50 protein-coding genes (1 of these 50 running past the window's edge) are annotated in these 57,671 nt (G+C 71.0%); 13 read left to right on the forward strand and 37 right to left on the reverse strand.

Translation table 11 applies throughout. The features are described 5' to 3' along the window. From ABT170_RS37265 to ABT170_RS37305, 9 genes are all read left to right on the forward strand, one after another. A partial coding sequence (locus ABT170_RS37265) for a peptidase C14 (RefSeq protein WP_351875104.1) occupies window positions 1-1,628 on the forward strand: 1,628 nt, incomplete at its 5' end. Between the two features lie 36 nt (window positions 1,629-1,664). Continuing rightward, window positions 1,665-2,921 (forward strand): Gfo/Idh/MocA family protein, encoded by a 1,257-nt coding sequence (locus ABT170_RS37270; protein ID WP_329941701.1) that lies wholly within the window; start codon window positions 1,665-1,667, stop codon window positions 2,919-2,921. A gap of 47 nt (window positions 2,922-2,968) precedes the next feature. Continuing rightward, complete coding sequence (locus ABT170_RS37275) at window positions 2,969-4,222, forward strand: ABC transporter substrate-binding protein (protein ID WP_329941702.1); 1,254 nt, start codon at window positions 2,969-2,971, stop codon at window positions 4,220-4,222. A 112-nt stretch (window positions 4,223-4,334) separates the two neighbouring features. Next, entirely contained in the window at window positions 4,335-5,240 is a 906-nt protein-coding gene (locus ABT170_RS37280; RefSeq protein WP_266929175.1) for a carbohydrate ABC transporter permease, read from the forward strand. A 2-nt stretch (window positions 5,241-5,242) separates the two neighbouring features. Next, window positions 5,243-6,193: a carbohydrate ABC transporter permease gene (locus tag ABT170_RS37285; protein WP_443034245.1), complete on the forward strand. Its 951-nt coding sequence runs from the start codon at window positions 5,243-5,245 to the stop codon at window positions 6,191-6,193. A gap of 6 nt (window positions 6,194-6,199) precedes the next feature. Next, window positions 6,200-7,228, forward strand: a complete 1,029-nt coding sequence (locus ABT170_RS37290; RefSeq protein WP_329941703.1) for an NAD-dependent epimerase/dehydratase family protein — start codon at window positions 6,200-6,202, stop codon at window positions 7,226-7,228. Between the two features lie 8 nt (window positions 7,229-7,236). Continuing rightward, window positions 7,237-8,310 (forward strand): dihydrodipicolinate synthase family protein, encoded by a 1,074-nt coding sequence (locus ABT170_RS37295; protein ID WP_329941704.1) that lies wholly within the window; start codon window positions 7,237-7,239, stop codon window positions 8,308-8,310. Beyond that, window positions 8,294-9,316, forward strand: a complete 1,023-nt coding sequence (locus tag ABT170_RS37300; protein WP_351875110.1) for a hydroxyacid dehydrogenase — start codon at window positions 8,294-8,296, stop codon at window positions 9,314-9,316. The genes ABT170_RS37295 and ABT170_RS37300 overlap by 17 nt, the downstream gene beginning before the upstream one ends. Before the next feature lie 58 nt (window positions 9,317-9,374). Continuing rightward, window positions 9,375-10,223, forward strand: a complete 849-nt coding sequence (locus ABT170_RS37305; protein WP_329941707.1) for a fumarylacetoacetate hydrolase family protein — start codon at window positions 9,375-9,377, stop codon at window positions 10,221-10,223. Window positions 10,224-10,256: 33 nt separating this feature from the next. Here the strand turns inward: ABT170_RS37305 and ABT170_RS37310 are convergent, their stop codons facing one another. The 5 genes from ABT170_RS37310 to ABT170_RS37330 all read right to left on the reverse strand — a co-directional run bounded on the left by ABT170_RS37310 (window position 10,257) and on the right by ABT170_RS37330 (window position 16,769). Beyond that, entirely contained in the window at window positions 10,257-11,948 is a 1,692-nt protein-coding gene (locus tag ABT170_RS37310; protein WP_351875113.1) for a flavin monoamine oxidase family protein, read from the reverse strand. 93 nt (window positions 11,949-12,041) lie between these two features. Continuing rightward, entirely contained in the window at window positions 12,042-12,839 is a 798-nt protein-coding gene (locus ABT170_RS37315) for a carbon-nitrogen hydrolase family protein (protein ID WP_351875116.1), read from the reverse strand. Between the two features lie 236 nt (window positions 12,840-13,075). Continuing rightward, complete coding sequence (locus ABT170_RS37320) at window positions 13,076-13,534, reverse strand: Lrp/AsnC family transcriptional regulator (protein ID WP_329941710.1); 459 nt, start codon at window positions 13,532-13,534, stop codon at window positions 13,076-13,078. Between the two features lie 115 nt (window positions 13,535-13,649). Then, window positions 13,650-15,107, reverse strand: a complete 1,458-nt coding sequence (locus ABT170_RS37325; protein ID WP_329941711.1) for an aldehyde dehydrogenase family protein — start codon at window positions 15,105-15,107, stop codon at window positions 13,650-13,652. A gap of 195 nt (window positions 15,108-15,302) precedes the next feature. Then, window positions 15,303-16,769 carry a GuaB1 family IMP dehydrogenase-related protein gene (locus ABT170_RS37330; RefSeq protein WP_329941712.1) on the reverse strand — a complete coding sequence of 489 codons (1,467 nt, stop codon included), beginning with the start codon at window positions 16,767-16,769 and terminating at the stop codon, window positions 15,303-15,305. 298 nt (window positions 16,770-17,067) lie between these two features. On the opposite strand from ABT170_RS37330, the gene ABT170_RS37335 reads away from it, so the two are divergent. Further along, the gene (locus tag ABT170_RS37335; RefSeq protein ID WP_329941713.1) at window positions 17,068-18,129 is read left to right on the forward strand and encodes a terpene synthase family protein; all 1,062 of its coding nucleotides are present in this window, start codon (window positions 17,068-17,070) and stop codon (window positions 18,127-18,129) included. A 110-nt stretch (window positions 18,130-18,239) separates the two neighbouring features. On the opposite strand, the gene ABT170_RS37340 is transcribed toward ABT170_RS37335, so the two are convergent. The 4 genes from ABT170_RS37340 to fmt form a co-directional block, all read right to left on the reverse strand. After that, window positions 18,240-19,235, reverse strand: coding sequence for a sugar-binding transcriptional regulator (locus ABT170_RS37340; protein WP_443034246.1), 996 nt, complete (start codon window positions 19,233-19,235; stop codon window positions 18,240-18,242). A 133-nt stretch (window positions 19,236-19,368) separates the two neighbouring features. After that, a complete protein-coding gene (gene rpe / locus ABT170_RS37345; RefSeq protein WP_329941714.1) occupies window positions 19,369-20,052 on the reverse strand; it encodes a ribulose-phosphate 3-epimerase in 684 nt (227 codons plus the stop codon). A gap of 150 nt (window positions 20,053-20,202) precedes the next feature. After that, on the reverse strand, window positions 20,203-21,636 hold the full coding sequence (locus ABT170_RS37350; RefSeq protein WP_329941715.1) for an RsmB/NOP family class I SAM-dependent RNA methyltransferase: 1,434 nt from the start codon (window positions 21,634-21,636) through the stop codon (window positions 20,203-20,205). Window positions 21,637-21,747: 111 nt separating this feature from the next. Beyond that, window positions 21,748-22,680, reverse strand: coding sequence for a methionyl-tRNA formyltransferase (fmt, locus tag ABT170_RS37355; protein WP_351875122.1), 933 nt, complete (start codon window positions 22,678-22,680; stop codon window positions 21,748-21,750). 287 nt (window positions 22,681-22,967) lie between these two features. Between fmt and ABT170_RS37360 the strand changes: the two genes are divergently transcribed. After that, window positions 22,968-23,528, forward strand: a complete 561-nt coding sequence (locus ABT170_RS37360) for a hypothetical protein (RefSeq protein WP_329941717.1) — start codon at window positions 22,968-22,970, stop codon at window positions 23,526-23,528. 229 nt (window positions 23,529-23,757) lie between these two features. On the opposite strand, the gene ABT170_RS37365 is transcribed toward ABT170_RS37360, so the two are convergent. From ABT170_RS37365 to pyrR, 14 genes are all read right to left on the reverse strand, one after another. Continuing rightward, a complete protein-coding gene (locus ABT170_RS37365) occupies window positions 23,758-25,902 on the reverse strand; it encodes a primosomal protein N' (protein ID WP_329941718.1) in 2,145 nt (714 codons plus the stop codon). A gap of 111 nt (window positions 25,903-26,013) precedes the next feature. Continuing rightward, window positions 26,014-27,237 (reverse strand): methionine adenosyltransferase, encoded by a 1,224-nt coding sequence (gene metK, locus ABT170_RS37370; protein ID WP_266929191.1) that lies wholly within the window; start codon window positions 27,235-27,237, stop codon window positions 26,014-26,016. Window positions 27,238-27,448: 211 nt separating this feature from the next. Further along, window positions 27,449-28,681, reverse strand: coding sequence for a bifunctional phosphopantothenoylcysteine decarboxylase/phosphopantothenate--cysteine ligase CoaBC (gene coaBC / locus ABT170_RS37375; protein WP_351875127.1), 1,233 nt, complete (start codon window positions 28,679-28,681; stop codon window positions 27,449-27,451). A 130-nt stretch (window positions 28,682-28,811) separates the two neighbouring features. Beyond that, window positions 28,812-29,084, reverse strand: coding sequence for a DNA-directed RNA polymerase subunit omega (rpoZ, locus tag ABT170_RS37380; protein ID WP_003970369.1), 273 nt, complete (start codon window positions 29,082-29,084; stop codon window positions 28,812-28,814). 78 nt (window positions 29,085-29,162) lie between these two features. Then, window positions 29,163-29,780 (reverse strand): guanylate kinase, encoded by a 618-nt coding sequence (gmk, locus tag ABT170_RS37385; RefSeq protein WP_329941720.1) that lies wholly within the window; start codon window positions 29,778-29,780, stop codon window positions 29,163-29,165. Between the two features lie 38 nt (window positions 29,781-29,818). Further along, window positions 29,819-30,142, reverse strand: a complete 324-nt coding sequence (locus ABT170_RS37390) for an integration host factor (protein WP_014044803.1) — start codon at window positions 30,140-30,142, stop codon at window positions 29,819-29,821. A gap of 242 nt (window positions 30,143-30,384) precedes the next feature. Continuing rightward, window positions 30,385-31,224, reverse strand: a complete 840-nt coding sequence (gene pyrF, locus ABT170_RS37395) for an orotidine-5'-phosphate decarboxylase (protein ID WP_329941721.1) — start codon at window positions 31,222-31,224, stop codon at window positions 30,385-30,387. Beyond that, window positions 31,221-32,330, reverse strand: a complete 1,110-nt coding sequence (locus ABT170_RS37400) for a quinone-dependent dihydroorotate dehydrogenase (RefSeq protein ID WP_351875166.1) — start codon at window positions 32,328-32,330, stop codon at window positions 31,221-31,223. The genes pyrF and ABT170_RS37400 overlap by 4 nt, the downstream gene beginning before the upstream one ends. A 229-nt stretch (window positions 32,331-32,559) precedes the next feature. Continuing rightward, window positions 32,560-35,868 carry a carbamoyl-phosphate synthase large subunit gene (carB, locus tag ABT170_RS37405; RefSeq protein ID WP_351875132.1) on the reverse strand — a complete coding sequence of 1,103 codons (3,309 nt, stop codon included), beginning with the start codon at window positions 35,866-35,868 and terminating at the stop codon, window positions 32,560-32,562. Continuing rightward, window positions 35,861-37,003, reverse strand: coding sequence for a glutamine-hydrolyzing carbamoyl-phosphate synthase small subunit (gene carA, locus ABT170_RS37410; protein WP_329941723.1), 1,143 nt, complete (start codon window positions 37,001-37,003; stop codon window positions 35,861-35,863). Before carA ends, carB begins: the two co-directional genes overlap by 8 nt. Continuing rightward, complete coding sequence (locus ABT170_RS37415) at window positions 37,000-37,578, reverse strand: PH-like domain-containing protein (protein WP_329941724.1); 579 nt, start codon at window positions 37,576-37,578, stop codon at window positions 37,000-37,002. Before ABT170_RS37415 ends, carA begins: the two co-directional genes overlap by 4 nt. Then, the gene (locus tag ABT170_RS37420; RefSeq protein WP_329941725.1) at window positions 37,575-38,861 is read right to left on the reverse strand and encodes a dihydroorotase; all 1,287 of its coding nucleotides are present in this window, start codon (window positions 38,859-38,861) and stop codon (window positions 37,575-37,577) included. Before ABT170_RS37420 ends, ABT170_RS37415 begins: the two co-directional genes overlap by 4 nt. Window positions 38,862-38,863: 2 nt before the next feature. After that, window positions 38,864-39,844, reverse strand: coding sequence for an aspartate carbamoyltransferase catalytic subunit (locus tag ABT170_RS37425; RefSeq protein ID WP_329941726.1), 981 nt, complete (start codon window positions 39,842-39,844; stop codon window positions 38,864-38,866). Window positions 39,845-39,938: 94 nt separating this feature from the next. Continuing rightward, the gene (pyrR, locus tag ABT170_RS37430; RefSeq protein ID WP_329941727.1) at window positions 39,939-40,523 is read right to left on the reverse strand and encodes a bifunctional pyr operon transcriptional regulator/uracil phosphoribosyltransferase PyrR; all 585 of its coding nucleotides are present in this window, start codon (window positions 40,521-40,523) and stop codon (window positions 39,939-39,941) included. A gap of 222 nt (window positions 40,524-40,745) precedes the next feature. On the opposite strand from pyrR, the gene bldD reads away from it, so the two are divergent. Then, window positions 40,746-41,246: a transcriptional regulator BldD gene (bldD, locus tag ABT170_RS37435; RefSeq protein ID WP_014044812.1), complete on the forward strand. Its 501-nt coding sequence runs from the start codon at window positions 40,746-40,748 to the stop codon at window positions 41,244-41,246. Between the two features lie 260 nt (window positions 41,247-41,506). On the opposite strand, the gene nusB is transcribed toward bldD, so the two are convergent. The 13 genes from nusB to ABT170_RS37500 form a co-directional block, all read right to left on the reverse strand. After that, the gene (gene nusB / locus ABT170_RS37440; protein ID WP_266929202.1) at window positions 41,507-41,938 is read right to left on the reverse strand and encodes a transcription antitermination factor NusB; all 432 of its coding nucleotides are present in this window, start codon (window positions 41,936-41,938) and stop codon (window positions 41,507-41,509) included. Window positions 41,939-41,940: 2 nt separating this feature from the next. Then, window positions 41,941-42,507 carry an elongation factor P gene (efp, locus tag ABT170_RS37445; RefSeq protein ID WP_031097761.1) on the reverse strand — a complete coding sequence of 189 codons (567 nt, stop codon included), beginning with the start codon at window positions 42,505-42,507 and terminating at the stop codon, window positions 41,941-41,943. A gap of 50 nt (window positions 42,508-42,557) precedes the next feature. Continuing rightward, window positions 42,558-43,664, reverse strand: coding sequence for an aminopeptidase P family protein (locus tag ABT170_RS37450; RefSeq protein ID WP_329941728.1), 1,107 nt, complete (start codon window positions 43,662-43,664; stop codon window positions 42,558-42,560). A gap of 73 nt (window positions 43,665-43,737) precedes the next feature. After that, a complete protein-coding gene (locus ABT170_RS37455; protein ID WP_351875140.1) occupies window positions 43,738-44,634 on the reverse strand; it encodes a Pro-rich N-terminal domain-containing protein in 897 nt (298 codons plus the stop codon). Between the two features lie 131 nt (window positions 44,635-44,765). Next, window positions 44,766-45,206, reverse strand: a complete 441-nt coding sequence (gene aroQ, locus ABT170_RS37460) for a type II 3-dehydroquinate dehydratase (RefSeq protein ID WP_266929205.1) — start codon at window positions 45,204-45,206, stop codon at window positions 44,766-44,768. After that, window positions 45,203-46,852 (reverse strand): 3-dehydroquinate synthase, encoded by a 1,650-nt coding sequence (gene aroB / locus ABT170_RS37465; RefSeq protein ID WP_329941730.1) that lies wholly within the window; start codon window positions 46,850-46,852, stop codon window positions 45,203-45,205. The genes aroQ and aroB overlap by 4 nt, the downstream gene beginning before the upstream one ends. Then, window positions 46,849-48,033, reverse strand: coding sequence for a chorismate synthase (gene aroC / locus ABT170_RS37470; RefSeq protein WP_329941731.1), 1,185 nt, complete (start codon window positions 48,031-48,033; stop codon window positions 46,849-46,851). Before aroC ends, aroB begins: the two co-directional genes overlap by 4 nt. A gap of 182 nt (window positions 48,034-48,215) precedes the next feature. Further along, the gene (locus ABT170_RS37475) at window positions 48,216-49,052 is read right to left on the reverse strand and encodes a shikimate dehydrogenase (RefSeq protein WP_329941732.1); all 837 of its coding nucleotides are present in this window, start codon (window positions 49,050-49,052) and stop codon (window positions 48,216-48,218) included. Beyond that, window positions 49,039-50,832 (reverse strand): endolytic transglycosylase MltG, encoded by a 1,794-nt coding sequence (gene mltG, locus ABT170_RS37480; protein WP_329941733.1) that lies wholly within the window; start codon window positions 50,830-50,832, stop codon window positions 49,039-49,041. Before mltG ends, ABT170_RS37475 begins: the two co-directional genes overlap by 14 nt. Before the next feature lie 98 nt (window positions 50,833-50,930). Next, window positions 50,931-51,404 carry a Holliday junction resolvase RuvX gene (gene ruvX / locus ABT170_RS37485; RefSeq protein ID WP_329941771.1) on the reverse strand — a complete coding sequence of 158 codons (474 nt, stop codon included), beginning with the start codon at window positions 51,402-51,404 and terminating at the stop codon, window positions 50,931-50,933. 8 nt (window positions 51,405-51,412) lie between these two features. Beyond that, window positions 51,413-54,082, reverse strand: coding sequence for an alanine--tRNA ligase (gene alaS / locus ABT170_RS37490; RefSeq protein WP_329941734.1), 2,670 nt, complete (start codon window positions 54,080-54,082; stop codon window positions 51,413-51,415). Further along, window positions 54,082-54,414 (reverse strand): DUF6167 family protein, encoded by a 333-nt coding sequence (locus tag ABT170_RS37495; protein WP_329941735.1) that lies wholly within the window; start codon window positions 54,412-54,414, stop codon window positions 54,082-54,084. Before ABT170_RS37495 ends, alaS begins: the two co-directional genes overlap by 1 nt. Window positions 54,415-54,421: 7 nt before the next feature. After that, window positions 54,422-54,877, reverse strand: coding sequence for a DUF948 domain-containing protein (locus ABT170_RS37500; protein WP_266929212.1), 456 nt, complete (start codon window positions 54,875-54,877; stop codon window positions 54,422-54,424). A gap of 218 nt (window positions 54,878-55,095) precedes the next feature. On the opposite strand from ABT170_RS37500, the gene ABT170_RS37505 reads away from it, so the two are divergent. Further along, a complete protein-coding gene (locus ABT170_RS37505; RefSeq protein ID WP_351875147.1) occupies window positions 55,096-57,294 on the forward strand; it encodes an ATP-binding protein in 2,199 nt (732 codons plus the stop codon). 17 nt (window positions 57,295-57,311) lie between these two features. Here ABT170_RS37505 and rpsD read toward each other — a convergent pair whose 3' ends face one another. Further along, window positions 57,312-57,671 carry the 3' portion of a 30S ribosomal protein S4 gene (rpsD, locus tag ABT170_RS37510; RefSeq protein WP_018524225.1) on the reverse strand. The gene runs 255 nt beyond the window's last position, so only the last 360 of its 615 coding nucleotides appear in the window; its start codon lies beyond the right edge, outside the window; the stop codon is at window positions 57,312-57,314.

Genomic DNA, 57,671 nt, shown 5'->3' on the forward strand with positions numbered 1-57,671 from the left:
GCCACACCATCCGCACCGAAGGCATCGAGAAGAACACCCACGACAACCCCTTCGGCGCCGTCCTCTCCTTCCGCGGCACCCCCACCGACACCACGCACACCCACAAGCTGAGTGCGCCGATGCCGGACCTGTCCGACCTCTTCGAGGTCGGCGACTCGGGGAAGTTCGCGGTCGGCCAGTGGTGGGCGGTGGAGAGCGACGCGCTGGCGGGGAAGTACGAGAAGGAGATCCAGCGCCTCGTCCAGGTGACCGGGATCGTGGACGGGACCCACATCCGGGTCAACTACCAGATCGGCTGGGACCTGGCCGCGGGCCGCACCCTGAGCTGGACCCGGATCGAGCCCGTCGACCGCGCCCATGTGCGCAACATGGTCTTCGAGGGCTGGGGCGAGGACGAGATGACCGGCTCGCACCCGGTCGCGTACGAGTACGCGGTGCGCTGCGACGTCTCCGGGATCGAGGCGATCGGCACGTTCTGGCCGGTGGTCATGCGCCGCTGGTGCACGTACTACCGCACCGAACAGTGCTCGCTCACCAACCCCAAGTCCGTCACCTACGGCGGCGCGGGCTATCTCACGCAGCAGATCTACTGCCTGTACGGGCACGTCGAGGACTGTCACACCTCCAACGCCCGTCACCTCAACGACTTCACGGCCTCCGCCTACTGCTACGTCACCAACTGCCACGGCGACGGTGACGACGAGGGCCCGTTCGTGACGCACGGCCAGTTCGAGCACGACCTCGTCTACACCGGCAACTCCGGTCTGATGACGTTCGCCAACTCCGGGGCGGCGTGGGGTGGTCGGGCCAAGCGGATCACGGTGCGCAGGCACGCCTGTTCCTGGTTCGTGGCCCGGGTCAAGATCACCGACCTGACCCTGGAGGACGTGCTCGTCGTCGGCAAGAAGTCGCTCGCCGGCTCCGGCATGCTCTGGGTCAACGCGGACGGGGTGCAGCTGCGCGGCTGCACCGCCACCGGTCCGCTGATCGTCTCCCGGGCCTCCGACCTCTCCACCCGGCCCAATGTGATCGCCGACTCCTCGTTCGCCTTCGCCGCGGGTGCCGAGATCACCCAGGCCAATGTCTCCGCCCCGGTCACGATCGCGCGCACCGTGCTGAAGGGCGTCGACGGCGCGGTGTTCAACGGCACCGGGCCCCTCGTCCTCGACCAGTGCACGCTGTCCGGCTCCAAGGACACCGCCCCCGTCTCCCTCGCCCACGCGGACATCACGGTCCACGGCGGCGAGCTGCGCGACACCGGGCTGAAGCTGACCTCCGCGAAGGACCAGCGGCTGCGGGTCGACGGCACCCGGATCAACGGCACCAACAAGGACGCGGCGCTCCTGTCCCGTACCGGCACCGGCCGCACCGTCGACTGGCAGCTGGCCGGACTCGACTCCACCGCCCCCGCGGGCACCGCCCATGTGCTGGTGACCGAGGGACCCAACCGCTACCGGGCGACCGGGTCCACCTTCACCGGCGGGCGCCTGGAGCTGCGGCCCGCGGCCTTCGCCGGCTCCGGCAGCCATCTGCTGCACACCGGCTGCGTCGAGAACGGCACCGAACGCACCGCGCTGCCCGACGAGGGCGACCGTGTCGCCCACACCGCGGCCACGCTGCGCTTCTGATCAACCCGACCCACTGAGTCCGAGGAGGCAATCCCCGTGTCCACGCACACCCCGATCACCGGCCGGCCCGTACGGGTCGCCCTCGTCGGCGCCGGAAACCGCGGTCTGACGTACGCCGAGTGGATCAAGGCCCACCCGGAGCGCGCCGAGCTCGTCGCCGTCGCCGACCCTCGTCCGGCCGCGCGGGCCGCGGCCGGCGCCCCCGTCGAGTTCGACGACTGGCGGCCGCTCGTCGAGAACCGCATCGCCGACGCCGTCATCGTCGCCACCCAGGACCGCTTCCATGTGGAGCCCGTCCTGGCCCTGGCCGAGGCCGGATACGCGATCCTCGCCGAGAAGCCGCTCGCCCCGACCGAGGACGAGACCCGGCGGATCGTCGAGGGCGTGGAGCGGGCCGGAGTCCTCTTCGCCGTCTGCCACGTCATGCGGTACACGCCCTACACCGACCTGGTGAAGAGCGTGGTGGACTCCGGCGTCCTGGGCCAGCTGGTCTCGCTCGACCATCTGGAGCCGGTCGGCTGGTGGCACTACGCCCACAGCTATGTGCGCGGCCCGTGGCGCAGCGAGAAGGACTCGTCCCCGATGCTGCTCGCCAAGTCCTGCCACGACCTGGACTGGATCACCTATGTGATGGGCGGCCGGATCGAGCAGGTCACCGGCTTCGGCGGGCTGAAGCACTTCCGGCCGGAGAACGCCCCGGCCGGCTCCGCCGACCGCTGTCTGGACTGCGCGGTGGAGTCCGACTGCCCCTACAGCGCGCTGAAGCTGTACATGCCCACGCTGCGCGACAAGGGCGCGGTCTGGCCGGTCACCCATGTCACCGAGGCGACGGACGAGGCCGGTCTGGTGCAGGCGCTGCGGGAGGGCCCGTACGGCGTGTGCGCCTACCGCAGCGACAACGACGTGGTCGACCACCAGGTCATCGCCATGCAGCTGACCGACGGGGTGACCGCCACCTTCCAGATGGTGGCGTTCACCGAGCAGACGCACCGCCAGACGCGGATCTTCGGCTCGCACGGCTGGCTGCGCGGTGACGGTGAACGGGTCACCGTGCAGGACTTCCGGACGGGCGAGACGACCGTCCGGGAACTCGGCGCGTCCGGTTCGAACGCCGCCGACGGGCACGGCGGCGGGGACGCCGCACTCGTGGATGCGTTCGTCACCGCCGTCGCCACCGGGGACGCCGGGGCGGTCCGCTCCGGCCCCGCCACCTCTCTCGGCAGCCATCTGGCGGCGTTCGCCGCCGAACGCGCCCGCCATACCGGCACCGTCCAGCAGGTGCCCGTCGCATGACTCACCCTCGTCCCGGAATCACCCTCACGTCCTCGGAGGACCCCCTCATGTCCCGTGCACCGAAGCGCCGTTCCAGAGTCCGTTCCCTCGCCGCCCCGGTCCTCGCCACCGCGCTGGCCACCGGCGTGCTGGCCGGGTGTTCCAGCGACAGCGACGGCAACACCGTCACCATGTGGACCTACCCCGTCATCTTCGACGAGGCCAAGAACAAGGCCTACTGGGACGGTCTGGTCAAGGCGTTCGAGAAGGAGCACTCCGGTGTCAAGGTGAAGGTGGAGACCTTCCCGTGGGCCAACCGTGACACCGCGCTGGCCACCGCGATCGCCTCGGGCAAGGGCCCGGACGCCGTGTACCTCATCCCGGACCAGCTGCCCAAGTACGCCAAGAACATAGTCCCGGCCGACGACTACATGCCGGCCGACGCCAAGGCGGACTACACCGACTTCGCCCTCAAGTCCGTGACGTACGACGGCAAGGCGCTCGGCACCCCGGTCCTGACCAGCGCCAACCCGCTGATCTGCGACAAGCGGGTGTTCTCCGCCATCGGTGAGACCTCGTACCCGACGACCTGGGCGGAGCTGGAGGCCCTGGCCCCCAAGCTCAAGGACAAGGGCTTCTACGCCACCAGCTACAGCGGGGACACCCAGCAGACGCTGAACATGACCTTCTACCCGCTGCTGTGGCAGGCGGGCGGCGACGTCTTCTCCGAGGACGGCAAGAAGGTCACCTTCAACGACCCCGCCGGGGTCAAGGCGCTGACGTACCTGAAGAAGCTCGTCGAGGGCGGCTACAGCGACAAGGACCTGGTGACCACCACGCCGAAGCTGGAGCAGACGCCGGTCGCCAAGGGCAAGGTCGCCTGCACGTGGCAGAACACCCCGGCCGACGTCGAGCCGTTCTGGGGCAAGGAGAACATCGTCGTCCAGCCCCCGCTCAAGGAGACCGCGTCCGTCGGCTACGGCACCGTCGGCGCCCTGTCGATGCTCAAGGGAGCCGACAAGAAGAACACCGGCGACTGGCTGAACTTCGTCGCCGAGTCGAAGAACGCGGCCGGCCTCCAGAAGGGCGCGGGCTACTTCCCGGCCCGTGAGTCCGGCGGCGACCTCTACCCCGGTGACGCGCTCCAGAAGGCCGTCGGCGCGACGCTGCCGACGATGACGGTGGGCCCGCTGGAGGACAAGTCCCGCGAGGTCATGGGCGTGCTGGCGCCGGAGATCCAGGCGGCGCTGCTGGGCAAGAAGAGCCCGCAGCAGGCGCTCGACGACTCGGCCAAGGCCGCCCAGGCGATGCTCGGCCGCTAGGGCCGTCCCGCAGTCCCGGCGGGGTCCGGGCACCTTCCGGACCCCGCCCCTTCCCGGCATCGCGCCGGGCCGTACCACCCCAGCAATGTTCCCGTACCGCAAGGAGATCCCCGTGGCAGTCGTCGCGGAACCAACCCGCCGGGGCCGTCGCAGCGGGCCGCAGGCGCGCCGCGAGGCCCGGATCGGCCTGCTCTTCGTCCTCCCGTGCTTCCTGCTCTTCCTCGCCTTCCGGTTCGGCCCCGGTATCGCCGGTGTGCTGATGAGCTTCACGGACTACTCGCTCACCGGCGGCGGCAGCTTCATCGGGCTCGACAACTTCACCCGCCTCTGGGACGACCCCCTGTTCTGGCAGGCGCTCAAGGTCACCGTCCTCTACACCGTGCTGGCCGTTCCCGGCACCCTGATCGCCTCCGTCTCGCTGGCGCTGATCACCCGCCGGGCGTTCCGCGGCGCGAAGTTCTTCCGGTCGGTGTTCTTCCTGCCGGTCGTCACCTCGCTGGTGCTGGCCGCCACCGTGTTCGTCTGGATCTTCTCGACGGGCGGCCCGTGGTCCACCCTGATGGGCTGGTTCGGGATGTCCGAGGGCTCCTGGCTCTCCGACGACGTCCTGGTGCTGCCCGCGCTGGCGATCGTCGGCGTCTGGTCCCGGTTCGGCTACGGGATGCTCATCCTGCTGGCCCGGATGCAGGACATCCCGCGGGAGCTGGAGGAGGCCGCCCTCACCGACGGCGCCGGACCCTGGCAGCGGTTCCGGTACATCGTGCTGCCGCAGCTCAAGCCCGCCCTGTTCTTCCTCGCCGTGATCGAGACGACGGCCTCCTTCCAGGTCTTCGACGCCGTCTACACGATGACCGGCGGCGGCCCCGCCAACGCGAGTTACACGCTCGTCTTCCAGCTCTACGACGCGGGCTTCAAGTACTTCGACCTCGGTTACGCCGCCGCCATCGGCGTCGCGCTCTTCGTGCTGACCGTGGTGGTGGCCGTGATCCAGCGGCTCGTGATCGGGAAGGACCAGTGACCATGACCGCAAGCACCGTGGAAACCGAGAAGGCGCCCCCCGCGCCCGAGGCACCCGCGGGCGGCGACCGGGCCGCCCGCCGCGCGGAGCGCAAGCTGCGCAAACTCTCCGAGCAGGACACCGTCCCGCACGGCATGCGCGCCACGCCGGCCGGGCGGATCGCCCGCGGTGTGCTGCTGACCGTCGCCGCGATCGTGACGATCTTCCCGTTCTACGCGATGGTCGTGCTCTCGCTGAAGCCGTCCGCGGCGGTCGAGTTCCCCGGCAGTCTGCTGCCGTGGCCGCTCACCGGCGAGGCGTACGACACCGTCATGAACGCCCAGGACGTACCGCGCTGGCTGTTCAACACCCTGATGTACTCGGTCGTCTCGGTCGTGGGTGTGCTGCTGCTGGCCTCGCTGGCCGGTTACGCGTTCGCCAAGAAGCGCTTCCCCGGCCGGGAGGCGATGTTCTGGTCGTTCCTGTCGATGGTGATGGTCCCGTACCACGTCACGATGATCCCGACCTTCGCGATGATCGCGAAGATGGGCGGCGTCGACACCTACTGGGGCCTGATCGTGCCGACCCTGGCCAACGCCCAGGCGGTGTTCCTGATGCGGCAGTTCATCCAGGGGCTGCCCGACGAGCTGTTCGAGGCGGCCCGGCTCGACGGGTGCAGCGAGTGGCAGATCTTCTACCGGATCGTGCTGCCGCTGCTGAAGCCGATCCTCGCCACGCTCGGGGTGTTCGTCTTCCTGTGGCACTGGAACGACTTCCTGTGGCCGCTGGTCATCGGCCAGTCCACCGACATGCGCACCCTCACCGTCGGAATCGCCTCGCTCCAGCAGCAGAACGTGCCGCTGAATGTGGTGCTCTCCGGCTCCGTCATCGCGTTCGTGCCCATCTTCGCCGCGTACCTGGTGGGCCAGCGCTACTTCACCGAGGGCGTCACCGCGTCCGGAATCAAGGGATAGCTACGAATGTTCACCGATGAGGCCGCGCTCGAAGAGCGGCTCGCCACCCCCTCCCCCGCACTGATCGCCGACCTCGCCGGGCTGGAGGGCGACCTGCTGGTCCTCGGCGCCGGCGGCAAGATGGGTCCGAGCCTGTGCCGGCTGGCCCGCCGGGCGCTGGACGCCGCGGGCCGGACGGACGTGACCGTGTACGCGGTGTCCCGCTGGTCGGACAAGGCGGCGGCCGAGGAACTGGAGGCCGCGGGCGTCTCCACCGTCGCCTTCGACCTGATGGACCCGGCGGCCGATCTGGGCGAGCTTCCCGAGGCCGGGAACATCGTCTTCATGGTCGGTGCCAAGTTCGGTTCGGCCGGGGCGCCCTCGCACGCCTGGGCGGTGAACGCCGCGATGCCGGACCGGGTGGCGCGCCGCTGGCCCGGCGCCCGGATCGCCGCGTTCTCCACCGGCAATGTGTACCCGCTGGTCCCGGTCTCCTCGGGCGGCTGCACGGAGAGCGACCCGGTGGGACCGGTCGGCGAGTACGCGATGTCCTGCCTCGGCCGCGAGCGGATCTTCGACCACGCCGCGCTGACCCGCGGCACGAAGGTCGCCAACATCCGCCTCAACTACGCGGTCGACCTGCGCTACGGCGTGCTCGCCGACATCGCCTCACGCGTCCGGGCCGGCGAGCCCGTCGATGTGACGACCGGTCATGCCAACGTCGTGTGGCAGGGTTACGCGAACGAGGTCGCCCTGCGTTCGCTGCCGCACGCCACCGAGGGCGCGGCGTTCACCCTCAACCTCACCGGCCCGGAGACCGCTTCGGTACGCCGTCTGGCGCAGTGGTTCGGCGAGGAGTTCGACCGGGAGCCGGTGTTCGCGGGGACCGAGGCGCCGACCGCGCTGCTCTCCGACGCGAGCCGCTGCCACGCGCTGTTCGGCTACCCGGACGTGACGCTGCGGACCCTCGTCGCCTGGCAGGCCGACTGGCTGCGCCGCGGGTTGCCGCTCTCCGGCAAGCCCACCAAGTTCCAGGTCCGTGACGGAAGGTTCTGATCCACCCCATGTCCACTCCTTCGCCCGTGTCCGCGTCGTCGCCCGCCTCCACGCCCGCTCTGGACGCGCTCGCCCACGGGGCGGTGATCCCCGCCCATCCGCTCGCGCTGCACGCGGACGGCACGTTCGACGAGCGCCGCCAGCGTGCGCTGACCCGCTACTACCTCGCCTCCGGGGCGGGCGGTGTCGCCGTCGCCGTACACACCACCCAGTTCGAGATCCGGGAGCCCGGCGTCGGACTGCTGCGGCCGGTGCTCGAACTGGCCGCCGAGACCATCGACCGGGAGGCCGGCCGGCCCTTCATCAAGGTCGCCGGGGCCTGCGGGTACACCGCGCAGGCGGTCGCCGAGGCCGAGACTGCCGCCGCGCTCGGCTATGACGCGGTGCTGCTCAGCCCGGCGGTGCCCGGCGCCGACGAGAAGGGGCTGCTGGAGCGGGCCCGCGCGGTCGGCGAGGTGCTGCCGGTCATCGGCTTCTACCTCCAGGAGGCCGTCGGCGGACGCTACTTGTCGCCCGGCTTCTGGTCGGCGTTCACCGACCTGCCGTCCACCGCCGCGGTGAAGATAGCCCCCTTCGACCGCTACCGCACCGCCGATGTCGTACGGGCGGTGGCCGCCGCGGACCGTGCGGACGAGGTCGCCCTGTACACCGGCAACGACGACGACATCATCGGTGACCTCCTGACCCCGTACGAGACGGCGAACGGGACCAGGCGCTGGTTCGCCGGCGGGCTCCTGGGCCAGTGGGCCGTCTGGACGAGCTCCGCCGTGACGCTCCTGGACGACGTGCGCGCCGCCCGCGCCGGGGACCACGCGGCGATGGTGCGCTGCCTGGCCCGGCGGTCCGAGCTGACCGATGCCAACAGCGCGGTCTTCGATGTGCGCGGCGCGTTCCGCGGCTGCATCGCCGGTGTGCACGAAGTGCTGCACCGCCAGGGCCTGTTGGCGAACATCCGCTGCCTGGACCCGGCCGAGACCCTGTCGCCGGGACAGGCCGAGGAGATCACCCGGGTGGCCGAGGCCTACCCTTGGCTGACCGATGACGCCTTCGTTGCGGAGCACCTCGATGCCTGGCTCGCCTGATCCTGCCGACCGCTCCCGGGTGGTCGTCTCCGTCCCCCCGCACCTGCGTGCCCAGTTCTTCACCCCCGAGGTCTGGCGGGCGCTCCAGGAAGCGGCCGAACTGACCGTCCTGGACGAGCACCACGACCGGGAGGCCCTGCTCGCGGCCATGCCCGGGGCGCGGGCCCTCATCACGTCGTGGCGCAGCCCCCGGGCGGACACCGGGCTCCTCGATGTCGCGGACCGGCTGGAACTGGTGGCGCACACCGGCTCGGCGGTCGCCCCGTACGTCACCGAGGAGGTGTTCCGGCGCGGCATCCGGGTCACCCAGGCCGGGGACGAGATGGCGCGCCCGGTGGCGGAGGTGGCCCTCGCCTTCACCCTCTCCCTGCTCCACCGCATCCAGCGCTTCGACCACGCCCTGCGCGGCGGCGCCGACTGGGCGGCGGCGAGCGAGGCACCGCCGCGCCACGAGATCCACGGCAGCGAGATCGGGGTGATCGGCGCGTCCCGCACCGGACGGGCGTACATCGCGTTGGTGCGGGCGATGGGGGCACGGGTGAGCGTGAGCGATCCGTTCCTGTCCCCGGCGGACGCGGCGGAGCTCGGCGTGGAGTCCGTGGACCTTCCCACCCTGCTGAGCCGCAGCCGGATCGTGGCGGTGCACGCCCCGGTGACGGAGGAGACGCACCAGATGATCGGCGCCGAGCAGCTGGCCCTGATGCCGGACGGCGCGGGCCTGGTGAACACCGCCCGCTCCTGGCTGGTCGACGAGGACGCCCTCCTGGCGGAGCTGGCCTCGGGCCGGCTGGACGCGGCCATCGATGTCTTCGACGCGGAGCCGTTGCCCGTCGGGCACCCCTTCCGCGCCCTGCCCAATGTGCTGCTCACCCCGCACCAGGCGGCGGGCAGCGTCGAGTGCCGGCAGCGGCTCGGCGCGAGCGCCGTCGACGAGGTGCTGCGCCTGCTGGACGGCCGTCCCCCCGTGCACGCCGTGACCGCCGAAGCCCTGGCACGGCTGCGCTGAGGCTCGGCCCGGTCACGCGCCCACCCCACCCCCCTTCCACCACAGGAGAGTTCACTCCATGCGTTTCATGCGCGTCGGCGAGCCGGGTTCCGAACGCCCGGTGCTCGTCTGCCCCGAAGGCCTTCACTACGACCTGTCGGGCATCACCGGTGACATCGACGGCGACTTCCTCGCCGCGCTCGGCGAGAATCCCCGGCTGGTGCCGGACGAGCCGAAGCTCCCGGAGACCGACATCACCGGGCTGCGGATCGGGGCGCCCGTCGCGCGCCCCTCGGCCCTGCTGTGCATCGGCCAGAACTACGCCGCCCACGCGGCGGAGTCGGGCGCGCTCCCGCCGGAGCAGCCGATCCTCTTCTACAAGTCGCCGAACACGGTCGTCGGACCGTACGACGACGTCCTGATCCCGCGCGGCTCGGAGAAGACCGACTGGGAGGTGGAGCTGGCCGTCGTCATCGGCCGCCGCGCCTCCTACCTGGACTCCCCCGCCGACGCCGCCGCGCACATCGCGGGCTACGCCGTCAGCAACGACGTCTCCGAGCGCGCGTTCCAGCTGGAGCAGTCGGGCGGCCAGTGGTCCAAGGGCAAGAGCTGCGCCACGTTCAACCCGCTCGGCCCGGTCCTGGTGACCGCCGACGAGGTGGGCGACCCGCAGCGACTGCGGCTGCGCAGCTTCGTCAACGGCGAACCGCGGCAGGACTCCAGCACCGCGGACATGATCTTCAGCGTGGCGCATCTGGTGCACCATCTGTCGCAGTACCTGGTGCTGGAGCCCGGCGACATCATCAACACCGGTACGCCGCAGGGCGTGGCGCTGTCGGGCCGCTTCCCGTACCTGGGTGACAAGGACGTGATGGAGGTGGAGATCTCGGGCCTCGGCCGGCAGCGCAGCGTCTGCCGGCCGGCGTAACGGGGGCGGTCGGACCCGCCGTACCGGCCGGTCTCAGTCCTCCGGCAGCTCGACCGGGGCGATGTCGTCGAAGACGTCGCCGGGGCCGGGGTTCGTCGCGTCCGTGGCACCGCCGAACTGGGTCATCACACCCCAGACGGCGTTCAGCGCGGTCTGTACGGCGCCCTCGGCCCATCCGGCCGTCCAGGAGATGTCGTCGCCCGCGAGGAACAGTCCCCGCTTGTCGGCGGGCAGCCGGTCCTGCATGAAGTGGGTGAACAGACGCCGCTGGTAGCGGTAGTGGCCGGGCAGGTTGGCCTTGAACGCCCCCATGAACCAGGGTTCGTTCTCCCAGGACACCGTCACCGGGTTGCCGATGACATGGCTGCGGATGTCGACGTTCGGGTAGATCTCGCCCAGTGACTTGAGCATGACGTCCATGCGCTCGTTCGCCGAGAGCGGCAGCCACTTCAGGCTGTCGTCGCACCAGGTGTAGGACAGACAGATCACGGCGGGCTCGTCCGGGCCGTTGTCCAGGAGGTAGGTGCCCCGGGTCATCCGGTCGGTGAGTGTCATCGACATGGTGTCGCGGCCGGTGACCTCGTCCTTGTCCAGCCAGAACGGCCGGTCGACCGGGACGAACAGCTTGGACGACTCCATGTAGTGGGTGCGCTCCATCGCCGTCCAGTGGTCGATCGGGAAGAGCGCGTCATCGCAGTCGATCTTGGAGAGCAGCAGCCAGGACTGCCCGGTGAAGACCGCCGCCCGGAAGGTGCGGATGTCCCCGGTGGCGTCGGTGACCGTGATGCCGTTGCCCGCGGTGCGGTTGAGCCGGGTCACGGCGGGGCGGGGCTCGCCGTCGTGCAAGGAGGCCAGCGAGGTCCCCAGCGGCCAGTGGACGATCTTGTGCGGTTCGCGCTCCCACAGCCGCAGCGGAAGCTGCTGGCTGCCGCCGACGATGCCGCGGTGGTGGTCGTCCGCCTCGGTGTAGACGACCCGCAGGATCTCCAGGATGGAGTTGGGGAAGTCGGTGTCCCAGCCTCCGGTGCCGAAGCCGACCTGGCCGAAGATCTCCCGGTGCCGGAACGACGCGAAGGCGTCGGAGTCGCAGAGGAAGCCGTAGAAGGTCTGGTTGTCCAGCTTCTCGACGAGCCGCGACCAGATCTCCCGGATGCGCGGCACATCGCGCTCCCGCATGGCCCGGTTCATGTCGGTGAAGTCGGCGCCCTCCTCCAGGGCGGCGTTCCACGCGTCCATCACGTCGCGGTAGACCTGTGGCAGGTCGTCGATGGTCTCGGCGTAGTGCGACTCGCCCTTCAGGTCCACGACGGTCGAGGGCGTGGCCGGGGAGAGCGGGTTGGGGAAGGGCCGGGTCTCCAGCCCCACGAGGTCGATGTAGTGCTGGAGCGCGGTGGACGAGGGCGGGAAGCGCATGGCGCCCATCTCCGCGGTCAGCGTGGGGTCGCAGCCGTCGAACCCGACGGTGCGCAGCCGGCCGCCGATCCGGTCGGCCTCGTACAGCACGGGCCGCAGCCCCATCTTCATCAGCTCGTACGCGGCGATGATCCCGGAGAGCCCGCCGCCGATGACGGCCACCTCGGCCCCGTGCTCGGTCGCCGGAATCTGGCCGAGGCCGGCGGGGTGGGCGAGGAAGTCGTCGTAGGCGTAGGGAAAGTCCGGCCCGAACATGGTGATCGGCGGGGCCGCGTCGGTGTGCTGGACGGCGTTGGGCACCGTGGACGTCATGGGGTACGGACTCCTTGCGGGACGAAGAGGTGGGGCGGGCTCGGGCGGACCGGCATCGGGGGGCTCCTTCTCCCACCCAGGTGCCGGCCGTCCTCAGACGAGGGAGCCGTACAGACCGGGGCGGCGGTCGCGCAGATACGGGTTGGCGGCGCGCGAGGCGTTCAGCAGACCGGGGTCGACATCGGCGACGACCAGTTCCTCGCCGCGTCCGGCGCGGGCGCGTACGGTGCCGTCGGGTCCGGCCAGGCAGCTCAGCCCGACGAACTCGAACTCGCCTTCCGGGCCGGTCCTGTTGACGTACGCCAGGTACATCTGGCTCTCGAAGGCCCGTACCGGTACGAGGGATTCGGCGACGAACGGGAAGGGGTGCATCAGTGCGGTGGGCACCAGCAGCAGATCGGTGCCGGCCAGGGCGTGCGCCCGGACGTTCTCCGGGAACTCGACGTCGTAGCAGATGAGCAGACCGATGCGGACCCCGTCGAGTTCGGTCTGCACGACGGACTGCTCACCGGGGGTGAACCACTTCTGCTCGAAATCGCCGAAGAGATGGGTCTTGCGGTAGTTCGCGAGCGGGGTGCCGTCCGGGCCGATGAGCTGTGCCGCGTTGAAGATCAGCTCGTCCTCCCGCTCCGGATAGCCGTAGAGGACCGCGATCCCGTGCCGCAGGGCGATGCCGGCGACGGCCCGCGCGCCGGGGCCGTCGGCGGGCTCGGCCAGGCGGGGGACGGCGTCACCGATGGCGTATCCGGTGAGGAACATCTCCGGGCAGACCAGCAGGTGCGCCCCGGCGGCGGCGGCGCGACCGGCCGCTTCGTCGAGGATCCCGATGTTCGCGTCCACGGCACCGGGCCGGCCGGAGCTCTGGAGCAGGGCGGTACGCAACGACGGCATGGCTGACCTCGGGCGGTGCGGGGTGAGTGGGGAGACGTATCGACGGTACGGGCGGCCGTCGCCCCGGACAAGGCGCGACCGTTGCGCGGGGACCGCCGATTCGTTGCGCGTCTCCCGGCCCCTGCGGCGATTTGTTGCGCACCGCATCGCCGCAGGTCAGAAGGGTGATGTGGGTCTCGGGTGGAGGCACCCGCCGGCCGGGGCGGCGCGGGTGCCCCGGCCGGGGCACGGGTGTCTCAGGCCGGGGGCGGACCCGCCGAGTAGCGACGCAGCAGCGGCGAGAGCACCAGCACCGACTTCGTCCGCTCCACGTACGGCTCTCCGGCGATCCGCTCCAGCACCTGTTCGAAGTGGCGCATGTCCGCGGCGAAGACCTGCACGACCGCGTCGGCGTCTCCGGTCACCGTGGAGGCGGCGGCGATCTCCGGGTACCGGGCCAGACCCCGCTTGATCGCCTCCGGCGACGTGTTGCGGCTGCAGTAGATCTCGATGAAGCCCTCGGTCTCCCACCCCAGGGCCGCCGGGTCCACCCGCACGGTGAATCCGGTGATCGCGCCCTCGGCGCGCAGGCGGTCCACCCGGCGTTTCACGGCGGGGGCGGACAGTCCGATGATCGCGCCGATGTCGGCGTAGCTGCGCCGGGCGTCTTCGGCGAGGGCGTGGACGATGCGTTCGTCGAGGTCGTTCAGGCGCACGTCGGGCGGTTCACTTCTCTGCGATGGGGCTGCTGCGGGGGCGGCGGTGCCGCCCCCGCAGTAGACCATGGGCCGCCCCTCGGGGGCGCGCCGGACGCAGTGGGGTGCGGCCGGGTCAGAAGGGGAACTGCGAGCGGCCGTGCTGGACCGAGATCCACTTCTGGGTGGTGAACGCCTCGATCATGGACTCGCCGTTCAGCCGGCCGAGGCCGGAGCTCTTCTCGCCGCCGAACGGGACGATGGGCTCGTCGTGGACGGTGCCGTCGTTGATGTGGATCATGCCGGTGTGGATGCGCTTGCCGACCCGCACCCCGCGCTCGATGTTGCCGGTGTGAACGGCGCCGCTCAGCCCGTACGGGGTGTCGTTGGCGATCCGGACCGCCTCGTCCTCGCCGTCGAAGGGCACCAGCAGGGCCACCGGACCGAAGATCTCCTGCTGGAGGACGGGCGAGTCCGCCGCGATCCCGGTGAGCACCGACGGGCTGACCACATTGCCCTCCGCCCGGCCGTGCAGCAGGGCCGTCGCGCCGGCCTCGACGGTCTGGTCGACGAGCTTGGAGACGGCCTCGGCCTGCGAGGAGTTGATCAGCGGGCCGATCTGCGTCGCGGGATCGGCGGGGTCGCCGACGGTCAGGGAGGCGACCTTGGCGACGAACTTCTCGGTGAACTCCGCCTCCACCGCCCGGTCGACCAGGATCCGGTTGGCGGCCATGCAGACCTGGCCCTGGTGGATGTACCGGCTGAAGACGGCCGCGTCGACGGCATAGTCCACATCGGCGTCGTCGAGCACGATCAGCGCGCTGTTGCCGCCCAGTTCGAGGACGGCGCGCTTGAGGTTGGCCGCGCAGACGGTGGCGACGTGCCGCCCGACCTTGTCCGACCCGGTGAAGGAGATGACCTGCGGTACGGGGTGCTCCAGCAGGGTGTCGCCGATCTCCGCGATATCGGTGACGACGACGTTGAGGAGTCCGGCGGGCAGGCCCGCGTCCTCGAACACCTTCGCCAGCAGGGTGCCGCCGCAGACCGGGGTGTTCTGGTGCGGCTTGAGGACGACCGCGTTGCCTAGCGCCAGCGCGGGGGCGACCGACTTGAGCGACAGCAGGAAGGGGAAGTTGAAGGGGCTGATGACCCCGACGACACCGACGGGCAGCCGGTAGACACGGTTCTCCTTGCCCTCGGTCGGCGAGGGCAGGATCTGACCGGCCGGGCGCAGCGCCAGCTGGATGGACTCGCGCAGGAACTCCTTGGCCAGGTGCAGCTCGAAGGCCGCCTTCAGCCCGGTCCCGCCGAGCTCCGCGACGATGGCCTCGCTGATCTCCGGCTCGCGCTCCTCGACGATCCGCAGGGCCTTCTCCAGCACGGCCCGCCTGGCGTACGGATTGGTGTCCGCCCACGCCGGCTGCGCCCGCTCCGCCGCGCGGTAGGCCTGGTCCACCTCGCCGGCCGTGGCGACGGCGATCGAGGCGAGCTTCTCCCCGTTGTAGGGATTGAAGTCGATGATGTCCCAGGACCCCTTCCCCGGCCTCCACTCGCCGTCGATGTACTGATGGGCCAGGTCGGTGAAGAAGGACATGAGATCCCTTACCACAGAGAGAAAGGCAGCTGATTGCGCTTCATATTACTTATATCTCAACAGAGTTGAAGCGCGGGAAAGACTCGCTCCGCGGCCGGTGACAAACGCTTTTCGGCCAGCGCGCGACCGCTGAACGCAACTGCCCCTCCCGGGTGAACCACCGGGAGGGGCAGGCGTGCCGTGGAGGGCGCGGGATCAGCTCCAGCTGGCGTGCAGCGGCTTGCCCTCGGCGTAACCGGCGGCGCTCTGCACCCCGACGACCGCCTTCTCGGCGAACTCCTCCAGGGAGCCGGCACCGGCGTACGTGCAGGAGGAACGGACGCCCGCGATGATGGAGTCGATCAGGTCCTCGACACCAGGACGGGCCGGGTCCAGGAACATCCGCGAGGTGGAGATGCCCTCCTCGAACAGCGCCTTGCGGGCGCGGTCGTACGAGGACTCCTCCGAGGTGCGGTTCTTCACGGCGCGCGCCGAGGCCATCCCGAAGGACTCCTTGTAGTAGCGGCCGTCGGCGGACTGCTGGAGGTCGCCGGGCGACTCGTACGTGCCGGCGAACCAGGAGCCGATCATCACATTGGACGCGCCGGCCGCCAGGGCCATGGCGACATCGCGCGGGTGACGGACACCGCCGTCGGCCCAGACGTGCTTGCCGTGCTTCTTCGCCTCGGCGGCGCACTCCAGGACCGCGGAGAACTGCGGGCGGCCCACGCCGGTCATCATCCGGGTGGTGCACATGGCGCCGGGGCCGACGCCCACCTTGATGATGTCCGCGCCGGCCTCGATGAGGTCGCGCACACCCTCGGCGGCGACGATGTTGCCCGCGACGATCGGCACCTTCGGGTCGAGCGCCCGGACGGCCCTGACCGCGCTGATCATGGATTCCTGGTGGCCGTGCGCGGTGTCGACGACGAGTGTGTCGACGCCCGCGGCCAGGAGCTGCTCGGCCTTGCCCGCGACATCGCCGTTGATGCCGACGGCGGCCGCGATGCGCAGCCTGCCCCCGGCGTCGGTGGCGGGTGTGTAGAGGGTCGCGCGCAGGGCGGCCTTGCGGGTGAGTATGCCCACCAGCCTGCCGTCCGCGTCGACCGCGGGCGCGAGCTTGCGGTTGGCTCCGTCGAGCCGGTTGAACGCGTCGCGCGGGTCGATGTCCGCGTCGAGCAGCACCAGGTCCTTGGACATGACCTCGGACAGCTGGGTGAAGCGGTCGACGCCGGTCAGGTCGTGGTCGGTGACGACGCCGACGGGCCGCCGCTCCTCGTCGACGACGACGCCCGCGCCGTGGGCACGCTTGGGCAGCAGCGACAGGGCGTCGGCGACGGTCTGGCCGGGGGCCAGCACGATCGGGGTGTCGAGGACGAGATGACGTGTCTTGACCCAGGTGATGACGTCGGTGACGACCTCGATCGGGATGTCCTGGGGGATGACGACGAGGCCACCGCGGCGGGCGATGGTCTCGGCCATCCGGCGGCCCGCGATCGCGGTCATGTTGGCGACGACGAGCGGGATGGTGGTGCCGGTGCCGTCGGGCGACGAGAGGTCGACACCCTGGCGGGACCCGACCGCCGAGCGGCCCGGGACCATGAAGACATCGTCGTACGTGAGGTCGTACGGGACCGAGGGGGACTCTGTGTAACGACCGGTGCCAGGCTCAAGAAAACGCATAACACTCATATTTTCATACGAAACGGTGCAGGTCGTTTCCACAAAGGCACAGCAAAAGACCCCCGCATTCGTGTATTCCTCCAAGGAGGCGGTCGGGGGGGCCGGGCAAGTGGAACCTGCCTTACCCACAGACTCTACCCGAACGGAATTCGAACCATTCGTGATCACCATCCCTGGACCCGGTGACAAGGGGTCAGGTAGCTTCAAATCCGCAGGTCTCGGGGTCAGCGCAGCGCCGTACGGGCGCTGTCGAGGAACCCGACACGCCCGTTTGACCGGAGAGGATGCAGATCCGCCTGTGGACAGCGAACTGCCGGACATCTACTGCCCGTTCCCGCAGCGGACCAACCCGCATGTCGGTCACACCCGGGACCATATTGACGCCTGGACACGCCGTACCGGGCTGGTACACCGCGAGTCGGCGAGAAAGCGCTTCGAACAGGCCGATTTCGGCGCGTTCGTCGGCATGGTCTACCCGACGGCCAACGGTGAACACCTCGATCTGGTGGCCGATTGGTTCGTCTGGCTCTTCCTCGTGGACGACCAGCTCGACGACGGACATCTGGGCCGCAGCCCGGATCGGGTACGCGACGTGGTCGACCGGATGCGGGCCGTGGTGGACGGCTCCGCCCCCCATCCGCTGCCGGGCGAGGAGCTCCCGGCCGCCGTGACCGCCCTGGCCGACCTGTGGGAACGTACGACGCCGAATGCCGCGCCGCACTGGCGCACCCGCTTCGCCTGGCATCTGGTCATGTATCTCACGACGGCCACCACCTGGGAGGCCGGGAACCGCGCCGACGACGTGGTGCCGTCCGAGGAGACGTACATCGCGAAGCGGCGGCACACCGGGGCCATCCATGTCTGCATGGACCTCATAGAGATCGTGGCCGGCATCGAGGCCCCCGAGTCGATCCACAACGACCCCCGGTTCATCACCGCCCTGGAGGCCTCGTGCAACGTCGTGTGCTGGGCCAATGACGTCTACTCCTTCGAGAAGGAGCAGGTGCTCGGCGAGATCCACAACCTCGTCCACCTGGTCCGGCATCACCGGGGCCTGGGCGAACAGCAGGCGCTGGACCACGTCGCCGAGCGGATAGCCACGGAGACCGAGCGGTTCCTGACGGCCGAGGAAGAACTCCTGGAGCTCTATCCGCAGCTCTCCGGTCTGCTCGTGCCCTACCTCGACGGCATGCGCAGCTGGATGCGCGGCAATCTGGACTGGTCCCAGCAGACCCCGCGCTACAACCCGGCCGACGTCAGCCAGTACGCGGAGCCCGGGGAGTATCTGGAGGAGACGGTGCTGGGCATCGGCGGTGACCACGCCGTCCAGTGCGCCGGGGACACCAACCGCGCCGTCTGAGCGGACGGACACGACGGAGAGCGGATACGACGGAGGCCGGGCGCTGTGCGAGCGCCCGGCCTCCGTCGTATCCGTCCGTTCCCGTCCGTCCGGGGCACTCCCCGGCCGGGTCACTCCCCGTCGGGGTCGGCCCGCTCCAGCGCCGGGCGCGGTCCGGCCGCCGACTCGGTGAGCAGGAAGTCGGCCGCCGCCGTGTCCGTCACCAGGCTGGTGACCAGCCCGGAGCGCAGAACGGCACCGATCGCCGCCGCCTTGCGCTGGCCGCCCGCGATCGCCACCACCTCGGGGATCCGGCGCAGCCGGTCCGCCTCGACCGTGATGCACCGTTCGCCGAGATCGCGCCCGACCCGGCGGCCGTCGGAGTCGAAGAGGTGCGCGGACATCTCCGCGGCGACGCCGAGCGAGGCGTAGTGCGCCCGCTCCTCGTCGGAGAGCATGTCGTGGACCGTGGAGATGCCCGGCTCCCAGGAACCGATCGAGACGGCGGCGACCGTCACCTTGTCGAAGTACTCGAAGGCGCGGGCGATGCCCGTCTGGTGCCGCAGGGCGGCGGCGGTCGCCGGGTCCGGCAGCAGCATCGGCGCGTAGATCGGGTGCGCCTCGCCACCGGAGACCTGGGCGGCCCGGCGGACCGCCTCGACCGAGCCGCGCTCGGCCGTCCCCGCGTCGTACACGCCGGTGAGCTGCACGACCGTGCAGGGCGGCAGGCGGTCGAGGGCCGCCGCCATATGGATGGTGGAGCGGCCCCAGGCCAGGCCCAGGACATCGCCCTCGTTCACCAGTTCGCCGAGCAGGTCGGCCGCGACCTCGCCCAGGTTCTCCGGGTCGGCCGCGTCGTCCTGCTCGTCCGCCGGGGACTCGACGACGACCGCGTGCCGGAGCCCGTAGCGGGCCCGGAGCGCGTCGGAGCGCTCGGCGTCCAGCTCGGCCGGTACCCGGATCTCGATCCGTACGAGATCACGCTCAAGGGCCGTCTCCAGGACCCGGGCCACCTTGAAGCGGCTGACGCCGAACTCCTCGGCGATCTGGATCTTCGACTTTCCCTCAAGGTAGAACCGGCGGGCCATGGCCGCCGCCTGCACCAGCTCCGCGGGTCCCATCCGCATGGCTGACCGACCCGCCGAGATGCCAGACACCGCGATCTCCTCACTGCTGTTCACACGCCCGATACGCCGCTCATCCTGTCAGATCCGGCGATCCTTGATCGGCCCCGTCGGGCCACGTTCATCTGCGCTTTGTTCAGTGGCCGCACGCCCAGGGCGCCACGGCCGTTGCCGCGTCCGCCCGCGCGCGCAGGGCCCGCACCGCTTCGGCCGGATCCGCCGCCCCGTACACGGCCGAGCCGGCGACGAAGACATCGGCGCCGGCCTCGGCGCACCGCTCGATCGTGGACGCCGAGACGCCGCCGTCGACCTGGAGCCACAGTTCGAGGCCGTGCTTGGAGATCAGCTCACGGGTGCGGCGGATCTTGGGCAGCATGATGTCCAGGAACGCCTGGCCGCCGAAGCCCGGCTCGACCGTCATGATCAGCAGCATGTCGAGCTCGGGTAGCAGGTCCTCGTACGGCTCGATGGGCGTCGCGGGCTTGAGCGCCATCGACGCACGCGCCCCCTTCGCCCGGATCTCCCGCGCCAGCCGGACCGGCGCCGCCGCGGCCTCCACGTGGAAGGTGACGGACCCCGCCCCCGCCTCGACGTACTGCGGAGCCCAGCGGTCGGCGTCCTCGATCATCAGATGGCAGTCCAGCGGAGTGTCCGTGGCCCTGCTCAGCGCCTCGACGATCGGCACCCCGAGGGTGAGATTGGGCACGAAGTGATTGTCCATCACGTCGACATGGAGCCAGTCGGCACCTTCGACGGCCTTCGCCTCCTCGGCGAGACGCGCGAAATCGGCGGACAGAATGCTGGGGTTGATCTGGGCCATGCACCCAAGCCTGCCACGTTCCCGGCCGGTTCCTTGCCTTCGTGCGCCCCAAAGCCGCATGCGATCATCACAGTTCGCACAATCCCGGCATTTTGCCTGTGCTTTACCGCTCTTTTACCGGCTCCGTACGGGACGGACCCCGGCCGGCACTCAGCCGGTCCGGCGCAGCAGCGCGAGATACATCGCGTCCGTGCCGTGCAGATGCGGCCAGAGCTGGACGTCCGGGCCCTCCCCCAGCGCGGGCACTCCCGGCATCAGCGGCCGGGCGTCGATCCACTCGGCGCTCACCGGCTCCCCGCCCCGGCCCTTCAGGACGTCCTCCACCACGACCCGGGTCTCCGCGAGGTGCGGAGAGCAGGTCGCGTACCCCACGACGCCGCCGACCCGGACGGCCTTCAACGCCTCGCGCAGCAGGCCGCGTTGGAGGGGGGCGAAGCTCTCCAGGTCGGCCGCGCGGCGCCGCCAGCGGGCCTCTGGGCGACGGCGCAGCGCACCGAGGCCCGAGCAGGGCACGTCCATCAGGATCCGGTCGAAGGTGCCGGGCCGCCACGGCGGGCGGGTGCCGTCCGCCGTGATGACCTGGTACGGGCCGGGGTTGCCGGCCAGCGCCCGCTCGACGAGCCGGGCGCGGTGCGGCTGCTTCTCGGCCGCCAACAGAGCGGCACCCCGTCCGGCCGCGAGCGCGGCCAGCAGGGCGGCCTTGCCGCCGGGGCCCGCGCAGCCGTCCAGCCAGCGGGTGTCGTCGCCCTCCACCGGGGCGTTGGCGAGGGCGGCGGCGACGAGCTGGCTTCCTTCGTCCTGGACGCCCGCCCGGCCCTCCTGCACGGCGGTCAGGGCTCCCGGCTCGCCGCCCTCCGCCATCCGTACCGCGTACGGCGACCAGCGGCCGGGCAGTCCGTTCTCCTCACCGAGGGCCTCCAGCAGCTCTTCGGTGGTGGAGCGGCCGGGACGGGCGACCAGCGTGACCTCGGGCCGCTCGTTGTCGGCCTCCAGCAGGTCCTCGATCCCCGCGCGGCCACCGCCCAGGGCGTCCCAGAGCGCGGAGACGACCCACCGCGGGTGCGAATGGACGACGGAGAGATGGTCCTCGGCGTCCTGTTCGTAGGACGGGGCGACGCGCTCCACCCAGCCGTCGAGGTCGTGCGCCGAGACCTTGCGCAGCACCGCGTTGACGAACTTGGCGCGCCCCTCGCCGAGGACCACCCGGGCCAGTTCCACGCTCGCGGAGACCGCGGCGTGGGTCGGGATGCGGGTACCGAGCAGCTGGTGGACGCCCATGTTGAGCACATCGAGGACCGGCGGGTCGACCTCACGCAGCGGCCGGTCGACGCAGGCCGCGACGATCGCGTCGTACGTGCCCTGACGGCGCAGTGTCCCGTAGACCAGCTCGGTCGCCAGTGCCGCGTCCCGGGCGTCGAAGTCGCCCTTGGCGCGGGCCTTCCTGAGCAGCGGCGGCAGCACCAGGTTGGCGTACGCGTCCCGTTCGTCGACGGCCCTGAGCGCCTCGAAGGCGAGGAACCGGACGGGATCCTTCTGGGGACGGCGATGGGTCTTGGCCGGACGGCGACGCTGCTGGTCGTTCACGTGAAGGTGCTCCGCGGAGGGTGAGGGGGCTAACCTCCCCAGCCTACGTCGCCGCCCCGGACGCCGGTGACCGCAGTCCCGGGCCCGGGGCCTGCGGCCCGGTGGGGAGGACTACAGCCCGAGCAGCTCGCCCGGAGCGATCCGCACTCCGCGCGCCCAGTCGGCGGCCTTCATCGGCTTCTTGCCCTGCGGCTGCACCCAGAGCAGCTCGACGGCGTGCGAACCGGTGCCCACGTACACGTTGTTCTTGGCGGCGGCCAGCTCGCCGGGTGCCAGATCCGTACGGTCCAGGACCGGGGTGACCTGGACGAGCTTCAGCCGCTCGCCCCGGAAGAGGGTCCAGGCCCCGGGGGCCGGGGTGCAGCCGCGCACGACCCGGTCCACCCGCAGGGCCGGGTCGGCCCAGCGCACCTGGGCGTCCTCCACAGTGATCTTCGGGGCGAGGGTGATGCCCTCGGCCGGCTGCGGCACGGCGTGCAGGGTGCCGTCCTCGATGCCGTCCATCGTCGCCGCGAGCAGCCCGGCACCGGCGAAGGCGAGCCGGGTGAGCAGATCGCCGCTGGTGTCGGTCGGCCGGACCTCCTCGGTGAGGACGCCGTAGACCGGACCGGAGTCGAGACCCTCCTCGATCAGGAAGGTGGACGCTCCGGTCACCTCGTCCCCGGCCATCACCGAGTGCTGCACCGGCGCGGCACCGCGCCAGGCGGGCAGCAGCGAGAAGTGCAGATTGACCCAGCCCCTGGCGGGCACGGCGAGCGCCGCCTTGGGCAGCAGCGCCCCGTAGGCGACGACCGGGCAGCAGTCGGGGGCGATCTCCCGCAGCCGGGCCAGGAAGTCCTCGTCCCGCGGCCGGCCCGGCTTGAGGACCTCGATCCCGGCCTCCTCGGCCCGCTCGGCGACGGGGCTGGCGACCAGACGGCGCCCGCGGCCCGCGGGGGCGTCGGGACGGGTCACCACGGCGGCCACCTCGTGCCGTTCGGAGGCGAGCAGGGCGTCCAGGGCGGGAACGGCTACCTCGGGGGTGCCGGCGAAGACGAGCTTCATGGGTGGCTGACTGCCTCTCGGGCCGAAAACGTACGGTGACGAGCAGCGCACCAGTCTAAAGCGTGCCCGGAAGGTCCCCGGCGTGCGGATGGGCAGCCCCGAGCCGGGGGGCTCACGTTCTGATCCCGTCAGGGGCGTACGCGCGCCTTTGCGCCCCACGCATATGCACATACGCCCCGATAGCGTGACCACATCCCCGGCTGAGGCGTTGGTCAAAAGAGATTGACCGAAGCGGGCCGCCGCGGTGCGGCCCGGTCCCTTTCAACGCCGGTTCGAGAGGCTTCTTCATGGCCGACCACGCAACCCACGACGCCCAAGCGCGGGCCAGTCTGCATCTTCTGGTGCGGGACATCGAGCGGGTCCGGCGGCAGGTGGACGCGCTGCGCACACTCACCGCCCAGCTGGGCAATGTCTACCGCCCCCGCCGCTCCGGCCCTTCCGCGGGCTTCGTCGTCTACGGCAGGGCCCCGGCCCCCACCGTCCGCCTCGCCCAGGAACTGCGGGACAGCGTCGAGACGCTGGTCACCGCGGCGGTGGACTTCGACCGTTCGCTGGGCTTCTCCTGGGACGCGGTGGGCTCTGCTCTCGGAGTCACCAAGCAGGCGGTGCACCGGCGTTACGGCTCGCGTCGCGCCGCCCCCCAGCCCGGCACCGCCGAAGCCGTCGCCGCCGAGAGCGCGGTGCCCCGTCCTGTCTCCGTCTCCCCCGGGGCTCCCGTCGTCCCCTCCGGCCCCGTGCTCCCGGGGGTGCCCGCCGCCCGCTCGATGCCTCCGCAGCCCTCGGCGGGCACCGCTGTCGCGCGGGAGGAGATCCGCCCGGGTGCCTTCCCCGGCCCGCGCAACGGCTGACCCGACGCCGCCCGTACCCCGCCCTTCTGCCCCACCGTGCCGGTCGCACGGCGGGGCGGCCCCGTCTCCGCACACGGCGATACGGGGCGACCGGCCGCCGCCGCTCCGCCGGGCAGGCCCGCGGGACCGGGCCCCGGGGTGCCGGTGAGGACCGCCGTGCCGGTGAGGTCTGCCGGGCCGGCGAGGGCCTGCGGGACCGGGGTCCGCCGGTGAGCCCGGGGAGGGTGCCTCAGCCGATGTCCGGCGGGTCGATCCTGATCCGGATCGGGTCGCCCCCGCCCCTGGCCGTACGCGCTGCCCGCGCCACCTTCAGCGCGGCGGCGAGCGCCGCTCCGCGGCCCGGGACCACCCGGATCAGTGCCCGCTCCCAGGTCTCGCCGGGCGGCGCGTCCCACGGCCTGCGCGGCCTGCCGGGTTCGGCGGCCGGTACCGGCACGGGACCCAGGATCTCGGCCTCCGGCGGCAGTCCGGCCGTGGCGAGGAAACCGGCCAGGGCCTCGGCCGGACCGGTCACCGAAGCCATCCGGGACACCGGGGGGAAGCCCAGCTCCGCCCGCTCCGCCAGCTCACGCCGGGCGAACCCGGCCGGGTCCCAGCGCACCAGCGCCTGCACGGGCCGCAGCGTCGGCTCGGCCACGATCACCACCGTGCCGCCCTCGTCCTGCCCCCGGACCAGCGAGGCCGCCGCGATCCAGCGGCGCAGCGCCTCCTCCCCCGCCCGCAGATCCGGCCGGGTGAGCATCGCCCAGCCGTCGAGCAGCAGCGCGGCGGCATATCCGCCCTCGGCGACGGGCTCGGCCCCCGGCGTACTGACGACGAGCGCGGGTGCGCCCGGCACGGCGTCCAGGATGTGGTCGCGCCCCGAGGTCCGGACCGGCACCGCGGGAAAGGCCCGGCCCAGTTCCTCGGCGGTCCGGCGGGCTCCGACGACCTGGGCGCGCAGCCGGGTGGATCCGCAGGCCGCGCAGTGCCAGGCCCGCTCGGCGCGGCCGCACCAGGCGCAGTCGAGGTCCCGCTGGTCGGGGGCCTCCAGCGGCCCGGCGCAGTGCCGGCACCGGGCCGGAGTGCGACAGCGCTCGCAGGCGAGCCGGGGGGCGTAACCCCGGCGCGGCACCTGGACCAGCACCGGTCCGGCGCGCAGTCCGTCCCGCACGGTCTGCCAGGCCAGGCTGGGCAGCCGGGCGGTCCTCGCCGCCCCGTCCCGGGCGAGTTCGCCGTCGCCGACCGTACGGATCAGGGGCGCCGCGGCCCGCAGCTTCTCCCGGTCCGCGCTCAGGGGCAGTGCCCAGCCGCTCTCGACGAGCTGGGCGGCCTCCACGGTGCAGCCCGTCGAGCCGAGCAGGAAGGCGCATCCGCCGTGTGCCGCCCGGAGCTCCAGGACCTCGCGGACGTGCGGGAAGGGGGCGTTGTCATCGCTGTGGCTGGAGTCCCCGTCGTCCCAGATGACGACCAGGCCGAGATCGGCCACGGGGGCGAACATCGCGGCGCGGGTGCCGACGACCGCCCGCACCGAGCCGCGGCGTACGGCGAGCCACTGGCGGTAGCGCTTCTCGGGGCCGGAGTCCGCGGTGAGCAGGGCGTGCCGGCCGTCCCCCAGCACCTCGGTCAGCGCGGCGTCCATCCGGCCGGCGGCCCGTCCGTCCGGTACGACGACCAGCGCACCGCGCCCCGAGGAGAGCGTCGCCGCGACGGCGAGGGCGATCTCGCGCGGCCAGTGCGGCCCCGGCAGCGCGGTCCACACGGCCCGCGGCGCACCACCGCCGGCCAGCGCCCGCAGGAAGGCGGGGCCCTGTCCGTACCGCTCCCAGCTGCCCGGACCGGGCGCCGCGGGCGGTGGCAGGGGGGGCGGGGAGGGCTTGCCCTCGGCCCGCCCGTTGCGCGGCGGGACGGCGAGCTGGAGCACATCGGCGAGGCTGCCCGCGTACCGGTCGGCGACGGCCCGCGACAGCGCCAGCAGCTCCGGTCCGAGCACGGGCTCCGGGGAGACCACATAGGCGAGGGCGGCGAGGGCGCCCTGATAGTCGGACTCGGCGAGCCGCTCGACGAGGAACCCGTCGATCAGCCCGCCGCCCTCGCGCCGCCCGCCCTGCACATTGCGTCCCCCGGCACCGAAGCGCACGCGCACCCGGACCCCGGGCTGGGCGTCGGCGTCGAGCTCCTCGGGGACGGCGTAGTCGAAGTACTGGTCGAGATGGAGCACGCCCTTGTTCACCAGGACCCGGGCGACCGGGAGCTCCTTGGCCAGCGCGGCGCCCCGCCAGGTCCGGGGCTTGGCCCTCGGCACCTTCGCCCTGCGGACGGTCTCGCGGATCAGCGCAAGCTGCTCCGGCGCCCCGGCCGCGGGCTCGGCGGACTGCTCGTTGTCGCTGCTCACAGCCAAATTCCTACCAGACGGGACTGACAGCGGCGCCGGGTGTCACGACACCGGGGCCCGGACACCACGATCGGTGTCCGGGCCCCGGCAAGCCGTGACTGCGCGGCGGTCCTACAGGCCCGCGGCCCGACGGAGGGCGTCGACGCGGTCGGTGCGCTCCCAGGTGAAGTCGGGGAGCTCGCGGCCGAAGTGACCGTACGCCGCGGTCTGGGCGTAGATCGGGCGGAGCAGGTCGAGGTCCCGGATGATCGCGGCCGGGCGGAGGTCGAAGACCTCACCGATGGCGTTCTCGATCTTCTCGGTCTCGATGGCGGCCGTGCCGAACGTCTCGACGAACAGGCCCACCGGCTCGGCCTTGCCGATCGCGTACGCGACCTGGACCTCGCAGCGGGCGGCGAGACCCGCGGCGACGACGTTCTTCGCGACCCAGCGCATCGCGTACGCCGCCGAGCGGTCGACCTTGGACGGGTCCTTGCCCGAGAAGGCGCCGCCGCCGTGCCGGGCCATGCCGCCGTAGGTGTCGATGATGATCTTGCGACCGGTGAGCCCGGCGTCGCCCATCGGGCCACCGATCTCGAACCGTCCGGTCGGGTTCACCAGCAGACGGTAGCCCTCGGTGTCCAGCTTGATGCCGTCCTCGATGAGCTGCGCCAGGACGTGCTCGACGACGAACTCACGGATGTCCGGTGCCAGCAGCGAGTCCAGGTCGATGTCGCTCGCGTGCTGCGAGGAGACCACGACCGTGTCGAGCCGGACGGCCTTGTCACCGTCGTACTCGATGGTGACCTGGGTCTTGCCGTCGGGGCGCAGGTAGGGGATGGTCCCGTTCTTGCGGACCTCCGAGAGGCGGCGCGAGAGCCGGTGTGCCACATGGATCGGGAGCGGCATCAGCTCGGGCGTCTCGTCGCAGGCGTAGCCGAACATCAGGCCCTGGTCGCCCGCGCCCTGCTTGTCGAGTTCGTCCTCCCCGTCCCGCTGGGAGGCACCCTCGACGCGCTTCTCGTAGGCGGTGTCGACGCCCTGGGCGATGTCCGGGGACTGTGCGCCGATGGACACCGAGACACCGCAGGAGGCGCCGTCGAAGCCCTTCTTGGAGGAGTCGTAGCCGATCTCCAGGACCTTGTTGCGCACAAGGTTGGGAATGTCGGCGTAGGCCTTGGTCGTGACCTCACCCGCGACATGCACCAGACCAGTGGTGATCAAGGTCTCGACGGCGACGCGCGAGGTGGGGTCCTCGCGCAGGAGGGCGTCGAGAATCGTGTCGCTGATCTGGTCAGCGATCTTGTCGGGGTGACCCTCGGTCACAGATTCCGAGGTGAAGAGACGGCGGGACACATCGCTCCCTGGGGTTGCAGCGGCTGCTGGCTGATCATTGGTGGTACGACCGGGAGCTGCGCCCGGCTCGTACCGTCGACCAGTTTATCGGTCGCATCCGCCGCTTGGGCCATGCGTCTCGTACTTTGGCATGTCTGTGATGTGCGGCACTGCTGCGGCCGGTAGGAAAAATCGCCCTTCGGGGTGGCGAATGTATCCGTTTTCGTTGGCTTTAGACCCCCCGAAGCGGCGAATGCGAAATCTGTCCGAACCTCGACGTCACCTGGTCCCACACCGTGTCGGCGAGGTCTTCCTTGGGGCCGTGCGGCACGGAGATCTCCCCGCCGTCGGCAGAGAGCACGACGGCCTCGTTCTCCTCCGAGCCGAAGGTCTTGCGCTCCCCCACCTCGTTGACCACGAGCAGGTCGCAGCCCTTGCGGCGGAGTTTCTCCCGGCCGTTGGCCAGGACGTTGTCGGTCTCGGCGGCGAATCCCACGACGATCTGCTCCGGCCGGGCCCGCCGGCCCGCGACCTCGGCGAGGATGTCGGGGTTGCGGACGAGGGCGACGGCGGCGGGCTCCTGACCGTCCTTCTTCTTGATCTTTCCCTGGGCGTACTCGGCCGGCCGGAAGTCGGCGACGGCCGCCGCCATCACCACGACGTCCGCGTCCGCGGCGGCCTTCAGTACGGCCTCGCGCAGTTGGAGCGCGGTCCCCACGCGCAGGACATCGGCACCGGCCGGGTCGGGCAGTCCGGTGTTGGCCTCGATCAGGGTGACCCTGGCCCCTCGGGCGACAGCGGTACGCGCCAGGGCGTACCCCTGCTTCCCCGAGGAGCGGTTGCCCAGGTAGCGGACGGGGTCGAGCGGTTCGCGGGTGCCGCCCGCGCTGATCACCACATGGCGGCCCGCGAGGTCGGGCGCGGCGGGGCCGCGGCTCAGGACCCGGCGGCAGACCTCGAAGATCTCTCCGGGGTCGGACAGCCGGCCCTTGCCGGTGTCGACGCCGGTGAGCCGGCCGACGGCGGGCTCGATGACGACGGCGCCGCGGCGGCGCAGCGTGGCCACGTTCTCCCGGGTGGCGGGGTGCTCCCACATCTCGGTGTGCATGGCGGGCGCGAAGACCACCGGACAGCGCGCGGTGAGCAGCGTGTTGGTGAGGAGGTCGTCCGCGAGACCGTGGGCGGCCCTGGCGAGCGTGTCCGCGGTGGCCGGGGCGACGACGACGAGGTCGGCCCCCTGGCCGATGCGCACGTGCGGCACCTCGTGGACGTCGTCCCAGACCTCGGTGGAGACGGGGTGTCCGGAGAGCGCCGACCAGGTGGCGGCGCCGACGAAGTGGAGCGAGGACCCGGTCGGCACGACGCGTACGTCGTGCCCGGACTCGGTCAGCCGGCGCAGCAGCTCGCACGCCTTGTAGGCGGCGATGCCTCCGCTGACCCCCAGGACGACCTTCGGCTTCTGCACTGCGTCTCCCCGCACTCGGCTACGTATCCCTCCATGCTGCCTCACCGCCCGAAGCCGTCCGCACGGACCTCGGACACACCTCAGGCCCGGCGGTCTGCCCGCCGGGCCTGAGGTGAAGGTGCTTCGCTGCCTACTGCGCGGGGCCCTCGATGGCCTCGGAGGTCAGCAGGCCCGCGTTGATCTCGCGGAGCGCGATCGAGAGCGGCTTCTCGTGCACGTGGGTGTCGACGAGCGGACCGACGTACTCAAGGAGGCCTTCACCGAGCTGCGAGTAGTACGCGTTGATCTGGCGCGCGCGCTTGGCGGCGTAGATCACGAGGCTGTACTTCGAGTCGGTGGCTTCGAGGAGCTCATCAATCGGCGGGTTGATGATGCCCTCGGGCGTGGTGATGGAAGAGGACACTCTCTGCCTTCCGAAGGGGGTAAATATCAAAGAGATCTTTGACAGTGCGGATTCCGCCGGGGTGATGCTCCGTGTGATTCAGTCGCTGCTGTCACGGTGGGCGGAAGCCTGCAACATCAAGGCTAGCAGCTCACGGGCCACATCCTCGACGGAGGTGTTGACCAGCGTCGTGTCGAACTCCGCCTCGGCGGCCAGTTCGATCTTGGCGGCGGCGAGCCTGCGCTCGATGACCTCGGGGGGTTCGGTCCCGCGGCCGGTGAGCCGGCGCACCAGTTCGTCCCAGCTCGGCGGGGCGAGGAAGACCAGGCGTGCTTCGGGCATGGACTGCCGCACGAGCCGGGCCCCCTGGAGATCGATCTCCAGCAGGACCGGCTCGCCGGCCTCCAGGCGGTCGAGCACGGCCCGGCGCGGCGTGCCGTACCGGTTGCCCGCGAACTCGGCCCACTCCAGCAGTTCGCCGTTGGCGACGAGCTTGTCGAACTCCTCGTCGTCCACGAAGAAGTAGTGGACACCGTTGCTCTCCCCGGGGCGCGGCCTGCGGGTCGTCGCCGACACCGAGAGCCAGACCTCGGGGTGAACCTTGCGCATATGAGCGACGACCGTGCTCTTGCCGACCCCCGAGGGGCCGGAGAGCACGGTCAGCCGCGGACGTACGTCCGGGGGTACGGGGGACGTCCCCCGGGATGTTGCAGCCATGGAGCGATTATCCAGGTTCTCAGGAGTGCCTGAGAACGTCAGGCGGCGGTGCCGCCGAACTCACGCTCCAGGGATGCGATCTGATTGGAGCCGAGACCCCGGACCCGGCGGCTCTCGGAGATACCGAGACGCTCCATGATCTGCTTGGCGCGGACCTTGCCCACGCCCGGCAGGGACTCCAGGAGCGCGGAGACCTTCATCTTGCCGATGACGTCGTTCTCCTGACCCTGCTTGATGACCTCTTGGAGCGAGGCACCGGAGTGCTTGAGTCGATTCTTGACCTCGGCCCGCTCCCGGCGAGCCGCGGCGGCCTTTTCGAGCGCGGCTGCGCGCTGTTCAGGGGTAAGGGGCGGAAGAGCCACGCCTACGTCACCTCGGATGTCGATCTGTCGGATACGGACCGGTGAGGAAGCTGGTCGCCCCACACCTGAGCAACGAACAGCATGTGCTCGTTGGCTCTCGACGGAGACTAGCGGCCAAGGCCGCGCTAGTCAGCGAGAACGGACGAAAAGTCCTGGTCAGCCTCAGCCGACCAGGACATTTCAGGCGAAACAGCAGGGATTTCGGGTCAGGAATTCGTCAACACACGGCAAACGTGTCAGGGTCAGCTGTCGGCCACGGCCGCACGGACCTCGTCCGCGAACCGTCCGGCGGCTTCGCGCAGCCCTGAAGCGTCGGGGCCGTGGCGCAGCACGCCCCGGCTCACACTGGGCACCACGTTGCCCACCGCGTCGCCGAACACTCCGGGCAGATCGGCGGGGGTCGCTCCCTGCGCGCCGATGCCGGGGGCGAGCAGCGGGCCGTTGATGGCGAGATTCACCCCCGTGTCGCCGAGCGTGGCGCCGACCACCGCGCCGACCGAGCCGAGCGGCGTCGCGCCCTCGTTCTCCGCGGCCATGCTGTCCAGCATCAGCTGGGCCAGCGGGCGGCCGTCGGCCGCCGTGGCGCGCTGCACCTGGGCGCCCTCCGGGTTGGAGGTCAGAGCCAGCACGAAGACCCCGGCGCCGGAGACGGCCGCCGCGTCCAGCGCGGGACGCAGCGAGCCGAAGCCGAGGTACGGCGAGAGCGTGACCGCGTCCGAGAACAGCGGCGAGTCCTTGTCCAGATAGGCCGCCGCGTAGGCGCCCATGGTCGAGCCGATGTCGCCGCGCTTGGCGTCCATCAGGACGAGCGCGCCGGCCGCCCGCGCCTCGGCGACGGCCTTCTCCAGCACGGCGATGCCGCGCGAGCCGAAGCGCTCGAAGAACGCGGACTGCGGCTTGAGCACGGCGACCCGGTCGGCCAGGGCCTCCACGACCGTACGGGTGAAGCGCTCCAGGCCCGCGATGTCGTCGTTCAGGCCCCAGGAGGTGAGCAGCGAGGCGTGCGGGTCGATGCCGACACAGAGCGGCCCGCGGGTGTCCATGGCGTGGCGCAGCCGTGCGCCGAAGGGTTCGGGGGTCACTGCGACACCTTCCGGGTCTCGGCGCCGACGGCGTCGGCGAGCGTGGCGTACGGGGAGGCCGCCAGGCGCGCGGCCAGGCCCTTGTGGATCGCGCGGGCGTAGAACGGGCCCTCGTAGATGAAGGCGCTGTAGCCCTGGACGAGCGTGGCACCGGCCAGGATGCGCTGCCAGGCGTCCTCGGCGTTCTCGATGCCCCCGACCCCGACGAGGGTGATCTCGTCGCCCACCCGGGCGTACAGACGGCTCAGGACCTCCAGGGAGCGTTCCTTGAGGGGTGCTCCGGAGAGCCCGCCGGCCTCCTTGACCAGGGAGGGCGAGGACGTCAGGCCGAGGCCGTCGCGGGCGATGGTGGTGTTGGTGGCGATGATGCCGTCCAGGCCCAGTTCGACGGCGAGGTCCGCGACCGCGTCGACGTCCTCGTCGGCGAGGTCCGGCGCGATCTTGACGAGCAGTGGCACCCGGCGGCCGGTGACCGTGCGGTCGGCGGCCTCGCGCACGGCGGTGAGCAGCGGGCGCAGCGCCTCGGTGGCCTGGAGGTTGCGCAGGCCCGGGGTGTTGGGCGAGGAGACGTTCACCACGAGGTAGTCGGCGTGCGCGGCGAGGCGCTCGGTGGACTTCACGTAGTCGGCGGGCGCCTCGTCCTCCGGCACGACCTTGGTCTTGCCGATGTTGACGCCCACGGTGGTCCGGAAGACCGGGTTGCGGGCGGCCAGGCGTTCGGCGACGGCGGCCGAGCCCTCGTTGTTGAAGCCCATGCGGTTGATCAGCGCACGGTCCGCGACGAGGCGGAAGAGGCGCTTCTTGGGATTGCCGGGCTGCGGTTCGCCGGTGACCGTACCGATCTCGATGTGGTCGAAGCCGAGCATCGCCATGCCGTCGATGGCCACGGCGTTCTTGTCGAAGCCCGCGGCGAGCCCGAAGGGACCGTGCATCCGCAGGCCGAGCGCCTCAATGCGCAGCTCCTGGTGGCGGGGGGCGAGCACGGCGGCGACGAAGGTGCGCAGCACGGGGACGCGGGCGGCGAGGCGGATCCAGCGGAAGGCCAGGTGGTGCGCCCGCTCCGGGTCCATCCGCTTGAAGACCAGCTGGAAGAAGAACTTGTACATCGGCAGTGTCCTCATGAAGAGGGGGACACCGTTTCCGGTGCCCCCTGCTGGCTGCTGGGGCGTGTGTCGAAAGCCCCGCCGTCCGCCCGGAGGGCGGGGCTCACGGCGTCCGGTGCGTGCGATCGCAAGGCGGAGGAGTGTCCTCGTACGGGATGTCCGAGGACACTCCGGCGACGCGGCGGGCGTGCGTGCCGGGCGTCGCGGGCCGGGCGGGGCTTTCGATCACGCCCTAGTCGCGGGCCGCGGTCAGACGTTCCGCGTGCTCCTGGAGGGAACGTACGCCCACCTCTCCGCGGCTGAGCGCGTCGATGCCCTGGACGGCGGCGGCGAGCGCCTGGACCGTGGTCAGGCAGGGCACGGACCGGGCGACGGCCGCCGTCCGGATCTCGTAGCCGTCGAGGCGGCCACCCGTTCCGTACGGCGTGTTGACGATGAGGTCGACGTCGCCGGCGTGGATGAGCTGGACGATGGTCTTCTCGCCGTTGGGGCCCTCGCCCTCGGACTGCTTGCGCACGACCGTGGCGTTGATGCCGTTGCGCTTGAGGACCTCGGCGGTGCCGGAGGTGGCGAGCAGCTCGAAGCCGTGCGCGACCAGTTCGCGGGCCGGGAAGACCATCGAGCGCTTGTCGCGGTTGGCGACCGAGATGAACGCGCGGCCCCGGGTGGGCAGCGGGCCGTACGCGCCGGCCTGCGACTTGGCGTACGCCGTGCCGAAGACCGAGTCGATGCCCATGACCTCGCCGGTGGAGCGCATCTCCGGGCCGAGGACGGTGTCGACGCCGCGGCCGTGGATGTCGCGGAAGCGCGACCACGGCATGACCGCCTCCTTGACGGAGATCGGCGCGTCCAGCGGCAGGGTGCCGCCGTCGCCGTGCCGCGGGAGCAGGCCCTCCTCGCGCAGCTCGGCGATGGTCGCGCCCAGCGAGATGCGGGCGGCGGCCTTCGCGAGCGGAACCGCGGTCGCCTTCGAGGTGAAGGGCACGGTGCGGGAGGCGCGCGGGTTGGCTTCCAGGACGTACAGGATGTCGCCGGAGAGGGCGAACTGGATGTTGATCAGTCCGCGTACGCCGACGCCCTTGGCGATGCCCTCGGTCGAGGTGCGCAGCCGCTTGATGTCGTAGCCGCCGAGTGTGATCGGGGGCAGGGAGCAGGCCGAGTCGCCGGAGTGGATGCCGGCTTCCTCGATGTGCTCCATGACGCCGCCGAGGTAGAGCTCGGTGCCGTCGTAGAGCGCGTCGACGTCGATCTCGATCGCGTCGTCGAGGAAGCGGTCGACCAGGACCGGCCGGGTGGGGCTGATCTCGGTGGACTCCGCGATGTACGAGGAGAGGCGGGTCTCGTCGTAGACGATCTCCATGCCGCGTCCGCCGAGCACGTACGAGGGGCGTACGAGGACGGGGTAGCCGATCTCGTCGGCGATGGCCTTGGCCTCGCCGAACGTGGTGGCGGTGCCGTGCTTGGGCGCGGGGAGTCCGGCCTCGGCCAGGACCCGGCCGAAGGCGCCGCGGTCCTCGGCGGCGTGGATCGCCTCCGGGGACGTACCGACGACGGGCACGCCGTTGTCCTTGAGCGCCTGCGACAGGCCCAGCGGGGTCTGGCCGCCGAGCTGGACGATGACACCGGCGATCGGGCCCGCCAGGGACTCGGCGTGGACGATCTCCAGCACGTCCTCCAGCGTCAGCGGCTCGAAGTACAGCCGGTCGGAGGTGTCGTAGTCGGTGGAGACGGTCTCCGGGTTGCAGTTGACCATCACGGTCTCGTAGCCGGCGTCGCTCAGCGCGAAGGAGGCGTGGACACAGGAGTAGTCGAACTCGATGCCCTGGCCGATGCGGTTGGGTCCCGAGCCGAGGATGATCACCGCGGGCTTGGTGCGGGGGGCGACCTCGCTCTCCTCGTCGTAGGAGGAGTAGAAGTACGGCGTCTTCGCGGCGAACTCGGCGGCACACGTGTCAACGGTCTTGTAGACGGGGCGGATGCCCAGCGCGTGCCGGACCTCGCGTACGACGTCCTCGCGCAGGCCCCGGATCGCGGCGATCTGGGCGTCGGAGAAGCCGTGCCGCTTGGCCTCGGCGATCAGGTAGGCGTCCAGCCGCTCGGCGGAGGCGAGCTCGTCGGCGATCTCCTTGATCAGGAAGAGCTGGTCGACGAACCAGGGGTCGATCTTCGTGGCGTCGAAGACCTCTTCCTGGGTGGCACCGGCGCGGATCGCCTGCATGACGGTGTTGATCCGGCCGTCGGTCGGACGGACGGCCTCGGCCAGCAGCTCGGCCTTGTCGCCGGGCTCGCCGGTGAAGGCGAACTGCGAGCCCTTCTTCTCCAGGGAGCGCAGGGCCTTCTGCAGCGCCTCGGTGAAGTTCCGGCCGATCGCCATGGCCTCGCCCACCGACTTCATGGTGGTGGTGAGGGTGGAGTCGGCGGAGGGGAACTTCTCGAAGGCGAAGCGCGGGGCCTTGACCACGACGTAGTCGAGGGTCGGCTCGAAGGAGGCCGGGGTCTTCTCGGTGATGTCGTTCGGGATCTCGTCGAGCGTGTAGCCGACGGCCAGCTTGGCGGCGATCTTGGCGATCGGGAAGCCGGTGGCCTTCGAGGCGAGCGCCGAGGAGCGGGAGACGCGCGGGTTCATCTCGATCACGATGACCCGGCCGTCGGTCGGGTCGATGGCGAACTGGATGTTGCAGCCACCGGTGTCGACGCCGACCTCGCGGATGATCGCGATGCCGATGTCGCGCAGCCGCTGGTACTCGCGGTCGGTGAGCGTCATCGCCGGGGCGACGGTGATCGAGTCGCCCGTGTGGACGCCCATCGGGTCGAAGTTCTCGATGGAGCAGACGACCACGACGTTGTCGTTCTTGTCGCGCATCAGCTCCAGCTCGTACTCCTTCCAGCCGAGGATGGACTCCTCCAGGAGCACCTCGGTGGTCGGGGAGAGCGCGAGGCCCTGTCCGGCGATGCGGCGCAGTTCCTCCTCGTCGTGGGCGAAGCCGGAGCCGGCGCCGCCCATGGTGAAGGAGGGGCGGACGACGACGGGGTAGCCGCCGAGCGTGTCGACGCCCTTGATGATGTCGTCCATGGTGTGGCAGATGACGGAGCGGGCGGACTCGCCGTAACCGATCTTCGCCTTGACGGCCTCCACGACGCCCTTGAAGAGGTCGCGGTCCTCGCCCTTGTTGATGGCCTCGACGTTGGCGCCGATGAGCTCGACGCCGTACTTCTCCAGGACACCGTTCTCGTGCATGGAGATCGCGGTGTTGAGCGCGGTCTGGCCGCCCAGGGTGGGGAGCAGCGCGTCGGGGCGCTCCTTGGCGATGATCTTCTCGACGAACTCGGGGGTGATCGGCTCGACGTACGTGGCGTCGGCGATCTCCGGGTCGGTCATGATCGTCGCCGGGTTGGAGTTCACCAGGATGACGCGCAGGCCCTCGGCCTTGAGGACGCGGCACGCCTGGGTGCCGGAGTAGTCGAACTCGGCGGCCTGGCCGATGACGATCGGGCCGGAGCCGATGACCAGGACGGACTGGATATCGGAGCGCTTAGGCACGCTGGCCCTCCATCAGGGAGACGAAACGGTCGAAGAGGTACGCGGCGTCGTGCGGGCCCGCGGCGGCTTCGGGGTGGTACTGGACGCTGAAGGCCGGCCGGTCCAGGAGCCGGAGCCCCTCGACGACCTGGTCGTTCAGGCAGACGTGGGAGACCTCGGCGCGGCCGAACTCCGTGTCCGACACCTTGTCGAGCGGGGCGTCGACGGCGAAGCCGTGGTTGTGCGCGGTGACCTCGACCTTGCCGGTCGTACGGTCCTGCACGGGCTGGTTGATCCCGCGGTGGCCGTACTTCAGCTTGTAGGTGCCGAACCCGAGGGCGCGGCCGAGGATCTGGTTGCCGAAGCAGATGCCGAAGAGCGGGGTACCGCGCTCCAGGACGCCCCGCATGACGGAGACGGGGTGGTCGGCGGTGGACGGGTCGCCGGGGCCGTTGGAGAAGAAGACTCCGTCGGGCTTCACCGCGTACACCTCCTCCAGGGTGGCGGTGGCGGGCAGCACATGCACCTCGATGCCGCGCTCGGCCATCCGGTGCGGGGTCATGCCCTTGATGCCGAGGTCGACCGCGGCGACGGTGAACTTCTTCGTACCGATCGCGGGGACGACGTAGGCCTCCTTGGTCGCGACCTCGGCGGAGAGGTCCGCGCCGTCCATCTCGGGGGCCTGGCGCACCTTGGCGAGCAGCATGCCCTCGTCGGCGATCGCGTTCCCGGAGAAGATGCCGACGCGCATGGCGCCGCGCTCGCGCAGGTGGCGGGTGAGGGCGCGGGTGTCGACGCCGCTGATGCCGACGACGCCCTGGGTCTCCAGCTCCTCGTCGAGCGAGCGCCGCGAGCGCCAGTTGGAGGGGACCCGGGCGGGGTCGCGGACGACGTATCCGGAGACCCAGATCCGCTGCGACTCGGGGTCCTCGTCGTTCACGCCGGTGTTGCCGACGTGCGGGGCGGTCATGACGACGACCTGGCGGTGGTACGAGGGGTCGGTCAGCGTCTCCTGGTAGCCGGTCATGCCGGTGGAGAACACCGCCTCGCCGAAGGTCTCCCCCACGGCCCCGTAGGCGCGGCCGCGGAAGGAGCGGCCGTCCTCCAGGACGAGTACGGCGGGAGCTTTGCCGGCTCCCCGGGTGGAGATCGTCATCGTGCGGTGCCTTCCGTAGTGCTGGTGAGGTGGTTGACGGCGTCGGCCCAGGTCTGGTGCTCGGCGGCGTGGTCGGAGCGGAATCCGGAGTCGATCAGCTTGTCGCCGTGCGCCCAGGTGATGATCAGCAGGCCGCCCTCGGGGAGGACCTTGCCCGCGAGCGCCTTGTCGAGGCGGGCCTCGCGCAGGGCTTCGGCCGGGACGAAGAATCCGGCCGCGCCGGGGCGTACGACGTCCAGGCCCCGCGCGGTGAGCGTGAGCTCGACCCGGCTGCGGGTGCCCAGGCCGTGCGCGACGATCCGGTCGAGCCACTGCCCGGCGGTCGTCGAGGCGTGGTACCGCCCGGTGAGGGTGAGCAGCGGCTCGTCGTCGGCGAACCCGTCCGGGGTGGTCGCCAGTTCCGGCAGGTCGGACTGGAGGCTCGCGCGCCACTTCCAGCCCTGGCGCATCAGCCAGTAGACGAAGGCGACGAGTACGGCCAGTCCGATCACCCAGCTGATGCGGGCGGACCAGTCGGTCACTTCGGCCGACCTCTGCTCGGCGGCCAGCTGGTACAGGGGGGTCAGTGTTGTCACGCGAGCTTCCCGTCGACGACCGTGGCACGGCCCCGCAGGAAGGTGTGGGTCACTCGGCCCGGCAGCTCACGGCCCTCGTAGGGAGTGTTGCGGCTGCGGGACGCGAAGCCTGCGGGGTCCACGACCCCACGGTATGCCGGATCGACCAGAGTGAGGTTGGCGGGCTCACCCGCCGAGACGGGCCGGCCGTGTCCTTCGAGGCGGCCGATGGCCGCGGGGCGCAGTGACATGCGGTCGGCGACGCCCGCCCAGTCGATGAGGCCGGTGTCCACCATCGTCTGCTGGACGACGGAGAGCGCGGTCTCCAGGCCCACCATGCCCATGGCGGCCGCGGCCCACTCGCAGTCCTTGTCCTCGTGCGGGTGCGGGGCGTGGTCGGTGGCGACGCAGTCGATGGTGCCGTCGGCGAGGGCCTCGCGCAGGGCCATCACATCGGCCTCGGTGCGCAGCGGCGGGTTCACCTTGTAGACCGGGTTGTAGGAGCGGACGAGCTCGTCGGTGAGGAGCAGGTGGTGCGGGGTGACCTCGGCCGTGACGTTCCAGCCCTTGGACTTGGCCCAGCGCACGATCTCCACGGAGCCGGCGGTCGAGAGGTGGCAGATGTGCACCCGGGAGCCGACGTGGGCGGCGAGGAGGACATCGCGGGCGATGATCGACTCCTCGGCGACGGCGGGCCAGCCGCCGAGCCCGAGTTCGGCGGAGACGACGCCCTCGTTCATCTGGGCGCCCTCGGTGAGGCGGGGCTCCTGGGCGTGCTGGGCGACGACGCCGTCGAACGCCTTCACGTACTCCAGGGCCCGGCGCATGATCACCGCGTCGTCGACGCACTTGCCGTCGTCGGAGAAGACCCTCACTCCGGCGGCCGAGTCGTGCATCGCGCCGAGCTCGGCGAGCTGCTTGCCCTCCAGACCGACGGTGACGGCCCCGATGGGCTGCACATCGCAGTAGCCGGACTCCTTGCCCAGGCGCCAGACCTGCTCGACGACTCCCGCGGTGTCGGCGACCGGGAAGGTGTTGGCCATGGCGTGGACGGCGGTGAAACCGCCGATCGCCGCGGCCTTGGTGCCGGTGAGGACGGTCTCGGAGTCCTCACGGCCGGGCTCGCGCAGATGGGTGTGCAGGTCGACCAGGCCCGGCAGCAGGATCTGGCCCGCCGCCTCGACGACGGTGGCGTCCCCGGCCTCGATGCCGGTGCCGACCCGCTCGATGGTCTCGCCGTCGATGAGGACGTCGCCCGGCTCGCCGCCGAGGATCTTCGCACCGCGGATAAGGATCTTGCTCATGGTTACTTGTTCTCCTCGGTACGGGCGGAAGTGGCGGGGGCGGCGGAGCCGCCGAGCAGCAGGTACAGGACGGCCATGCGGATCGAGACGCCGTTGGCGACCTGCTCGACGACCGTGCAGCGGTCGGAGTCGGCGACCTCGGCGGTGATCTCCATGCCGCGGACCATCGGGCCGGGGTGCATGACGATGGCGTGGCCGGGCATCTTCGCCATCCGCTCGCCGTCCAGGCCGTAGCGGCGGGAGTACTCGCGCTCGGTCGGGAAGTACGCGGCGTTCATCCGTTCTCGCTGCACACGCAGCATCATCACCGCGTCGGAGTCGGGCAGCACCTCGTCCAGGCTGTAGCTGACGTCACAGGGCCACTGTTCGACGCCGACCGGCACCAGGGTCGGCGGGGCCACCAGGGTGACGTGCGCGCCGAGCGTGGTCAGCAGATGGACGTTGGAACGGGCGACCCGGCTGTGCAGGATGTCGCCGACGACGGTGATCCGCCGGCCTTCGAGGTCCTGGCCCAGTCCGCTGTCGGCGCCGACCAGCCGGCGGCGCATGGTGAACGCGTCGAGGAGCGCCTGGGTGGGGTGCTCGTGGGTGCCGTCGCCGGCGTTGACCACGGCGCCGTCGATCCAGCCGGAGGTGGCCAGCCGGTACGGGGCGCCCGAGGCGCCGTGCCGGATGACGACGGCGTCCGCGCCCATCGCCTCCAGGGTCAGCGCGGTGTCCTTGAGCGACTCGCCCTTGGAGACGGACGAACCCTTCGCGGAGAAGTTGATGACATCGGCGGAGAGGCGCTTGGCGGCGGCCTCGAAGGAGATGCGGGTACGGGTCGAGTCCTCGAAGAAGAGGTTGACGACCGTACGGCCGCGCAGGGTCGGGAGTTTCTTGATCGGCCGGTCCGCGACGCGGGCCATTTCCTCGGCGGTGTCGAGGATCAGGACGGCGTCGTCGCGGGTGAGGTCGGCGGCCGAGATGAGGTGACGCTTCATCTGGGGGTTCTCCGGGTGGCTGGAGGGGTTTCCCGGCATGCGGGCGTGCGGAAGCTGCCGTACGGCCCCACGGGGCCGCACGGGAGGGGGTGGGCTACTGCTCGCCCGCCGGAGCGGTCTGCTGGACACCGAGCAGCACGGCGTCGCGGCCGTCCTCCTCGGCGAGCTGGACCTTGACCGTCTCCCGCAGCGACGTCGGGAGGTTCTTGCCGACGTAGTCGGCACGGATGGGAAGTTCGCGGTGACCGCGGTCGACGAGGACCGCGAGCTGCACGGCGCGGGGGCGGCCGATGTCGCCGAGCGCGTCGAGGGCGGCGCGGATCGTGCGGCCGGAGAAGAGCACGTCGTCGACCAGGACGACGAGGCTGCCCTCGATGCCCTCACCGGGGATCTCGGTACGGGCCAGAGCACGCGCCGGGCGCATCCTCAGGTCGTCGCGGTACATGGTGATGTCGAGCGATCCCACCGGCATCTTCCGGCCGGTGATCTCTTCGAGTTTGTCGGCCAGCCGGCGGGCGAGGAACACGCCTCGCGTCGGGATGCCGAGCAGCACCACATCGTCGGCGCCCTTGGCGCGTTCGACGATCTCGTGGGCGATACGGGTCAGCACACGGGCCATGTCGGGAGCCTCGAGAACGGGGCGTGCCGGATTGCCGGTGTCGTCAAGCTGTGCGTCCATAAGAAACGGACCTCCTTCTCCGCCTCACCGGACGGATCTTAAAGGACGTCGAAATTGCGTCATCCACGTTACCAGGGCTTGCACCGGGCCCTGGCGGCACCCCCGGGAGGTACCGGTCCGAACCCTTTCGGCTTGACGCATCCAAGTAACGCTGCGTAACCTCACAGTGAGTTACCAGCCACGCGGCGGAGCCGCAGAATGTTCCAGCGTCCGGGGAGCCTTATGTCCAGCGAATACGCAAAACAGCTCGGGGCCAAGCTCCGCGCCATCCGCACCCAGCAGGGCCTCTCCCTCCACGGCGTGGAGGAGAAGTCGCAGGGCCGTTGGAAGGCCGTCGTGGTCGGTTCGTACGAGCGCGGCGACCGTGCCGTCACCGTGCAGCGCCTCGCCGAGCTGGCGGATTTCTACGGGGTCCCGGTGCAGGAGCTGCTGCCCGGCACGACTCCGGGCGGGGCCGCCGAGCCGCCGCCGAAGCTCGTCCTGGACCTGGAGCGCCTCGCCCATGTCCCGCCGGAGAAGGCCGGACCGCTGCAGCGCTACGCCGCGACGATCCAGAGCCAGCGCGGTGACTACAACGGCAAGGTGCTGTCGATCCGCCAGGACGACCTGCGCACGCTGGCCGTGATCTACGACCAGTCGCCGTCCGTGCTCACGGAGCAGCTGATCAGCTGGGGTGTGCTGGACGCCGACGCACGTCGCGCGGTCGCGCACGAGGAGGGCTGAGACACTCTCTCGGCCCCAAGGCCCTCCCTCGGGGGAGCGGCCGTACCGCAGAAACGTACCGCCGGGTCGGCGGGGCCCTTCCGGGAGCCCCGCCCGCCCGGCGTTCTCGTGCCCGGCCGGAACACCACGGCAGGCGCGACGGCAGGCGCTCCGCCCACCGTCGCGCCGGGACACGCGGGACAGCCGGGACGGCCGGGAGATGGCGAAGGGCCCGCGGTCGGCAGACCGCGGGCCCTTCGTCGGCAGAACGGCCGCCGGGGCTACTGCTCCCGGCGGAGATTCGGCTTGAGGTCCTTGAAACGGGCCAGCAGGCCGTTCACGAAGGACGGGGAGTCATCGGTGGAGAACTCCTTGGCGAGCTGGACCGCCTCGTCGATCACCACGGCGTCCGGGGTCTCGTCCAGCCAGATCAGCTCGTACGCACCGAGCCGCAGGATGTTCCGGTCGACGACCGGCATCCGGTCGAGCTCCCAGTCCACGGCGTAGGTGACGATGAGGTCGTCGATCCGCTCCGCGTACTGCGCGTAGCCCTCGACGAGCTCCATCGTGAATTCGCCGACCGGAGGCTGACGGTCGTCGGTCCGCGAGTGCCGAACCCAGTCCGCGAGGACCGTCTGCACGGACTCACCGCGCTGGTCGGCCTCGAAGAGGATCTGGAAGGCGCGCTTGCGGGCCTTGTTCCGGGCAGCCACGGTTAGCTGTTCACCCGGCCGAGGTAGTCGCCGGTGCGGGTGTCGACCTTGATCTTCTCGCCGGTGGTGATGAAGAGCGGCACGCCGATCTCGTAACCGGTCTCCAGGGTGGCGGGCTTGCTGCCACCGGTGGAGCGGTCGCCCTGGACGCCCGGGTCGGTGTGCTGGATGGTCAGCTCGACCGCGGCCGGCAGCTCGACGTACAGCACCTCGCCCTCGTGCTGGGCGACGGAGGCGGTGAAGCCCTCGATCAGGAAGTTGGCGGCGTCGCCGACAGCCTTGCGGTCGACCATCAGCTGGTCGTAGGTGTTCATGTCCATGAAGACGAAGTACTCGCCGTCCATGTACGAGAACTGCATGTCTCGGCGGTCAATGGTGGCCGTCTCGACCTTCACACCGGCGTTGAACGTCTTGTCGACGACCTTGCCGGAGAGCACGTTCTTGAGCTTGGTGCGCACGAAGGCGGGGCCCTTGCCGGGCTTGACGTGCTGGAACTCGACGACGGACCAGAGCTGGCCTCCGTCGAGCTTGAGCACCAGGCCGTTCTTGAGGTCGTTCGTGGAAGCCACGGTTGCGGAATCTCCTGGACTGAAGCTGGTGGAACGGCCAAGGATGCGCGCTAGAGCGCGAGCAGCTCCTTGGTCGTAATGGTGAGTAGCTCGGGTCCGCCGTCCGCCTCGGGGCGCACGACGAGCGTGTCATCGATCCGGACACCGCCCCGGCCCGGGAGGTGGACCCCCGGTTCGACGGTGACCGGCACACAAGCGTCCAGTTTACCCATGGCCGTCGGTGCCAATTGCGGGTCCTCGTCGATTTCGAGCCCCACCCCGTGCCCCGTCCATGGCACAAGGCCCTCTCCATGGCCCGCGCGGTCCAGCACATGACGCGACGCGTGGTCCACGTCGCGGTAGGCGGCCCCCGGGACCAGGGCTTCCCTTCCGGCCCGCTGAGCGGCGAAAACGAGGTCGTACAGCTCGATCTGCCAGTCCGCCGGAGTGGTGCCGATGACGAAGGTGCGGCCGATCTCGCATCGGTAGCCGCGATAGCTCGCGCCCAGGCAGACGGAGAGGAAATCCCCTTCCTCGACCCGGCGGTCCGAGGGCCGGTGACGCCCCTGGCCGGAGTTCGGACCGGTGGCGACGGAGGTTTCGAAGGCGGCGCCGTCCGCGCCGTGGTCGACCAGACGGCGCTCCAGCTCCAGGGCGAGGTGACGCTCGGTACGGCCCACCAGGATCGATTCGAGGAGTTCGCCCAGCGCCTGGTCGGTGATCTCGGCGGCGATCCGCAGACAGGCGATCTCCTCCTCGTCCTTGACGACGCGCAGCTGCTCCACCGTGAAGCCCAGATCGGCCAGGTGCAGCCTCGGGGCGACCGAGCCCATGGCCCGGTGCCGGGCGACCGTCAGATCGTGCTCCTCGACGGCGAGGGACTCCGCCCCCGAGGACATGGCCAGGTCGGCGGCGGCCACGACCGGGTCGCCGTCGGGCGCGGGCAGCACGGACAGCCGGAGCGCTTCGTCGGGGCGCCCGTGGGAGGGGTCGCCCGCCGGGGCACGGGGGCAGAGCAGCACGTCCTGCCCGGGGCCGAGCAGCAGCACGGCGCCGGGAGGGGCTCCGCCCGCGAGATAGCGGACGTTGGCGGGGCGGGAGACCAGGGCTGCCGCGGATCCGACGGCGGCGCACCGGTCGCGGAGCAGCCCGCGTCGGACGGCGTACACCTCTGACATGCCCCGAGCGTACGAGCGGGGGCGGAGCTTCGCCCGGTCAGCGCATCCGACCGGGGGGCGGATCACCGGCGCCCTACCAGGCGGGCGGGCTGGCGAGGGAACGGGCCAGCACGTCGTCCAGGACCCGGGCGGTGGTCTCCACGTCGTAGGTGGAGTTGTCGATGATGGGCAGGCCCGAGCCGTACCAGCCGGCCATCCGGCCGTGGATCCGGGCGACTTCCTCGTCGGACAGGCGCCGGTTGCCGCTACGGGCGGCGTTGCGCTCCAGGACGACCTCCAGCCCGGGGAGCAGGACGACGGGGAGCAGTCCGGGGCCGACATGGCGCTTCCAGCCGCCGAGACCGACGACGGGCCGGTCCGGGAAGACCGCGTCGTCGAGGATGCAGGAGATGCCGTTGGCGAGGAAATTGCGGGCGGCGAAGCCACAGGTGCGGCGGGCGAGGCGGTACTGCGCCTCGGAGTGGTCGTTCCAGCCGGCCTGCGGATCGGCGAAGCCGGAGCAGACCCATTCCCGTACGTCGTCGAGCGAGACATGCGCCGTGGGGACCCGGCGGCGGGTGGCCCAGAGCTTGGCGACGGTGGTCTTCCCGGCGCCCGCGGGGCCGATCAGCAGCACGGCGAGCGTGGCGGCGCCGGTGCCGGGCTCGGCGGGCGGCACGGGCAGCGCCACGGGGCCGCCCGGGGGCAGCTGGACATGACCGGTGGTCTCCCGGGGAACGGGGGACGGCGCGTGCCGCGGCGCGGGAGCGTGCGGTGGGGCGGGGGCGTGCGGTGGGGCGGGGGCGCGCTGCGGGACCGGGCCGGGCACACCGTGCCCCGGGCCGTGGCCGGGCGGCGGAGGTATCGGCGGCGGTCCCGGGGGAACGGGCCGGCCGGGGTGGCCGGGGTGCTGGGCCTGGTGCGTCCATCCGGCAGGTCCGTTTCCGGATCCTTGGGGCGGCGGCAGCGGGGCCCCCACTGCGTGCTGCATCCGGTGCCACTCCGTCTCGTACAGGCAACTGGCGCTGATCGGACGGCCACCGTACCTTCCCGGGCCGTCACTGGGTGAACGGCCCGGGAACGTCCGAAGTGCCCGTCGGACACGCCCGGATGCGAGAGGTGTCAGTCCGTCAGTTCGTCGGCCAGGGCCCGCAGGGCGAGCCGGTAGGAACCGATGCCGAAACCGGCCACCGTCCCGGTGGCCACGGGCGCGACCACCGAGGTGTGGCGGAACTCCTCCCGTGCGTACGGATTCGAGATGTGCACCTCGATCAGCGGGGCGGTGCGCTGGGCCGCCGCGTCCCGCATCCCGTACGAGTAATGGGTGAAGGCACCCGGGTTGAGAACGACCGGAACCGAACCGTCCGCGGCCTCGTGGAGCCAGCGGATCAGTTCGCCCTCGTCGTTCGTCTCCCGGACGTCGACGTCGAAGCCGAGCTCCTTGCCCAGTTCCCGGCAGGTGTCGACGAGTCCGGCGTAGGAGGTGGCCCCGTACACATCGGGTTCGCGGGAGCCGAGCCGGCCGAGGTTGGGGCCGTTGAGCACGAAGACCCTGCGGGTCACGCGGAGACCTCCCCGTAGGCGGCGAGCAGGACGGCCGGGTCCGGGCCCTCCATGACGGTGGGCTTGCCCAGCCCGTCCAGGACGATGAAGCGCAGCAGGTCGCCGCGCGACTTCTTGTCGACCTTCATGTTCTCCAGCAGCCGGGGCCACTGGTCGCCGCGGTAGGTGAGCGGCAGTCCGACCGACTCCAGGACGGTGCGGTGCCGGTCGGCCGTGGCGTCGTCGAGACGGCCGGCGAGGCGGCCCAGTTCGGCGGCGAAGACCAGACCGACCGAGACGGCCGCGCCGTGGCGCCACTTGTAGCGCTCGTTCTTCTCGATCGCGTGGGCCAGGGTGTGGCCGTAGTTGAGGATCTCGCGGAGTCCGGACTCCTTGAGGTCGCTGGAGACGACCTCGGCCTTGACCCGGATGGAGCGCTCGATCAGCTCGGCGGTGTGCGGGCCCGCCGGTGTGCGGGCGCCCTCGGGGTCGGCCTCGACGAGGTCGAGGATGGCCGGGTCGGCGATGAAGCCGGCCTTGATGATCTCGGCCATGCCGGAGACGTAGTCGTTGACCGGCAGCGAGTCGAGCGCGGCGAGGTCGCACAGGACCCCGGCCGGCGGGTGGAACGCGCCGACGAGGTTCTTGCCCTCGGCGGTGTTGATGCCGGTCTTGCCGCCGACGGCCGCGTCCACCATGCCGAGCACGGTGGTGGGCACGGCGATCCAGCGCACCCCGCGCAGCCAGCTGGCGGCGACGAACCCGGCCACATCGGTGGTGGCGCCCCCGCCGACGCCGACGATGACGTCGGTGCGGGTGAAGCCGGTCTGGCCGAGCGCCTTCCAGCAGTAGGCGGCGACCTCGACGGTCTTGGCCTCCTCGGCGTTCGGCAGCTGGATCGCGATGGCCTCGTAGCCCTGGTCCGCGAGGTCCTGTCGGACCGCCTCGCCCGTCTCGGCGAGCGCCTCGGGGTGCAGGACCGCGACGCGCTTGGCGCGGTCGCCGATGAGGTGGGGCAGTTCGCCGAGGAGCTGCCGGCCGACCAGTACCTCGTACGGGTCGGAGCCCGCCGTGCCGGCGACCTGGATGCGGGTGGGGCCCTGCTGCGTCATGCGTGTGTTCTCCACGCCGGAGGGTGCGGACTCCTCGCCCGCGCGCTCCGGCAGTTCCAGTGCGTCGATGATCGCCTGGGCGACCTCTTCGGGAGTGCGTTCGTCGGTGGCGACGACGGTGCTCGCGACCTCTTCGTAGAGGTGGCGGCGGGCGTCCATCAGCTCGCGCCACTGACGGCGCGGGTTGACCGCCAGCAGCGGGCGCGCGGTGTTCAGCCCGACGCGCCTGACCGCCTCGTCCACGTCCATCGAGAGATAGACGACGGCGTGGTCCGCGAGCAGTTCGCGGGTCGTCGCGTCCAGGACGGCGCCGCCGCCGAGGGCGAGGACACCGGCGTGTCCGGCGAGTGCCGTGTGCACGGCCTCCCGCTCCAGCGCGCGGAAGTGCTCCTCGCCCTCGTCGTAGAAGATCTCGGAGACCGGCTTGCCCGCGCCCGCCACGATGTCCGCGTCGGTGTCCCGGTAGGTGGTGCCGAGCCGGCCGGCGAGCAGTTCACCGACGGTGGACTTGCCGACGCCCATCGGGCCGACGAGGACGACCAGTGGGCCGCTCATCGGATCTGCAGGTGGTCGAGGTACGACTGCACATTGCGGTGGGTCTCGGGGACGCTGTCGCCGCCGAACTTCTCCGCGACCGCGTCGGCCAGGACCAGGGCGACCATCGCCTCGGCGACGATCCCGGCGGCCGGAACGGCACAGACATCGGAGCGCTGGTGGTGCGCCTTGGCCGCCTCGCCGGTGACCACATCGATCGTGGCGAGCGCGCGGGGCACGGTCGCGATCGGCTTCATCGCGGCGCGGACCCGCAGCAGCTCACCGGTGGTCAGACCGCCCTCGGTGCCGCCGGAGCGGCCGGAGGCGCGCTTGACGCCGTCCGCGGTGGCCAGGATCTCGTCGTGCGCCTGCGAGCCGGGCACCCGCGCCAGGTCGAAGCCGTCGCCGACCTCGACGCCCTTGATGGCCTGGATGCCCATGAGCGCCGCGGCGAGCCGGGCGTCGAGCCGGCGGTCCCAGTGCACGTGCGAGCCGAGGCCGACGGGGACCCCGTACGCGAGCACCTCGACGACGCCGCCCAGCGTGTCGCCGTCCTTGTGGGCCTGGTCGATCTCGGCGACCATCGCCTTGGACGCGTCGGCGTCCAGGCAGCGCACGGGGTCGGCGTCGAGCTTCTCCACGTCGGAGGGGCGCGGGTAGAGCCCGTAGGGCGCCTTGGCCGCGGCCAGTTCGACGACATGGCTGACGATCTCGATGCCCGCGGTCTCCTTGAGGTACGACCGGGCGACCGCGCCGAGCGCGACCCGGGCCGCGGTCTCCCGGGCACTGGCGCGCTCAAGGACCGGCCGGGCCTCGTCGAAGCCGTACTTCTGCATCCCGGCGAGGTCCGCGTGGCCGGGGCGGGGACGGGTCAGCGGGGCGTTGCGGGCCAGCGCGGCCAGCTCGTCGGGGTCGACCGGGTCGGCCGACATGACCTGCTCCCACTTGGGCCACTCGGTGTTGCCGACCATCACGGCGACCGGGGAGCCCATGGTGAGCCCGTGCCGGACCCCGCCGAGGAAGGTGACCTCGTCCTTCTCGAACTTCATCCGCGCGCCGCGGCCGTAGCCCAGGCGCCTGCGGGCGAGCGCGTCCGCCACCATCTCCGTGGTGATCGGCACACCGGCGGGAAGACCCTCCAGCGTCGCCACCAGTGCGGGGCCGTGCGACTCCCCTGCGGTCAGCCAGCGCAACCTGCTCAACGGTGCTCCTCATGCTCGCGCCCTGAAACTGCGGCGGCGCGACCGGGTGCGCGGCCCTGGCCCGCCGCCCCCGATCCTCCCACGACCGGGGCGGCGAACCGGCCGCCGGTCCAGCAGACGGACGTTCCGGCCACCCCGCGGGGAGCCTGCGCGCAGCCCGCCGGGTTCCCGGCGGGGCCCGGTCAGCGGGCCGCGAGCGCCGCTTCCCCGGCACTCCGCATGGCGGCGAGCGGCGCCGGAACGCGGCCGGTCATCTGCTCGACCTGGAGCACCGCCTGGTGGACCAGAAGGTCCAGACCTCCGATGACCGCGCCCGCACGGGCGGTCCACGCGGAGGCGAGAGCGGTCGGCCAGGGCTCGTACAGCACATCGAACAGGGTGCCGGGCGCCTCCGGTACGGCGGTGGCGAGGCCGTCCGTGGTTCCTGCCGGCGTGGTGGCGATGACCAGCGGCTCGCGCAGCGCCCGCGCGCCTTCCGCCCAGTCGGCGATCCTGACGTCGACCCCGAGGCGCTCGCCCCAGGCGCGCATCTCGGCTCCGCGCTCGCGGCTGCGCACGAAGGCGGTGACCGGCCCGGTACAGATCTCGGCGAGCGCGGCGAGGGCGGAGGAGGCGGTGGCTCCGGCACCGAGGACGGCGGCGGAGCCGACCTTCTCGACACCGCGTTCGCGCAGCGCGGCGATCATGCCCGGGATATCGGTGTTGTCGCCGACACGGCGGCCGTCCTCGGTGAACACGACCGTGTTGACCGCCTCGACCGAGGACGCCGTGTCGGTGACCGAGTCCAGCAGGGGGATGACCGCACGCTTGAGCGGCATGGTGAGCGAGAGCCCGGCCCAGGAGGAGTCCAGCCCCTCGACGAACCCGGGCAGCGCCGCCTCGTCGATCTCGAAACGGTCGTAGGACCAGTTCTCCAGGCCGAGTTCGGTGTACGCGGCCCGGTGCAGGGCCGGGGAGAGCGAGTGGGCGATGGGCGAGCCGAGAACGGCTGCCCGGCGGCGCCCGTCAGTCGAGGCCATGCAGTTCCTTGAACTTCTCGTTGAGCTTGTCGTGCTCCGCGGCCGTCTTGGTGAACTGGGTCTTCTTGCCGTCGAGCGAGATGAAGAACATCCACCCGTTGGAGGTGGGACTGAGCGTCGCGCGCAGGGCCTCGCTCCCCGGGTTGCTGATGGGACCGGGCGGCAGACCCTCGTGGTAATAGGTGTTGTAGGGATCCGGATTGGTCCGGATCTCCTTCGACGTAATCTTGATCTTGCTCTGCTTCTTGAGGTAATTGAACGCGGAGTCGAACTCGATCTTTCCGTTCGATACCGTGTTGCCCGGCTCCAGCCGGTTGTAGACGACTTCGGCCATCTTGCGGAAGTCCTCGTGCGTGAGACCCTCCGCCTGGACCATGCTGGCGACAGTGAGCACCTGCCACGGGTCGTCCAGTTTGTACTTCTTCGCGGCGCCTTCGAGGTCGATCTCCTCGTACTCCTCGGTGGCCCGCTTGACCATCCTCTTCAGCGCGTCCTCGGGCTTGGTCCCCTTGGCGACCGGGTAGGCGGCCGGGAAGAGGAAGCCCTCCAGCGGATCCTTGATGTCCGGATCGTCATCGGCCCAGTCCGGCAGCCCGAGACTCTCCGCCTTCGTCTTCGCGACGTCGGCGGTAGAGCCCTCCTTGAGGCCGAGCCGCTGGTCGATCATCTCGTAGACCTTGGCGTTACGGGTGCCCTCGGGGATGACCAGGGCGTTCTGGCTCTTCGGGTCCAGCATCAGCTTCACGGCGCTGTCCGCCGACATCTCCTTCTTCAGGAGATAGACACCTGCCTGAAGAGACTTCCCCTTGGGGTTGCTGTTCTGGGCCGAGACGAAGGCGTCGACGGACTTGACGACACCCTTCTTCTTCAGAATGTTCGCGATGTCGTAGCCGAGGGCGCCCTTGGGGATCTCCACCTCGACCGAGCCGGTGCCACCGCCCGCGAAGTCGGGTGCCTCGCCGAACTGCTTCTGCCAGAAGGAGTAGCCGACGTAGCCCACTCCCCCGAGGCCGCCGATCAGAACGGCGGAGACCACCAGACAGGCACAGCCACTGCGGTTCTTCTTCTTGCCCTTGCCCCGGCGCTCGCTTCCGCCGCGCCCGCCCCGGCCTCCGGCGCGCCGTGATTCGCGGGGGTCGTCGTCGTACGCGTCATCGTCGTCGCCCGAGCCCCGGCCGTCTCGCGAGCCCCGGTCATCACGCGATTCCCGGCCGTCACGGGCGTCGGGCTCGTCCTCGCCGGTGAAGAACGGATGCGTCTCCTCCTGCGGGGCGTCCGGGTCCCAGTCGGGCGACTGCTGCTGCTCGGGGACGGCCTCGCGCCGGCCCGGGGGCTGCGGCGGCGGATAGGCCTCGGGGGTGCCGTAGTAGTCCTGGGACTCGCCGTAGCCACCGGGCTGTTGCTGGTACGGGTCCTGGGGCTGGGCCCCGTACGGCATCGCGGCCTGCTGACCGGTGTCCCAGCCGCCGTTGTACTGCGGCTGCTGGGGCTGCTGGTGCGCCTGGGGCTGGTGCGGCTGCTGCTGGGCGTACGGATCCTGCTGCGCGCCGTACTGCTGGTGCTGCTGGTGCTGCTGATACGGCTGCGGCTGTTCCGGATGCTGCTGGTACGGCTGCTGCGGCTGCTGCTGGGCGTACGGGTCCTGCGGATAGGGCTGCTGCTGGCCGCCGTACTGGCTCTGGCCGTGGGCGGCCTCCTGGCCTCCCCATCCCTGGTCCCCGTACAACGGGTCCTCGGGATGCCACGGTTCGGAGCCGGGGCCCCGGCCATACTCAGTCATCGATCCCCTAGAGCCGCGAGACGACGTTCCGTCTCTTCGCTTCGCTGTGCGGTTTGTTCGAACACCGCCGCATCGCGCGGAACGTTACCGTATCGCGATCAGACAACCACTTCGACGCCCTCGCCAGGAGGATTGCCTGACGCCCGTTCGGACTCCAGAGCGTTCTGAAGGATCACCACAGCGGCAGCCTGGTCGATGACAGACCGGCCCTTCTTGGACTTCACGCCCGAGGCGCGCAGCCCCTGACTCGCCGTCACTGTGGTCATCCTCTCGTCCACGAGCCGCACCGGAACGGGTGCGACCGCACGGGCGAACACCTGGGCGAAGGCCCGGACCTTGGCGGCCGCGGGGCCCTCGCCACCGCCGAGGGAGCGCGGCAGACCGATGATGACCTCGATCGGCTCGTACTCCTCGACGATCTGCCCGAGCCGCCGGTGGGCGGCCGGGACGTCACGTCCCGGCACGGTCTCCACCGGCGTGGCGAGAATCCCGTCGGGGTCGCACGAGGCGACCCCGATCCGGGCGTCCCCGACGTCGACCGCGAGCCGACGCCCACGGCGCATCTGCGTCATTTCGGGCGTCACGCCGTCTCTGTGACGAGGCGTTCGACAGCGGCGACGGCGTCACCGATGGCGTCCGGGTTCGTACCGCCGCCCTGGGCGACGTCCGGCTTGCCGCCGCCACCGCCACCGAGGGTCTTGGCGGCCGTACGGACGAGGTCGCCGGCCTTGAGGCCGCGCTCGCGGGCGGCCTCGTTGGTGGCGATGACCGTCAGCGGGCGGCCGTTGGCGGTGGTGAACAGGGCCACGACGGCGGGACGGCCGCCCTGGATGCGGCCCCGGACGTCCAGGACGAGCTTGCGCAGATCGTCGGCCGACGTGCCGTCCGGCACCTGGCCGGTGACCAGGGCGACGCCGCGTACGTCCTGGGCGGACTCGACGAGCCCGGCGGCGGCCTGGAGGACCTTCTCCGCGCGGAACTTCTCGATCTCCTTCTCGGCGTCCTTCAGCTTGCCGAGCATCGAGGAGATCTTCTCGGGCAGCTCCTCGGCACGGCCCTTGACCAGCTCCTGGAGCTGGGCGACGACCGTGTGCTCCTTGGCGAGGAAGTTGTACGCGTCGACGCCGACGAGGGCCTCGATACGGCGCACGCCGGAGCCGATGGAGGACTCACCGAGCAGCTTAACCAGGCCCAGCTGGGCGGTGTTGTGGACGTGCGTACCGCCGCACAGCTCCTTGGAGAAGTCCCCGATGGTGACGACACGGACCCGCTCGCCGTACTTCTCGCCGAACTCGGCGATGGCGCCCTGCTTCTTGGCCTCGTCGATGGACATGACCTCGGCCTGGACGTCGAGCTCGCGGGAGAGGACCTCGTTGATCCGCTGCTCGACATCGGTCAGGACCGTGCCGGGTACGGCGGCGGGCGAACCGAAGTCGAAGCGGAAGCGGCCCGGCGAGTTCTCCGAACCGGCCTGGGCGGCCGTCGGGCCCAGGGCGTCGCGCAGCGCCTGGTGCGTGAGGTGCGTGGCGCTGTGGGCGCGGGCGATGGCGCGACGGCGGGTGTTGTCGATGGCGGCGTACACGGAGGCGCCCACGGTCACCTCGCCGACCTGGACGACCCCCTTGTGCACATGCACGCCGGGAACCGGCTTCTGGACGTCGCGGACCTCGATGACGGCGCCCGTGTCCAGCCGGATCCGGCCCTGGTCGGCGAGCTGGCCGCCGCCCTCGGCGTAGAAGGGGGTGCGGTCGAGGACGACCTCGACCTCGTCGCCCTCGGTGGCCGCGGGCGAGGGCACACCGTCGACGAGGAGGCCGACGATGGTCGACTCCCCCGCGGTGCTGACGTAGCCGGTGAACTCGGTGGCGCCGGAGTTGTCGGCCACCTCGCGGTAGGCGGACAGGTCGGCGTGACCGGTCTTCTTGGCGCGGGCGTCGGCCTTGGCCTTGTCCCGCTGCTCCTGCATGAGGCGGCGGAACCCGTCCTCGTCCACGGACAGCCCCTGCTCGGCGGCCATCTCCAGGGTGAGGTCGATCGGGAAACCCCAGGTGTCGTGGAGCAGGAACGCCTTGTCGCCGGCCAGCACCCGACCACCGGCGGCCCTGGTCTCGGTGACGGCGGTCTCAAGGATGTTCGTGCCGCCCTTGAGGGCCTTGAGGAAGGCGGCCTCCTCGGCGAGGGCGACCGTCTCGATGCGCTTGCGGTCGGTGATCAGCTCCGGGTACTGGAGCCCCATGGTGTTGATCACGACGTCGACCAGCTCATTGACGACCGAGCCGGAGGCGCCCATCAGCCGCATGTTGCGGATGGCGCGGCGCATGATGCGGCGCAGCACATAGCCGCGGCCCTCGTTGCCGGGGGTGACACCGTCACCGATGAGCATCACGGACGTACGGATGTGGTCGGCGACCACGCGCAGCGAGACGTCGGTGCCCGGCTCGGCCCCGTAGCGCACGCCGGTCAGCTCGGTGGCCCTGTCCATGACCACGCGCAGGGTGTCGGTCTCGTACATGTTCTGTACGCCCTGCAGGATCATGGCGAGGCGTTCGAGGCCGAGACCCGTGTCGATGTTCTTCGACGGCAGGTCGCCGAGGATCGGGAAGTCCTCCTTGCCGTCACCGGCGCCCCGCTCGTACTGCATGAAGACCAGGTTCCAGATCTCCACGTACCGCTCGTCGTTCACGGCCGGGCCGCCCTCGACGCCGAACTCGGGGCCGCGGTCGTAGTTGATCTCGGAGCAGGGGCCGCAGGGACCCGGGACGCCCATCGACCAGAAGTTGTCCTTCTTGCCGAGGCGCTGGATGCGCTCGGCCGGCACACCGATCTTGTCGCGCCAGATCTGCTCGGCCTCGTCGTCGTCCAGATAGACCGTGATCCACAGCCGCTCGGGGTCGAGACCGAAGCCGCCCTCCGCCACGGGGCTCGTCAGAGCCTCCCAGGCGTAGCTGATGGCGCCTTCCTTGAAGTAGTCCCCGAAGGAGAAGTTCCCGCACATCTGGAAGAAGGTGCCGTGCCGGGTGGTCTTGCCGACCTCTTCGATGTCCGGGGTACGGACACACTTCTGCACGCTGGTCACGCGCGGGGCGGGCGGCTTGACCTCGCCGAGGAAGTACGGCTTGAAGGGGACCATGCCCGCGGGGACGAGCAGCAGAGTCGGGTCGTCCGCGATGAGCGACGCCGAAGGGACAACGGCGTGGCCGCGCTCCTCGAAGAAGCTCAGCCAGCGGCGGCGAATTTCAGCCGACTCCATCAGTGGTCCTCATTCCGGTTGTACGAGTTGTAGGGGAGCTTGCGGTAGGTGGGTTCGGCGGACTCGACCGCGTAGTGCCGCCGGACGGGAAGTTCGGGGTCGACCGGTGCCTCCAGGCCCAGGGCGCCGCCCAGTTCGGCTTCGCGCCGGACCATGCCGTCGCGGACGTCGAGGGCGAAGTCCTTGAGCTTGTGGCCGGTCTCGATCGCCTTGTCGGCGGCCTGCGCCGCGAGGCTCTCCGGCGTCAGCTGCTTGAGCTTGCGGTTGACCTTGGTGGTGGCCCAGACACCGGCGGCTGCGCCGGCGGTGAACCAGAACGTACGGCGGAACATCGCAGCGTCAGTCCTTCTGTCCGCGGGAGCTTCGGCCGTTCCGCTTCCTGGCCCGCGCGGACGGCACGGTGCGGCCGACGATCACCGTACGACGGGAGCGTCCGCGCTCCGGTTCCGGCTCCGGCTCGCCGGCCGTCCTGCGGCCGATCGCCTGCCGTACGCCGTAGCCGAACGCGGCGACCTTCACGAGCGGTCCGCCGAAGGTCGACGCGACGGTGGTGGAGAGCGCGGAGGCGTTGGAGGTGACCTCCTGGACGTCCGTCGCGATGGCGTCGACCTTGTCGAGCTGGGTCTGCGCGGAGCGCACGGTCGCGGCGGCGTCGGCGAGCAGCGGGACGGCCTGTTCGGTCACGTCCGCCACGAGTCTCGTGGTCGCCCTGAGCGTCTGGGCCAGCCTCACCAGCACCACGGCGAGGAACGAAACCAGGATCGCCCAGAAGACGGCCACCAGGATCCCGGCCACCTCTCCACCGGACACAGTGCACCGCTCTCTGCTTGTCGCTCGCCCCTGTCGGGACTTGTCTCCGCACCCGACGTCCGGCCGCTGTCAGCGCGGCCAATCGTCGTCCCACGACCCTATCGCGCCGGGCGTCACCACCCGTACCGCATAACAGTGCGGGGCGGGGAGTTGACATGGAGAGATTGTACGGAGTGCTTTCAAGCCAGTACTCTGCGTGTCTTATGCGACGCCTCCAGCGCCACTTCGCCATCTCCGACGAACCCGGGCCCCACCCCGACGCACGCGGGAACCTGCCGGCGGATCTGAACAGATTCGTGGGCCGCGACGCCGAGGTGGCCGAACTGTGCCGGCTCCTGGAGGAATCCAGGATCGTCACCGTCGCGGGGGTGGCCGGGGCCGGGAAGACCCGGTGTGCCACCCGGGTCGCCACTCTGCTGAAGAAACGGTACTGCGACGGTGTCTGGATCGTCGAGCTGTCCGCCATCCACGATCCCGGACTGCTGGAACACGCCCTCGTCGACGCGCTGGGCCTCACCGATCACACCGGCAGACCACCCCGGGCCACCCTCGTCGAGCATCTGGCCCCCCGCCACATACTCCTGGTGATCGACGGCTTCGAGCACCTCATCGACCCCTGTGCCTCACTCGTACGGGAGCTGCTCCGCCGGGCCCCGCGGCTCCAGGTGCTCGCGGCCGGCCGCCGCCCCCTCCAGGTGGACGGTGAACTGACGCTCCCGCTCGCGCCGATGAACGACGAGGACGCGGTGGAGCTGTTCACGGAACGGGCCCGCGCCGTGCGGCCCGGATTCCGGCCGACGGACGGGGAGGCGGCGGCGGCACGGGAGCTCTGCCGCCGGCTCGACGGGATTCCGCTCGCCCTGGAGCTGGCCGCCGGGCGGCTGCGGGCACTCTCCGTCGGCCAGGTACTGGTGCGCCTGGACGACCGGTTCCGGCTGCTGACCGGCGGCAGCCGCTGCGCGCCGGCCCGCCACCAGACGCTGCGCACGGCCATCGGCTGGAGCCATGAGCTGTGCGCCCCCGAGCAACGGCTGCTGTGGGCCCGGCTCTCGGTGTTCGCCGGAGAGTTCGACCTGGAGGCCGCCGAGTACATCTGCGGCGGTCCCGACCTGCCCGCCGACTCGGTGCTGGACGTACTGGACGAGCTGATCGCGCAGTCGGTGGTCCTGCGGGAGGACTCCCCGGCGGGCACCCGCTACCGGCTGCTGGACACGGTGCGCGAGTACGGCGCGGAATGGCTGGAGGCCACCGGTGACACCCGGCGGCTGCGGCGCAGGCACCGGGACTGGTTCCTGGGCCTGGCGACCTGGTGCGAGCTGGACTGGTTCAGTCCCCGGCAGGCCGAGGTGGCGGTCCGTATCGACAGTGAGCTGCCCAACCTCCGCCGGGCCATGGAGTTTTCGATGGAGAGTCCGCAGGAGATCCATCTGGCCCAGTACCTGGTGGGCACGCTCTGGTTCTACTGGGTGGGCTGCGGCAGGATCTCGGAGGGCCGGCACTGGCTGGATCATGTGCTGGAGAGCGGGGCACCGCATGATCCCTCCCGGCTCAAGGCGCTGTGGGTCCTGGGCCATGTGGCGGTTCTCCAGGGCGACGCGATCGGCGCGGTCTCGGCGCTGCACGAGTGCCGGGAGGAGGCCGAGCGGAGCGGCGATGCCACGGCCATGGCCTACGCGGTGCACCGGACCGGCTGTCTGGCGATCGTCACGGACGACATGCCGCGCGCCGAGGAACTGCTGCGCGACGCGCTCGGCAGGTACCGGGAGATCGGTGAGCTGAACAGCAATGTGCTGATGGCCCAGGTCGAACTGGCCATGGCGGTGGCCTTTCGCGGCGATCTGGACGAGGCGGCCGCGATCTGCGACGAGGTCAGGGAGATCTGCGAGGACCACGGGGAGCGGTGGGCCCTGGCCTACGCGCTGTACGTCCTGGCCTACGCGGCGCTGCGCCGGGGCGAGACGGGCCCGGCCCGGCGGATGCTCGGGGAGTCCCTGTCCATCGGCCATACCTTCAACGATCTGCTGGGCACGGTCCTCTCCCTGGAGCTGCTGGCCCTGGTCACCGCGGTCGAGGGCAACCCCGCGGAGGCCGCCGTGCTGCAGGGGGCGGCGGAGCGTATCTGGCCGTCGGTGGGACTGCCGCTGTTCGGCTCGGTCCACTACGGCCGGCCGCAGGCGGAGTGCGAGGAGCTCGCGCGCCGGGAACTCGGGGACACCGCGTACACGGCGGGGCTGCGCACCGGGGGCCGGCTGGATCCGGACGCGGCGGTGGCACGGGCGCTGACCGGCGGGCCCCCGGAGGGGGCGGGCACGCACGGGCTGACCGCCGTACCGGCGCCCGGGGAAACGCGAAGGCCCGCCGCCTCCCGTACAACAAGGAGGGGCGGGCCGGAGCGCTGGTGAGAGCGGCTACGCCTGGATCAGCGGGCGTAGTACTCGACGACGAGCTGCTCGTCGCAGATCACCGGGATCTCCTTGCGGTTCGGGTCCCGGTCCAGGCGGAAGGCCAGGGCCTTCAGGTTCACCTGGAGGTAGCGCGGGGTCTCACCGTCGGTGTCGTAACCACCCTCGCGGGCCACCTGGAAGGGGACCTTGGAGCGGCTGCGCTCGCGGACCTGGACGACGTCGTCGGGGCGGACGCGGAACGACGGCTTGTCGACCTTGCCACCGTTGACCTCGATGTGACCGTGGACGACCATCTGACGGGCCTGGTAGATGGTGCGGGCGATGCCCGAACGCAGGACCAGGGCGTCGAGGCGGCGCTCGAGCTCGACGACCAG

This window comes from Streptomyces sp. NPDC001787 (genome assembly GCF_040297465.1).
Lineage (GTDB): Bacteria > Actinomycetota > Actinomycetes > Streptomycetales > Streptomycetaceae > Streptomyces.

Coding starts and splice junctions, on each gene's coding strand:
- aroB (WP_329941730.1), bottom strand. CDS start 46,852: ATGAGCGGCCCACTGGTCGTCCTCGTCGGCCCGATGGGCGTCGGCAAG.
- pyrR (WP_329941727.1), bottom strand. CDS start 40,523: ATGGACGCACAGCTTGACGACACCGGCAATCCGGCACGCCCCGTTCTC.
- ABT170_RS37495 (WP_329941735.1), bottom strand. CDS start 54,414: ATGTTCCGCCGTACGTTCTGGTTCACCGCCGGCGCAGCCGCCGGTGTC.
- ABT170_RS37315 (WP_351875116.1), bottom strand. CDS start 12,839: ATGCCGTCGTTGCGTACCGCCCTGCTCCAGAGCTCCGGCCGGCCCGGT.
- gmk (WP_329941720.1), bottom strand. CDS start 29,780: ATGGCTGCAACATCCCGGGGGACGTCCCCCGTACCCCCGGACGTACGT.
- ABT170_RS37475 (WP_329941732.1), bottom strand. CDS start 49,052: ATGGCCTCGACTGACGGGCGCCGCCGGGCAGCCGTTCTCGGCTCGCCC.
- ABT170_RS37325 (WP_329941711.1), bottom strand. CDS start 15,107: ATGTCCTTCTTCACCGACCTGGCCCATCAGTACATCGACGGCGAGTGG.
- ABT170_RS37305 (WP_329941707.1), top strand. CDS start 9,375: ATGCGTTTCATGCGCGTCGGCGAGCCGGGTTCCGAACGCCCGGTGCTC.
- ABT170_RS37285 (WP_443034245.1), top strand. CDS start 5,243: ATGACCGCAAGCACCGTGGAAACCGAGAAGGCGCCCCCCGCGCCCGAG.
- ABT170_RS37310 (WP_351875113.1), bottom strand. CDS start 11,948: ATGACGTCCACGGTGCCCAACGCCGTCCAGCACACCGACGCGGCCCCG.
- ABT170_RS37450 (WP_329941728.1), bottom strand. CDS start 43,664: ATGTCAGAGGTGTACGCCGTCCGACGCGGGCTGCTCCGCGACCGGTGC.
- ABT170_RS37290 (WP_329941703.1), top strand. CDS start 6,200: ATGTTCACCGATGAGGCCGCGCTCGAAGAGCGGCTCGCCACCCCCTCC.
- ABT170_RS37330 (WP_329941712.1), bottom strand. CDS start 16,769: ATGCGTTTTCTTGAGCCTGGCACCGGTCGTTACACAGAGTCCCCCTCG.
- carA (WP_329941723.1), bottom strand. CDS start 37,003: ATGACGATCTCCACCCGGGGAGCCGGCAAAGCTCCCGCCGTACTCGTC.
- fmt (WP_351875122.1), bottom strand. CDS start 22,680: ATGAAGCTCGTCTTCGCCGGCACCCCCGAGGTAGCCGTTCCCGCCCTG.
- ABT170_RS37505 (WP_351875147.1), top strand. CDS start 55,096: ATGCGACGCCTCCAGCGCCACTTCGCCATCTCCGACGAACCCGGGCCC.
- rpe (WP_329941714.1), bottom strand. CDS start 20,052: ATGGCCCAGATCAACCCCAGCATTCTGTCCGCCGATTTCGCGCGTCTC.
- mltG (WP_329941733.1), bottom strand. CDS start 50,832: ATGACTGAGTATGGCCGGGGCCCCGGCTCCGAACCGTGGCATCCCGAG.
- ABT170_RS37360 (WP_329941717.1), top strand. CDS start 22,968: ATGGCCGACCACGCAACCCACGACGCCCAAGCGCGGGCCAGTCTGCAT.
- ruvX (WP_329941771.1), bottom strand. CDS start 51,404: ATGACGCAGATGCGCCGTGGGCGTCGGCTCGCGGTCGACGTCGGGGAC.
- ABT170_RS37340 (WP_443034246.1), bottom strand. CDS start 19,235: ATGCGGATGGGACCCGCGGAGCTGGTGCAGGCGGCGGCCATGGCCCGC.
- bldD (WP_014044812.1), top strand. CDS start 40,746: ATGTCCAGCGAATACGCAAAACAGCTCGGGGCCAAGCTCCGCGCCATC.
- ABT170_RS37275 (WP_329941702.1), top strand. CDS start 2,969: ATGTCCCGTGCACCGAAGCGCCGTTCCAGAGTCCGTTCCCTCGCCGCC.
- ABT170_RS37425 (WP_329941726.1), bottom strand. CDS start 39,844: ATGAAGCGTCACCTCATCTCGGCCGCCGACCTCACCCGCGACGACGCC.
- ABT170_RS37295 (WP_329941704.1), top strand. CDS start 7,237: ATGTCCACTCCTTCGCCCGTGTCCGCGTCGTCGCCCGCCTCCACGCCC.
- alaS (WP_329941734.1), bottom strand. CDS start 54,082: ATGGAGTCGGCTGAAATTCGCCGCCGCTGGCTGAGCTTCTTCGAGGAG.
- ABT170_RS37455 (WP_351875140.1), bottom strand. CDS start 44,634: ATGCAGCACGCAGTGGGGGCCCCGCTGCCGCCGCCCCAAGGATCCGGA.
- ABT170_RS37400 (WP_351875166.1), bottom strand. CDS start 32,330: ATGTACAAGTTCTTCTTCCAGCTGGTCTTCAAGCGGATGGACCCGGAG.
- ABT170_RS37420 (WP_329941725.1), bottom strand. CDS start 38,861: ATGAGCAAGATCCTTATCCGCGGTGCGAAGATCCTCGGCGGCGAGCCG.
- ABT170_RS37300 (WP_351875110.1), top strand. CDS start 8,294: ATGCCTGGCTCGCCTGATCCTGCCGACCGCTCCCGGGTGGTCGTCTCC.